The organism is Variovorax sp. WDL1 (genome assembly GCF_001541225.1).
GTDB lineage: Bacteria > Pseudomonadota > Gammaproteobacteria > Burkholderiales > Burkholderiaceae_C > Variovorax.
The window spans coordinates 101,108-147,470 of record NZ_LMTS01000077.1 but is presented as its reverse complement, the minus strand read 5'-3'; the positions used below and the strand labels follow the sequence as shown (position 1 = coordinate 147,470).

The following is a 46,363-nucleotide window of genomic DNA, read 5'->3' as shown; positions in this document are numbered from 1 at the left end:
GGCCGAAGGACACGATCGTGGTCTCCACCGATCCGATCCGGGCTCCCGGCAAGTTCATTTTCTCCACCGGAGAGGAACTGGAAGTTCACGCTGCCTGAGCGCAGACTGCTCCCATGGGCAGCCCGCCGGATCCAGGAGACGCATATGACGGTCGAGTTCGAGGGCTTCCTCCAGGAGCCCCGCATCGCGTACTTCTCGATGGAGTTCGCGCTGAATGAAAACATGCCGACCTACAGCGGCGGTCTGGGCGTTCTGGCGGGAGATACGATGCGCAGCGCGGCGGACCTCGATCTCCCGATGGTCGGCGTCACCCTGGTCAGCCGGGCCGGCTATTTCCGCCAGGAGATCATCGAAGGAGCCCAGGTCGAAAACCCCGAGGCCTGGCAGCCGGAGAAGTGGTGCCGATCCTTGCCGGCCAGAGTGGCGGTGTCGATCGGCGGCCATGACGTCTGGATCGGCGCCTGGCTGCACCGGGTGGAGGGCCATTGCGGCGGTGTCATCCCCGTCATCCTGCTCGATACCGATCTGCCCGACAACAGCGCTGAGGACCGCGAGATCACGCACCATCTCTACGGAGGCGACGATGCGTATCGCGTGAAGCAGGAGATCGTGCTCGGCATCGGCGGGGCGCGCATGCTCGCCGCTCTCGGCGTGAAGGTGCTCAAGTACCACCTCAATGAGGGGCACGCCGCCTTCCTCACGCTGGAGCTCCTGCGGCGTCATGCTCATACGGTCCAGGAAGCAGGGGCCGGCGCCTTGCGTTACGACACTGCGGCCGTGCGCAGCCGCTGCGTGTTCACCACTCATACCCCCGTGGAGGCCGGCCACGACCAATTTCCATATGCACTCGCCCAGCCCTTGCTCGGCGACTTCGCCGATGGTGCCCAGCTGAGGGCGCTCGCGGGCGAGGACCGGCTCAATATGACGAGATTGGCCTTGAACCTGAGCGAGCATGTCAACGGCGTCGCCCGGCGGCACGCGGAGGTCTCCCGCCAGATGTTCCCGGGCTATGAGATCCGTGCCATCACAAACGGCGTGCATCCGTGGACATGGGCCAGCGACAGCTTCCGGCGGCTCTACGACAGATGCATCCCGCACTGGTGCCATGAACCAGAGCTCCTGATGCGTGCGAGCGGCATCGCCGACGAGGAGATTCGCAAGGCCCACGCCGATGCCAAGGCCGCACTTGCCGAGGAGATCGTCAGGCTGGGCGGGCACGCACCCGATGCCGCGGTGGCCACCATCGGCTTCGGCCGGCGAATGACGCCCTACAAGCGACCGGACCTGCTCTTCTCGGACCTCGGCCGCCTGCGCGAGATCGCCCGGCGCAATCCCTTCCAGATCGTGCTTGCAGGCAAGGCGCATCCGCGCGACAGCGGCGGGAAGCTGCTGGTGGAGCGCCTGCACGAGTACGCGCGCCAGCTGAAGGGCGCTGTCCCGGTGGTGTTTCTGCCCGACTACGACGTGCGCATCGCGCGTTTGCTCGTATCCGGCGTGGATGTCTGGCTGAACACACCGCAGCGCCCGCTCGAAGCCTCCGGAACCAGCGGCATGAAGGCAGCCCTGAACGGCGTGCCCAATCTGAGCGTACTGGACGGCTGGTGGCTCGAAGGATGGATCGAAGGGGTGACGGGATGGGCCATCGGTCGCGACGGCAACCAGGACGACGCCGCTGGCGACGCGGGTTCTCTTTTTGGTCAACTCGACAACGTGGTGCTTCCGCTCTTCTACAACGATCCCGCTGGATGGACAAAGGTGATGAAAGGCGCCATCTCGCTCAACGCTTCATACTTCAACAGCCACCGGATGTTGCGCCGCTACGCCGCAGAGACTTACCTGCGCTGAGCCGAAGTTGGCGCAGCTTCGGCAGAAACGGGGCGTCCAATGCGGCGTTCCCACTCCGTTGCGGCCCTCGGCATTGATGAACATCAAGGCCGCCAGGTGCTCTCGCCGCGAAGATCGATGCATCGCACCATCTTGCCGACGCACACATTGAAGAGGGCCCGAGCCATGAACATCAAGACCATCCTCGTTCACCTGGACCATGCGGACAGGTGCAGCGCCCGCATCGATCTCGCTCACGGCATCGCAAGGACGCAGGGCGCCCATCTCATCGGGCTGCTGCCCAGCGGCTTGCTGGAGGGCACGGTTCCGGCAGACGCGATTGCCACGGGGATGACCGACTACATTGCGGAGTCCGCCCGGTACCTGCGGCAACGCGCGCAGGCGATCGGCGAGGACTTCAGGGCCAGGCTGGGGGCGACCTCGCACGAGGTCCGTGAAACCGACGGCACGACCATCGACTCGCTCGTTTCTCAAGGCCGCTCGAGCGACCTTGTCGTCGTGGGGCAGGAGGACCACGCGAGCGACTCGGACGTGCCGGTGCGCGGACTCGTGGCCCAAGTGGTGCTCGATGTCGGCCGGCCGGTGCTCGTGGTGCCCTACGCCGGCAACTTCAAGGAGGTGGGACAGGATGTCCTCCTGGCATGGGACGGGTCGCGCGCCGCCGCAGTGGCGATGCGCGAGGCCTTGCCGCTGCTGGCCCATTCGCGCCGGGTCACCCTGGCTTCGTTCCGACGCACGCCTCAGGAGGAGGCACTGTTGATCCCGGAAATGACGCGCTGGCTGCAGCGTCATGGCGTGCAGGCGAAGGTGGAGCAGCACGTCACGGAGATCGACATCTCGGACGCACTGCTTTCGCGCGTCTCCGACCTCGGTGCCGATCTGGTCGTGATGGGGGGATACGGGCACTCGCGTCTGCGCGAGAGGGTGCTGGGCGGCGTCACGCGGGAGGTCCTCGCCCATATGACAGTGCCGGTGCTGATCGCCCATTGAGTTCTTGACACCGGGACCGGTCTCCGGCGCACGTGAGCGGGTGGCGAGCCGGGCGCCGCACAGGCCTGCATTGCTCTGCATAATCGACCGCGCCGGAATGGACGATTGCGAGACCCCCTCATGCGCATCCTGATCGTGGAGGACGACACCTTGCTGGGCGACGCCGTCGCGACGGGCTTGCGCCAGCTCGGTCATGCTGTCGATTGGTTCGGCGATGGGGTTCTCGCAGACGCCGCCCTCTCGACCGCGCCCTACGATGCGGTGGTGCTGGATCTGGGGCTGCCGGGCGGCGACGGCATGCAATGGCTATCCCGCTGGCGCGGACGCGGCCTCAAGCTGCCCATGCTGATCCTCACGGCCCGCGATGCCGTGGAGCAGCGCATCGCCGGCCTCGACGCAGGGGCGGACGACTACCTGATCAAGCCGATCACGATCGACGAGCTCGCGGCGCGGCTTCGCGCCTTGGTGCGCCGTTCGTCGGGCCAGGCGCAATCGGTGTGGCAGCACGGCGCGCTCGAATACGACCCCGCCGCCAAGGTGGTGCGCTGGAAGGGACAGCAAGTGGACCTGACGGGGCGCGAGATGGCGTTGCTGGAGGCGCTGCTGGCGGATTCGCAGCGTGTGTTGTCCAGGGCCTACCTGCAGGAGAAGCTCTACGACTGGAGTGGCGGCGAGCCGGAGAGCAACACCCTGGAGGTGCACATCCATCGCCTGAGGCGCAAGATCGACCCCCTGATCGTCCGCACCGTCCGGGGCATCGGCTATGCGCTCGGCTCCGGAGACCCCTCGGCATGAGCGGGCGGAAGGCCCGGGAGCCGCGCAGCCTCCAGCACCGGCTTGTCCTTTATCTGCTGATATGCGCGCCACTGGTGTGGGCCGTGGCGCTGGTCGTCTCCGTCGACCGGGCCCGCCACGAGGTCAACGAGCTCTTCGACACGGAGCTCATCCGCCTCGCGCGCCAGGTGCAGGTGACGCTCAGGGAGACCAAGGGCATCGGCGCGGGTGCACTGCCGGCGGCGCCGGGGCCAGGCAGCCAGGCAGCCGGCGAATCCGACTTGCGCGATCTTGCCGTCGCGGTCTGGGATGGGCAGGGCCGGCTGTTGCTGGCCGACCGGGAAGGGGCGGAGCTGCCCCGTCGGCAGGACCGTTCGGGCTTTGTCGACGAGGAGATCGGCGACCAGAGTTGGCGCGTCTACTACCTCCAGTCGGTCGACGGCGAATGGCTGGTGGCCGCCGGGCAGAAGGTCTACGAGCGCGACGAACTGGTCGTCGGCCTCACGGCAAGCCAGGTGATCCCCTGGCTTCTCGTGCTGCCCGTGCTGCTGCTCACCATGAACTGGGCGGTTCGCCGCGCCCTGGAACCCCTTCGCCAGCTGACCACCGACCTCCAGGGTCGTGGCGCCGACGATCTGGAACCCGTTCCCACCCGTTCGACCCCGGCCGAGCTGAAGCCGCTGGTCGGCGCCATGAACGGCCTGTTCGCGCGGATCGAGGCGTTGCTGGCGCGGGAGCGCCGCTTCACGGCCGATGCCGCCCATGAGCTGCGCACGCCGCTGGCAATCCTGCGGGTCCAGTGGGATGTGGTCCGTCGCGCAGCCATCGGGCCTGAGCGCGACGAAGCCGAGGCCAAGTTCACCGCCGGCATGGAGCGGATGGGGCGTCTCGTTGCGCAGATGCTGGCGCTGTCCCGCCTGGAAGCCGGCAACTTGCCGAAGCCGAAGACGGAGGTCCGTTGGCCGACCGTGGTCGAGGAGGCGGTGAATGAATGCCTTGCCCTTGCGGAGCGCCGAAGGATCGAACTGGCGTGCGAATGGCCACCCGGCGGCAGGTACCCCATGCCATTGCTCGGCGACGAACACCTGCTCGTCGCCCTGCTGCGCAATCTGCTCGACAACGCCCTGCGCTACGCCCCGAGCGGAAGCACGGTGACGCTGCGCATCGGTGAGGAGCAATTGGAAGTGGAGAACGAAGGACCACCCCTGAGCGGCGAGCAACTGGCCCGGCTGGGGGAGCGTTACTACCGCCCGGCCGGTCAGCGTGAAAGCGGCAGCGGCCTGGGCATTTCCATCGCCCGTCGCGTCGCCGAGCTGCACGGGCTGGAGGTGGCCTTCGAAACATGCTCGAACGGGCAGGGCGTTCGCGTCGTCGTGCGCTTCGCCGCACCGCAGCGTTGATGCTCTATCTGGCCTTTGCCTTGTCGAGCAGCGCCCGTGCCTCCTCGCGACGCCCGGCGTCGGCCACCTGCCGCCCCGGCCGCGGCGGTGCCTGGATCGCGCGCTCCAGGTAAGTCACGGCCTGATCGGGCTGCCTGGTTTCGAGCAGGTACTCGCCGTAGAAGAAATTGGGGTCGATGCCCTTGGGATTGAGCGAGAGCGCTTTCTGCAGGAGCTCCCTGGCCTTGGCCTTGTCGCCGAATCCGACCGGCCAGCCCGGCACCTTGTAGTAGAGAACGCCGAGGCTGTTGTAGGCCGAGCCGTCGAGCACGTCGCCGTTGACGCGGATGGCTTCCTCGTACAGCGCCTTGGCCTGCTTGACCAGGCCCAGCGCGCCGAGCCCGCCCTTTTCGCCTGCCCATGAGCTGACGATGATGCCTTCCCACACCAGGGGCTCGCTGCGGCCCGGATACGCTTCGCTGACCTGGCGCGCCTTGGTGGCGAGTGCCTCGAAGCGCTTTTCGCGCTCGGCGGGCGGTGTCTGGTAGCGGATGACTTCCCAGTCCCGCTGCAGTTCAGTGATGGACTCTTCCACGCCAGCGGCGCCGGCGATGCGCGGCAGGCCGGCGAGTGCGGCGGCGGCGAGCAGGGCGCTCGTGCAGCGTCGTCGAGTCAATGTGGTGGGCGATGGGTGTTCTCGGTTCGTCATGGCGCAAGCCTCATGGATTGACAGGGAAGGAATCGGTGCGGGTCGTCGTGTCTCCGGCCTCGCCGGAGGTCTCCCGCGGCAATGCGGGCAGGCTGCGGCGATGCTTGGCGAAGGCGCCGTCCAGCAGGGCCGGAGCCACGCCGTTGATGCGTACCGCGAGCTTCTCGGGGTAGCCGAGGAAGCGCTCCGGTGCTTCGTCTTCGAGCATCCTGAGCATCGAGCGCGCCACGATGGCAGGGTCGTCCGTCGCGCTTCCGGTGGCGCGGTTGTAGGCCTCCACTTCGCGGCTGTTGAAGCCGGTACGGGTGGTGCGCGGCCCCAGGTACTGCACCAGCACCGCGCTGTCGGCGAGCTCGCGGCGCAGCGCTTGCGCGAAGCCGCGCAGGCCGAACTTGCTCGCGCTGTAGATGCTGTAGCCGGGCAGCCCGATGCCTCCCAGTGCCGAGCCGACGCAGATCACCTGGGCACGGGGCAGGCCGCGCAGATGGGGCAGCAGGGCCCGCGTCAGCAGCATCGGCGCCAACAGGTTCGTCTGCAGCACGCGCGCCATGCTTTCCGGTGTCGCCGTCTCGAGATGCCCGAAGCTGGCCAGGCCGGCCGCGTGGACGATCACGTTGCATTGCCATTCACGCGCGTCACTCGCCAGGCTGGCCAGGTCCGCAGTGCTGGTGAGGTCCGCGGAACGCCATTCGACCCGCGGCCGATCGCCGGTCGTGCGGCCCATCAGCATTCGCGACTGGGCTGCCAGCTTGGCCGGCGAGCGTCCCGACAGCATCAGTGCGGCACCGGCCCCGAAGAACGCCGCGGCGGCAGCCTCGCCGATGCCGCCATAGGCGCCTGTCAACAGGATGCGTGCTTCGGTGGGCTTCACGAAGCGGCTCCAATGCCCGCCCGGCTCGGCGCCTCGGTGGTCGCGTGTGGCAAGGGAAGGCCGCGGAACACATCGCCGTAGAGCCGGAAGAAGGCGCGGGCTGCGTGGACGATGTCCGCCTGGTCCCTGGGGTCCTCGATGACATTCATGAGCATCGCGAACTGGGCCGTGTGCTCCTGGTCCAGCGTGCCGTGCGAGCGCAGGTAGCTGAAGGCACTGTCGGGCAGGGCCAGGGTCTCCTGGATCTGGTCGGCGGCCAGGAGTGCCAGCGAGACGCTCGTGCCTTCGAGCACGTGCACCATGCCGAAGAAGCCCAGTGGATTGCGCCTCGCGATCATGTCGTACGCGTAGGCCACCATGACTTCGGCGGCATGGCCGGGCATCCCTTCGCGAACGGCGTCGGCATCAGCCCCGCAGGCCCGGATGTCGTCGAGGATCCAGCCGTCATGGCCTTGCTCTTCCTCGATGTACTCGTCGAGCGGACCGCGCAGCCACGCATGGCGTTCGGGAAGCGCCGCCTTGCAGGCCTGCAGCAGCGGCACCGTATGGCGCACGTGGTGGTAGGCCTCGCGCAGGAAGGCGACATAGCTTGGGAGCGAGACTTCGCCACGCAGGCAGCCCTGGATGATGGGGGCCGCCAGCAGGCCAGCGCGGGCGTCGGCGGTTTGCTTGAGCAGGGTTTCGTAAAAACTCATGGGAGCTCCGGGCGAGAAGATTCAGGTCGAGGGAATGCCGAGCGCATCGGCATGCGCCGCCAGGATGGCGGCGCGTTGCGGGCGCCCGTTGGGCGTCGCCATCCCGGATGCGGCATCGAAGGCGGCACGCCCGCGCGTCCAGCGATGCACGCGCGCATAGTCGGGAAGACGTGTATTCGCGGCGTCCACGGCCGCCTGCAGATCGGCGTCGGTGGTTTCGGCTCGCAGGGGCCACAACACGGAACCGAGCGCGGCTTGTCCGTCGCCGAGGACCACGGCCTGGCCGATGGCGGACTCGTCGCGCAGCTGGGTCTCGATCCACTCCGGTGAAACATTGCGTCCGAAGGAGGTGATGAGTACCAGCTTCTTTCGCCCGCGCACGTACACGAACCCATCGTCGTCGATGCTGCCGAGGTCGCCCGTGGGCCACCACGCCGGTGCAGGGGCCGGGTCGCCGAGGTAGCCCGAGAACAGGCTGCCCGCGATCTCGATCTCCCCGTCCGCCGCGATGCGCAGCCGTGCGTGCGGCAGCGCGCGCCCGGCGCTCCCGTCGCGCTCGGCGCCCGGAAGGTTGAGCGTTTGTACGGATGCCCCTTCGGACAATCCGTAGCCCTCGTACGCCGGCAGGCCAACCGAACGCGCAGCGGCCATCAGGCGCGATCCGACCGCGGCGCCGCCGACGGCCACCATGCGCAGCGAAGCCGGGGCGCGTCCACGAGCCTCGAGCAGATGATGAACCCAGGCCTGCAGCATCTGCGGCAGCAGGATGATGCTGTTGGGCTGGTGTCGCAGCACGGTCGCATGGAAACGCGCCGCATCGAAACTGGACGAGCCTTGGAGGCCGAGTTCCTTCAGCGGCAGCACGATGCAGGTTGCGCCGCGCGCGAGCGGCGCCATCAGCCCCGCGATGTTCTCGAGCAGCACGGCGAATGGAAGTGCGCAAAGATGGCGCTGGATGTCCAGCGGATCCAGCGCCTGCACCAGGCCATTGGCGACGCTCTGCATGCTGCCTGCACTGAGACAGACGCCCTTCGGTACACCGGTCGTGCCCGAGGTGAAGGTGATCTTGGTCGTCCCCGGCGGCATCGGCGGCGCCCGGAAAGGCAGTCGCATCATGACGAGCGGTTCGTCGGCAATGTCGATGGCGCACGCAGGTGCCGAGGGCCAGCGAGCTGCCAGTGCGCCCAAGGTCAGCAGCGTGTCGACGCCCGCGGTGCCGAGCACGTGGGAGAGCTGCTCGGCACTGAAGAAGAGCGGCAGCGGCACGTGCACCACATGTGCCTGCGCACAAGCAAGGTCGGCCACCACCCAGGCCGGGGTGTTGTCCATCAGCGTGGCCAGCACGCGCGTGCCCTGCGCCGTGAGCTTCTGTGCAAGGGAGTGCGCCGCTGTATCGAGGTCTGCGGCGCTCCAGGTGCGCCGCCCATTGTCCAGCGCTGTCATGCCGCGCGCTTGCCCAGTTGGCGCAGTGCATCCGGAAGGTGTCCTGCCAGCACCAGCGGCCCGTGCTCGTAATAGCTGCCCCAGTCCTTGGCATCCGGACCGAGCGCCGCCGAGCTGGCGTGGCCGAGCTCCAACGGCGCAACGCCGATCCTGACGAACAGTTGCCGCAGCTCCTGCGTCAGGGTTCCAACCACCCACTGGAAGCCTTGCGATGCCAGGTACGGACCCAGCAGATAGATCAGGCGGCGCCCTTCGCCAGCCCGCCCGGCGGCCAGATGGCCGACTTCGACGATGTCTGCACGCGCGGCGCGCTGATTGCCGTGCCGTGCGATGACGCGTTCCACCGGCGCTTCGAGATAGCGTTCCAGGAACAAGGGGCCCTGCGCGGCATGACGGTAGCCGGCCGCGGCAACGAGCGTGCCGGCACGGTCGTGCAGACTCACCAGCACGGGTGCGAAGTGCGTGACCCGGGCGCCGAAGCGTCTCGCGTAGACCTGCGTGATGAATGTCTCGACTTCCGCTCGACGAGGATCTCCGCGGGAATGGATCTCAAAGGGTGGTCGCGCGGGCGCTCGATTGGCGCGCACCGGCGACACACCGCCGTCCTTGTGGAGGGACGTGGCCATGAACATGTTTGCTCCAGATGCAGGCCCACTGACGTGGGCTCAAGGAGCCATGTTCACGGCATTCGATGAACGGCTCCTTAAGCTGGGCTGCGTCCTGGCAGGACTGCCGTCGTCATCGCGCGGGCCCTCTCGGCGCCTCGCGATCGCGCATCATCTCCGTCGTCATGTCCCTCATTTCCATGCAGCGCTTCGCCATGTCGGGAGGGCCGTCTCCCCGCATGCCCCTGCCGTGGCCGCCCATTTCGCACATCATCGACATGCCGCCCTGCATGGCCTTCATGTGCTCGGCCATCAAGGCCTGCCGTTCCTCGGGCGTCTTCGCGGCCCTCATCTTCTGATGCATGTCGCGCATCATCGTCATCTGCTGGTCGTAGCGGGCGGCCGAGCCGTGCGACGCGCCGTGGTGATGCATGGGGGACTGGGATGCACAGCCGCCGAGTGCAATCGCTGCAGCGACAAGAAGGGTGGTTTTCATGATCTGGCTCCTTTGCACCAGTATGGATTCCCTGGATGACGGGTCATTGATGAAGATCAACTTCCGGCTGGCCGCGGCAGCCGTCCGCGGGAGCCGGCGAAGCGTCACGCGCCGCGCTCGGGCCGCCATGCCATGTCGATGCGCCCGTCGACAATGCCGATGCGGCGATCCGCGGCGGAGGCGAAGTCCGTGTCGTGCGTGACCGCCACCACGCTCTTGTGAAGCTCGCGGGTCAGGCTCCGGAGAATGTCGCGCACGTTGGTGCTGGAAGCCGAGTCGAGGTTGCCCGTCGGCTCGTCCGCGAGGATCACGAGCGGATCGTTCGCCAGCGCCCGGGCGATGGCAACGCGCTGGCGCTGGCCGCCGGACAACTGGCTGGGCCTCTTGCGGTGGTGGCCCTCCAGCCCGAACTGGTCCAGGAGCTCGGCGGCGCGAGCCTCGGCCTCCCGGTCCGAGAGGCGTCCGAGCCTCCGAATCGGGAGCGACACGTTGTCGAGTGCGCTGAACTCCGGCAGCAGGAAGTGGAACTGGAAGACATAGCCCAGCCGCGCGAGCCGGAAATCGGCGAGCCGGTCCTCGTCGAAGGCGCTCGTGTCCTGCCCGTCGATCCAGATGCGTCCTTGCGTGGGCACGTCGATCAGGCCGAGCAGATAGAGCAGCGAGGACTTGCCGGAGCCCGAGGGCCCCATCACGCAGACGAACTCGCCGCGGTCGATCTCGAGGCTCACGTCCTTGACCAGGGTGACCGGCACCTCGCCCTCGAGCGTGCGGGTCACGTGCTCGACGCGAATCACCGGGCCGGCGCCCGGCTCGGCGTTGCCCACTGGAGTACCTTCGCCTTCGGCTGCGGTGCTATTCGCCTTCGGAGCGGCCGTGCGTCTCATGCTGCGCCCCGCAGGATGTCGACCGGCCGCACGCGGCCTGCGCGCCGCGCGGGCAGATAAGAGGCCGCCAGGCAGGAGAGCATCGCGAAGCCCGCGGCCATTGCATGCTGCTCGGCGCCCCACGACATCGGCAGGCGGACAAGCTCCGTGACACCGGGCGGGCGAATCTCGATCTGCGCGAGCACCTGCATCAGCGCCAGGCCGAGCAGCTCGCCCAGGGCGCTGCCGATGAGCCCGACGATGAGGCCTTCCGTGAGGAAGATGCGTCGCAGGTCGCGCGGATGGAAGCCCATCGACTTCATGATCGCGATGTCCCGCGTCTTCTCCATCACGATGGTCGAGATCGTGTTGTAGATGCCGAACGCGGCCACCACGAGGATTGCCGCCACGACGCTGTACATGATGATGTTGCGCACCAGCAGCAGGCTCAGCAGGTCTTCGGAAGCCTCGATCCAAGACACCGCCTTGTAGCCCGTGGCGGCCTCGATGTCCCTCGCCGTGCGCTGGGCCGCGTACGGATCGGTGAGCTGGATGAGCACGCGGTTGACGCGGTTCTCCCGGCCCAGCAGCGCTTGCGCCCGCTTGAGCAGCACGAAGGCCTGGGCTTCGTCGTAGCTGGCGTTCCCGGTGCGGAAGATGCCAACCACGCGCAACGACCGGCTGGTGCCGTCGGCAGCCAGCACGAGCAGCGTGCTCCCCAGGCGCAGGCTGAACTTGTCGGCGAGTCCGCGGCCGATCAGGATGCCGTTGGAGTCGGCTGCGAGCGCGTCGAGCGAGCCTGCCTGCAGCTTTTCCTCGATGGTCGTCACGTGCTTCATCTTCTCGGGCATGACGCCCGACAGGGTGACCCCCTGCTGACGCCCTGCGAAGGTGAGCACGGCAGCATCGGCGAGCACCGGTGCAGCGCGAACGCCCGGCAGCGCCTCGATGAACGCAAGGCGTTGCGACCAGCCGCGTATGCCCCTTGTCTCGCGCAGCGGGCGCACATTGCTGAGGTGGACCGCGCCCTCGGGCCAGCGCAGCGCGGCAGGCTGCGCGCGGCCTTGCCGAACCTCGTCGTAGACGGTGATGTGGGGACTGCTGTCCACGAGCCGCTTGAGGAAGTCCTCTTCCGACCCGCGCATCAGGCCCGAGACCGCCAGGAAGAAGGCGACGCCGAGCACCACGCCCGTGAGCGAAACGAGCGTTTGCCGCTTGCGGGTCGTCAGGTGTGCCAGCGCGATGTCGAGGGCGATCGCCATGTCGTCACTCGCTGGCCAGGGCAGCGGAGGCAGGAGAGTCCGGTGGCGCAAGGGTGCCGTGCGCGCGCTGCCCCTCGCGCAGGGCGTCGGAGGGAGACAGCACCACCGCGTCGCCATCCGCGAGCCCCGACACGATCTCGGTCCGATCGGACCCGACGATGCCCTTGACCACGGAGCGCCGGTTCAGCCGCCCACTGGCCAGCAGCCACACGCGATCACCCTGGATTGCGCGGTTGGGCACCAGCAGTGCACCCTCGCGCCGCGAGACGATCACGTTGGTGTCCATGGTCATGCCGCTTCGCATGGGGCCTGCTTCGATGGGCGGGGCGTCGACCAGGCGCACCCGTACGCGGTAGCTGCGCGAAACCGGATCGCCCTTGGGGGTGATTTCGGCCACCCGCCCCTCGTAGAGGCGCTGGGGCAGCGCGTCGCTGCGCATCATGACGGTCTGGCCGACCATGACCCGGGCGATGTCCTCTTCGTCGACCTCGGCCGTGACCCTCAGCGGGGCGCAGCACGCCAGCGCGAACACCGTCTGGCCTGCAGGCACGAACTGGCCGGCTTCCCCGTCGCGACGCAGGACGATGCCGTCGGCAGGCGCCACGAGCTGGGTGTAGTCGCGCTGCGCCTGCGCCCGGCGCACTGCAGCATCGGCCGCCTGCCACTCCATGCGTGTGCGATCGAGCTCGGCCCGCGCGACGAATTGCTGCTCCACCAGGGAGCGCGCACGCTCGTACTGGAGACGCGCCAGTTGTTCGCGCGCGCGCATCTCCTGGACGGTCTGGTCGAGGTCGCTCGACTCGATGCGCGCCAGCACCTGGCCGCGCTTGACCTGCTGGCCTTCTTCCGCATCGACCGACAGCAGCCGGCCCCCGGCCCGTGGCGCCACGGGCACCATGACCGTCGGTTCGACCGTGCCGGTGGCATAGACCGCCTCGATGGCCGGACCCCGCGTGGGCAGCGTGGTCTGCACGCGCACCGGCCATTGCCACCAGACGGCAGCGATGGCCGGCACCGCCAGCAGGCCGAGGCCGACGAGGATGAGCGTCCTTGGTTTCAAGCGCGTTCTTTCGGCATGAGTGACGCCTGTTATCGGCGAAGCAGGCGCCTCGCCGGTTGATCCAGGTCAAGTCCTCCTACCCGGCGAGCCTCAATAGCTCAAGCGTGCATACCAGGTGCGCTGCGCGGCCTCGCGCGCCTGGTCCAGCGTGTGGATTCCCTGCATTGCAAGCAGCGGGATCAGCCGCAGGAACACCTCCGCTGTCAGCAGCGCGTCGCCCAATGCGGTGTGGCGGCCAAGCACGGGGATGCCGAGGCGCTCGGCGATCGCCTCCAGCTCGTGCGACGCCTGCTGCGGACTGGCCACTGCCGAGAGCAGCAGCGTGTCCAGCACCGGCTGGTCGAAGCGCAGCCCGGTGGCCGCCTCCTTCATTTGCAGGAAGCGCAGGTCGAAGGCAGCGTTGTGTGCCACCAGCACGGTGTCGCTCGCGAAGGCGTGGAAGGCGGGCAACACCTCGCCGATGCTTGGCTGGCCGGCCACCAGCTCGGGCGTGATGCCATGGATCGGAATGCCTGCCGCGGGGATGCCCCGGCCGGGATTGACCAGCTGCTCGAAGCACTCCTGCCGCAGCACCTTGCCGTTGACGATGCGCGCAGCGCCGATCTGCAGGATCTCGTCGCCCTGCGAAGGGTCGAGCCCGGTGGTCTCGGTGTCGAAGACGGTGTAGGCCAGGTCGACCAGCCGCCGGCCGCCGAGCTCGTGGGTTTGCGCACCGCTGCCGAACAGGTCGAAGTCGTAGTACTCGGGGCGGCTGCCGCTGCGCAGCACCGACGCGGCCTCCAGTTGCTCCTGGGGCTGGGTCAGCGGCAAGAGGAAGCGGAAGAACGCCTCCTGCCGCGCGCGCTCGCGCTGGAACCAGAATGCGCCGCCGTGGCGCTCGACCACGTCGCGCACCGACAGCAGACTGGCTTCGTCGCCCACCGTCATGGGGCTCGACTCCCAGCCGATGGCGGTCTCGGTGCTGATCGGCGTACCCTGCCAGACCAGGTCGAGGTGGGCGCGCTCGCCCTCGCGTTGCAGGCGCAGCTGGACGCGCCTGACGGCGAACTCCTCGGACAGGCGCGTCGCCAGCGAGGCCAGCGCCTGCAGCAGCGAATAGCTGTCGACCCTCAGCCAAAGGCCGGCATCGACGTCGGAGGCGCTGGCGCGCATCGGCGTGCGTGCCTCGATGTGCCGCACAGCGGCATGCAGCAGGTCCGCACCGAGCATCTCCTCGAGCGGCCAGCGCGTCTTCAGGTCCTTGCCGGCGCTTGCCGCGATCGACTGTATGCGCTCGGTCATCGTGCGCACCTCCTCGCGCACCACGTTCAGGAAGCGCTCGCGCGCGGGCGCATCCAGGTCGGGCAGCTCCAGCATGTCAACCGCCGCCTGCAGGCTGCCCAGCGACGAGCGGCTGCCTTCGGTGAGCGCGTGCATCAGGCGGTCCCGCTCCGAGTCCTGCTCGAACTCGCGCGTGATGTTGTGCAGCATCAGCACGAAGCCTGACAGCTGCGTGGTGTTCCCCGGCGCAGCGGACGGATCGCGCACCGGCGCCATCTGCACGCGCAGCAGCTGACCGGCGCGGGAGCTGGTGACGAACTGGGCGGCCGGCTGGGCGGCGCCGCGCTCCAGGCGATGCTGGATGCTCTCCAGCGCATGGGCGACGAGCTGGCGATCGAACACCGCATAGATCGAGCGCCCCAGCCCGACGAGCTCTGCGCCGGCGGCCGGGGACAGCGCGTGGAACTGCAGCCGCGCGTGCGGGTTGTAGAGCAGGATGCGGCCATCGAGATTGCACACGATCACGCTCTGCGTGAGCTCCGACATCAACGCTGCCAGGCGGCTGCGCTCGTGTTCGATGCCGCGTGCCGCTTCCTGCACCTGGGCGGCGATGTCGGCGCGCAGGGCATCGCGCTCGCGGGCGAGCCGCTCGGCGACCTCGGCCAGGGCCCGGGTGCCGGCCGGGCATGCCGTCGCCGCCCGCGCGGGCAGCCCGTCCTTGGCATCACCGGCGACCAGCAGCGCCTGGGCGGCCTCGGCCACCCGGGCCGGCTGCTTCACCCAGAAAGCATGCGCACGACGGCCCAGCGCCCCCAGCGCGAGGGCCAGCACCGCCCAGCCCATCAGCAGCAGCGCGGCGCGCGGCCCCAGCACCGCGCCCAACGCTTCGCGCTCGGCGGGGCTCAGCGTGGCCGCCAGCATGGCACCGAGCCCCACGCCCGCGAGCGCCAGCACGGCACCTGGCCCCAGCATGGCTGCGAGCTCGCGCGCGTCGGGTTTCACGGGGACAGCATCCGGCGTACGCGCTCGGCCAGCTCGCGCGTCGAGAAGGGCTTCGTCATGTAGGCATCGGCACCCAGGGCCAGGCCCTTGGCGATGTCGGTCTCCCGGCCCTTGGCGGTGAGCATGAGAATGCGGGTCCCGGCGATCGCCTCGTCGGCGCGCACCGCCTGGAGCACCTCGACGCCCGACTTGACCGGCATCATCACATCCAGCAGCACGAGGTCGGGCCTGAGCTTGCGAATGGTGTCCAGCGCCTGCTGCCCATCGCGCGCGATGCTCACGTCATAGCCTTCGCGCTTCATCAGGAACTCGAGAGAAATGACGATGTTGGGCTCGTCGTCCGCGATCAGCACCTTGGAATTCATGTGTCTGTCTCCGGTTGCGCGGTCTCCTGCCGCAGTGGAAGCTCGAAGCCGAAGCATGCGCCTTCGCCGGATGCCGGATCGAGCCACATCCGGCCTCCGTAGTGCTCGACGATGCGGCGACTGATGGGCAGGCCAAGCCCGGTGCCCTGCGGCCGGTTCGCAGCGTCGCCGCCCTGGCGGAACTTCTCGAACACCAGCTCGCGCTGTCCGCGCGGCACCCCCGGGCCGTTGTCGCACACGGTGCACACCACGCGCTCGCCGTCCGCCCGCAGGCACAGCTCGGCATGGCCGGAGCCGGGCGGCACGAACTTGGCCGCGTTCGACAGGAGGTTGACCAGCACCTGCATCATGCGGTCCGGGTCGGCCTGCAGCGGCGGCAGTGCCGCAGGCAGGCGCAGCGACACGGTCGCGCCGCGCTCGTGGAAGAGCTCCTGTGTCGTCTGCACCGCCTGCCGCGCGAGTGCGCACAGGTCGACCTCCGTGGTGCGCCACTCGGCGGCGCCGGCTTCGATCTTGGCCATGTCCAGCACCTGGTTGACCAGCCGCGTCAACCGTTCGGTCTCGGCGACGACGAGGCCCAGGAACTGCTGGCGCTGCGCAGCGTCCATGGCGGGATCGTCGAGCATCAGCTCGGCCAGCGCGCGTATGGAGGTCAGCGGCGTGCGCAGCTCGTGCGTCACCGAGGACATGAAGTCGTCCTTGAGTCGATCGAGGCCCTTGAGCTGCTCGTTGAGCTGGCTCAGCTCGGCTGTCGCGCGCTCCAGGGAAAGCGATTTCTCCTCCAGGGCCTGCGAGTGCGCACGCAGCGCGGCTGCCTCGCGCGAGGCCTCGTCCAGGATGCTCATCACGTCGTGCAGCTGCAGATCCTCCTCCTGCACCACCGAGGCCACCATCAGCCGGGCCGATGACCCGCCAATGGCCCCGGCGAGCTGGCGCTCGACGAACTGCACCAGCCGCGCATCGGCGGCGATCGGGTCCGGCGCCGGCGCTGCGTTGCGCCGCGCGTACTCGTCCAGCAGCCGGTCGGTGGCTTCGGCGCCCAGGAAGCGGGTGGCCAGCTGGCGCAGGTCGGCGAGTTTCGCAGTGCCGCGCCAGAACACCGGGCCGGCATCGGCCGCAGGATCGGCGGTGCGCTGGAGGGCGTCCACGAAGGTCAGCGCCTGGCTTGCTTCGCGCGCCGACGGCCGCCGCAGGAGCGAGACGCCGAAGTACAGCGCCGTGTTGGCCAGCAGGCTCCAGAACAGCGCGTGCGTCAGGTTGTCCAGGCCGGCAAGACCCAGCAGCTGTTCAGGCCGCAGCCAGGCAATGCCGAAAGGCCCTTCGTCGACGAACCGTGCCGCGATCCAGCCCGACTTCGCGATCGAGGGCAGCATCAGCGTCCAGGCCCACAGCAGGAAGCCTGCGCCCAGGCCTGCCAGCGCGCCATCGCGGGTGCCCCCTTTCCAGTACATCCCCGCGAGCATGGGAGGCGCGAACTGGGCCACCGCGGCAAAGCTGATCAGCCCGATGCTCACCAGCGCATAGTCCTCGCCTGCAATGCGGTAGTAGAAGTAGCCGAGCAACAGGAGCACGACGATCACCGTGCGCCGGACGCCCAGCAGTACGCCGCTGAGGTCGCGCGCGGTGCGCAGGCCGGCGCGCAGCAGCAGCGGCATCACCAGGTCGTTGCAGACCATGGTGGAGATCGCGATCGCCTCGACGATCACCATCCCCGTGGCCGCCGAGAGCCCGCCGATGAATGCCGCGAGCGCCAGGCCGGGCTGTCCGGCGGCCAGCGGCAGCGAAAGCACGAAGGTCTCCGGGTTCTCGCTGCCGCCCTGGAAGTGGAGCAGCCCGCCGATCGCGATCGGCAGCACGAACAGGTTGATCAGCAGCAGGTACAGCGGGAAGGCCCAGGTGGCGCGTCGCACGTGGCGCTCGTCGACGTTCTCCACCACCATCATCTGGAATTGCCGCGGCAGGAAGAACATCGAGAACATGGCGAGCAGCGTCAGCGCGAACCACTGGCCGCCCGCGAACCCGCCGGCCGCGGGCGCGCCGCCGGAGTCGCTCCCGAGGGTGAGCAGCCGTGCAAGCTCGGGCTGGGCGGCTGCGCGGCCGAACAGGTCGGCCGGCCCGTCGAAGAGACCCCAGGTGACGAAGGCCCCGACGGCGATGAATGCAATCAGCTTCACCAGCGACTCGAAGGCGATGGCCGCGACCATGCCCTCGTGACGCTCCGTGGTGTCGAGATGGCGTGCGCCGAAGGCCACGGTAAAGCCTGCCAGCACCAGCGCGATGTACAGCGTGCTGTCGCTCCACCAGGCCAGCGGCCGCGCGGGCGCGTCGACGAGCAACGCATAGCCGCTTGCGATCGCCTTCAGCTGGAGCGCTATGTAGGGCAGGATGCCCACCACCGCGATCAGCGTGACCAGCATGGCCAGCAGTGGACTCTTGCCGTGCCTGCTCGCGATGAAGTCGGCGATGGAGGTGATGCGCTGGCTGCGTGCGATCCGGATCATCTTGCGCAGCACGGTCCAGGCCATCAGCATCCCCAGCGTCGGACCTAGATAGATCGGCAGGAACCAGAGCCCCGACGAAGCCGCTCGGCCGATGCTGCCGAAATAGGTCCAGGCTGTGCAGTAGACGCCCATCGAGAGCGTGTAGATCCAGGGGCTGCCGATGAGCGAGCGCCCCTCGCGCGCCCGGCGGTCGCCGACGTGCGCAATGGCGAACAGCAGCGCCAGATAGCCGAACGCGGCCACGATGACGACGGGTGTTGCCTGCATCTCAGGGCTCGCCGGACGATTCGGCCGCCCATGCGGCCACCGCGATCAGGCACGCCCATCCCCCGAAGAGCGCGAGCGGCATCAGCGGCAGTCCCCACACCATGACCGGGTGGTCCCAGAGCGTGAGCAGCGGGACATTGAACAGCAGCCACCCGAGCGCGAACAGGCCGACGAGGCGTTGGGGCTTCGGGCTTTCGGACATGCGTTCCTGCCCTCAGAGGGCATCGAGGCGGAAGCGCTGCTGGATCTCGCTGCGGAAGCGCCGCACGATACCCAGCGCACTGCGCAGCGTGTCGCGTTCCAGCGTGCCGAGCTCCGACGGACGCACGCAATTGTCCGGCGCCTGTCCGCCCTGCTTGCGTCGCAATTGACCCGTGAGCTTGAGCGCCATGAGCCAGTGCAGCGCATCGAGCACATCGCGCGCGAGGCCGGGCTCGATCTGCTGCTGTTCGACCAGCAGGCGCAAGCGCTGCGCCGTGCCGTTGTCGCGCAGGCGCTGCTGCAGTGCCAGCGTCCTGACGCCGTGGACGATCGGGAAGGTGCCGAGCTTCTTGAGGTCCAGCGCCTCGTCCTGGTCGCGCGCGATGAGCCGGTGCCACCAGTTGGGATGCGGATCGAACAGCTCGATCGCGCTGGCAAAGCGAGCCAGGAAGACATCGGTGCGATCGACGATCCGGTCGAGGTGATCGCGCGCCTGCGCGAGCAGGCTGGCGTCGCCCGCGACGGCCAGGCTGTCGATGAAGATGGCCAGGTTCATCGGCCCTTCGGGGTGGGCGCCGTAGACCCACTCCCGCAGCACCTCTTTGAAGCCCGCCAGCGGCTGGCACCAGGGCGGGTTGCTGAGCATGATCCGGCCGGGGCAGGGCGGATAGCCGAGCTCGGCCAGCCCGGCGCTGAACTGTGCAGTGACAGCCTCCAGGCCGGGGTACTGGAAGCCGTCGCGCAGCAGCAGGGCATTGTCCTGGTCGGTCTTCAGGAGCTGCTCGCCGCGGCCTTCGCTGCCCATGACGACCAGGCAGCTGTTGGCCACCAGCTCCGCCGGCGCGAGCAGCGACCACAGGCGCTGGAAGAGGCGGGCGTTGAGCTCTCCGGTGACCTTCGCGATCCGATCGATCTTCAGGCCACCGTCGTGCAGCAGCGCGACGATCGCATCCACGCGGGCGGCAGCGACAGCAAGCTCGGCCACCGTGGCGGCCTCGTCCATTTGCCGTGCCACAGCCCGCGGGTCGTCGCAGGCAAGCCCTGCGCCGTCCAGGAGTTGCAGCTCCGGCGCGGTCCCGGGGTCGCTGCGGCGCATGGCGGCACCCTCAGTGCCCGCTGGCGCCGGAGGCTCCGATGCCGGTTTCCGAGCGCACCTGCTGCGCGATGAAGCCGCCCCTGTCGAGGTCCGCGCGCTTGCTGCTGTCCAGCAGCGAGAAGATCCAGATGCCGAGGAAGGCGATCGTCATCGAGAACAGGCAGGGTGACGCATAGGGGAAGAATGCCGAGCCTGGCGGGTTGCCCAAAGTCGCTTCCCATACGGACGGAGACACCACCGTGAGCGCGACCGAGGAAATCAGCCCGAGGAAGCCGCCGATCACCGCGCCGCGCGTGGTGCAGCCCTTCCAGAGCACCGACATGAACAGCACGGGGAAGTTGGCCGATGCCGCAATGGCGAAGGCCAGTGACACCATGAATGCGATGTTCTGCTTCTCGAACACGATGCCGAGCAGCACCGCCAGCGCTCCGAGTGCGATGGTGGTGATGCGCGAGACGCGCAGTTCCGACGCACTGTCTGCCTTGCCGTTCTTGACGACGGTCGCATACAGGTCGTGCGAGACGGCCGAGGCACCCGACAGCGTCAGGCCGGCCACGACGGCCAGGATGGTCGCGAAGGCCACCGCGGAGATGAACCCGAGGAACACGTTGCCACCCACCGCGTTGGCAAGGTGGATGGCCGCCATGTTGCCGCCGCCGATCAGCACGCCCTTGCCGTCGAGGAACTCGGCGTTCGTGAGCACGAAGGTGATGGCGCCGAATCCGATGATGAAGGTCAACAGGTAGAAGTAGCCGATCCACCCGGTCGCCCACATGACCGATTTGCGAGCTTCCTTGGCGCTGGGCACGGTGAAGAATCGCATCAGGATGTGCGGCAACCCGGCAGTCCCGAACATCAGCGCCATGCCGAAGGAAATGGCCGAGATCGGGTCCTTGACGAAGTTGCCGGGCCCCATGATCGACTGGCCGATGGCCGCCGCCGCTTCCGCGGTCTTCCCGTCCTTGAGCGCCAGGTCGGTCTTGACCTTCACGGCCCCGGCGAACATCGCCTCCGGGCTGAAGCCGAAGTGCCACAGCACCGATAGCGCCATGAAGCTGGCGCCGCCCAGCAGCAGGCAGGCCTTGATGATCTGGACCCAGGTCGTGGCGGTCATGCCGCCGAACAGGACATAGACCATCATCAGCGAGCCGACGATCACCACCGCGATCCAGTACTCGAGGCCGAACAGCAGCTTGATCAGCTGGCCCGCGCCAACCATCTGGGCGATCAGGTAGAACGCCACCACGACCAGCGTGCCCGAGGCCGCAAAGATGCGAACCGGCGACTGCTTGAAGCGGAACGCCGCGACATCGGCGAAGGTGAACTTGCCCAGGTTGCGCAGCCGCTCCGCCATCAGGAAGGTGATGACCGGCCAGCCGACCAGGAAGCCGATGGAATAGATCAGCCCGTCGTAGCCGGCGACCATCACGGCCGCGGAGATGCCGAGGAAGGAGGCGGCGGACATGTAGTCGCCGGCGATCGCCAGGCCATTCTGGAAGCCGGTGATGCCGCCGCCGGCCGTGTAGAAGTCGGCCGCCGACTTGGTCTTGGATGCTGCCCATTTGGTGATGAACAGCGTGCCGATGACGAACACCCCGAACATGCCGATGGCCGTCCAGTTGGTTGCCTGCTTCTGGGCCTGGCCGAGATCGGCACCGGCGGCCCAGGCCGCTGCGGACGCGGCAAGCAGGCTTGCGAGGATCAGCGCGCCGCGTGGGTTCGGGAAGCGGGCTTTCATCGGAGTGTCCCCTTCGCCACCGCGTCGGACAGCGTGTCGAACTCGGCGTTGGCACGCCTGACGTAGTAGGCGGTGATCGCGATGGTGAAGAGGATGACGCCGAAGCCGATCGGAATCCCCAGCGTCATCACGCCATCTCCCATTCGTTGCGCGAGGAAGGGCTTGTTGAACGCCACCAGCAGGACGAAGCCGTAGTACACGAGCAGCATCAGCAGGGTGAGGATCCAGCCGAAGCGCGTGCGCTTCGCCTTGAGCATTTGGTATTGGGGATGGCCGGCAATGCGCCGGACCAGATCGTCTTCCATGGAATCTCCTTCAGATGAGGGGGTTGGCGACGCCATTGGAAGCTCGGGCGCTGTACGCGCCCTTGCGCTAGCGCAAGGTCTGTGAGTTTCGTGTTTCCGGATCGCCCGTCGCGAGTGACCGATCGTTGAGCCATGTCAAGGCGCTCTTCATCCATGCCGATAGCCTTGTGTCTCCACATCACAGGAGATCAAATGGCTGACCTGGATCGCTCCGGCGCGCTCTCGCTCGACCTGCCTTTCATGGACCGCGCCCGTGAAGAGTTCATCCGCCTCCTGACGCAGGTCGACGAGGCCGACAACGCCCGGCTGCCCTCGGCCTGGAACGAGCTGGTCGAGTGCGCCGCGGAGAATTTCGCGCGCGAGGACGTCTGGATGCGGGCAACGGGCCACGCCTCTCGAAGCGATCACGCCATCCAGCACCGCGTGGTGCTGGGCGTGATGCGAGAAGGTGCGTTGCAGGCCGGGGAAGGAAGGCTGCTGCAGGTGCGTGAGATGGCGCGTCAACTGAGGGACTGGTATGCAAAGCATGTCCAGACCATGGATGCAGCGCTCGCGCTCCATTTGCGCGGTGCGCGTTTCGAGCCGGCGAACGCTGGCCAGCGGGCGAAGGCTCCACCTCCCGTGTGGTCGGCACTGCGCGGTGCGGTGGAACACGTCTCCTCCCTTTGAGTTCGGGCCGAGGTGCGGCAGGAGCAGGTGCGTTCGCGCCTGCATGTCGCCGGTGCCCGATGGCCTGAATGCGCCAGGCGCCGGCAGGATCAGCCGGGAGCGCCGTCCAGGCGGGGCCGCGTCAGCACCGGCCAGTAGCGCACCGCATACAGGGCGAAACCCGCGGTCCAGAAGACGGCCGAAGCCAGCACCGCGCCAAGCGTTTGCGACGGTGCGACGAGCGGCACGAGAATCCGCGCCAGCGCCGCGAGCAGGACCAGGAGGAAGCAGGCGGTGTCGGCGCGGTCTGCATGCAGGGTCCGGCCCGTGTGGCCTCGCGCAGTGCGCACCATCATCCCGATGATGAGTCCCCCGGCTGCCCCCACCGTCAGCGCGTGGGTGGCCAGGGAGGGGGACACCCAGCCGTACGCGGCAAGCACCCGCAACGCGAGGTGAACGGGAATCCATGCGTAGGCCAGGTGCAGCACGAGAACGATCGGGTTGTGCAGCGTCTTCCACGGCCGCCACAGCAGCCACCGCACCAGGTGCGCGAGCGCTGCGGCGACGGCGGCGGCGGCCACGGCGACCGGCGGCAGGCCCGACACGTCGGCCAGCAGCAGGGTGAGCACGGCGCCGAGCGCCGCCCGCTCGGCCATGGGCCGTCGCGTCGCGTTGGCGCCTGGAACGCCGTTGTTGGTGAACATCGGAATGACCCGGCCGCCCATCACCGCCATGATGAACAGCAGGATGTCCAGGGCCAGCTGGATGCCGAGCCAGGCCGGCGCCGCGATCACGCCGAGCGCCGAGAGGTGGAACGCCAGGGCCGCTCCCGACATCAGCAGCAGCAACCCGATGAAGAAGTAGTTGCGCCGATTGCGCGCACCCACCAGCGCAATGCCCAGGGCGACCGCGCTTGCGAGCGGAAACGCCGCGTTGACAACGGCGGCCGTCCAGCCGAAGGGCGTCAACACGAGGATCCGCCCTGCCACCCAGAGTGCCGCAAGGGCCGCCAGTGGCAGGCCCGTGGGCGTCGGACGGCCCGACCAGTTGCGCCCCGCGGTGAAGAGAAAGCCGACGATCACGGCGAGCAGGAAGCCGAACAGCATCTCGTGCGCGTGCCACAGGGGACCCTGGAGATAGGCCAGCGGCAGCCAGCCGGCGAACTGCGCCGCCCACAGCCCGATGGACAGGGCTGCGAAAGCGCTGGCCAGCAGGTAGAACGGGCGGAAGCCGAGTTGCCACAAGGCAAAGCCGGGCGGCTGGGCGGCGGGTGGTTGCGCCTGCTTGACGGTGATGAAGGGAGTCATTACCTGGACTTTCCGGCGCCGGCGGCGCCGTGTTGGAGACGCCACGCCACGGCCGCACCGGCCACGGTGGCGGCGAAGAAGCCGATCGTCGCCGCGTTGAGCGATGCGCCGGCCGCACGCAGCGGTTCGCCGAAGCTTCCCAGCGCGAGCCGCATGAGGAGCGACAGATGGAGCGCGGCCAGCGGCAGGTAGAAGAAGGCGCCGAACCGCAGCTTGATCCTGGCGATCGATGGCAGCACCACGGGCGCGTGACCCATCATCATGCTGAAGACGAAGCCGAGTCCCAGCGCGTGCAGCGCCGCATCGCGGGTGGGCGCTCCGAGCGCCATTGCGGCCCACGCCACGCCGGCGACCGCGAGCCAGGCGTAGCCGCCCAGCAGGCAGATCGCCATGTAGCGGCTGAGCCCGTGCGTGAACACGGTGCGGCGCGCGACATCGAAGCGCGCGAGCCACGCGGCCAACAGCACGAGCGCCGTGCCGTAGGCAACCCCCCCGGCGCGCGGCGCCCAGCCCGACCATGCCGCGCCTGTCAGCAGCAGCGCCAGCACGGCATGGAGCATGAGGTGGGCTGCGGGGCGTCGTACCATGAGACGAGTCATTTCCAGGCGCTCGGCGGCGATCGTCATGACGAGGAACGCGAACCACCACGGGAAGACCGCATTGCCGTCCCGGCCCAGCGCAAAGAGGAGGCTGCCTGCCACCCAGGCGGCCGCGCCAGCCAGCAGCAAGAGGGTGTGGGCAACGGATTGGCGCCGCACGATCGCCGCGTTGACCGCGAGGAAGACCAGCGCTGCAGCCACGCCGAGCCATGCACCGAGGGCCTGCTGTCCGAGCGCCAGGCACAGCGCGCCCGACCCTGACGCGAGCGGGGCGATGAAGGCGGCCGGGTGCTTCACGGCCACCGCGCGCTCGATGCCGATGACCGTGCCCATGAAGCCGCAGATCATGAGGGCCGCATGCACCAGCAGCACCTGCCCCGCGCGGTCGAAGGTGAGCGGGTCCGGAAGCGCGACGCCGAGCCGCCAGAGCCCGCCCGCGATTCCCCCCGCCAGGGACACGGCCGCGAGGCCGCCGAGCACGATGCGTGCGACGAACCGCGTTCGAGAGGCCGGTGCCCGGTGGCGACCGCCGACGGCGGGGCGTCCTGCGTTCACCATCCCATGAACCGCTTGGCGTCTGCGCTCATTCGATCGGGAGTCCAGGGCGGTTGCCACACCAGCTCCACGCAGATCTTGAGGTGCGCCGGAACCACCTTGTCCAGTTCGAGTTCCACGTCCTCGATGATGAGATCGACCACCGGGCAGGCGGCCGACGTCATGGTGATCAGTACATGCACCCTGTCCGCCTCCACGTCGACGCCGTAGACGAGACCCACATCGACGATGTTCATCGAGACTTCCGGGTCGGCCACGCGCGACAGCGCCGCCGTCACCGGCTGCCTGAGGTCCTCCGGGCCCTGGTAGGGGAAGGTCATTTGCGCTCCCTGGCAGGATGGTGTCTTGCCGGCGCTCCATCGACGAAGAGGACGGCCGACAGCGCCTCCCTGTTGCGAACGAGATCCGCCAGCGTGTAGCGATGCAGGACCGCATGGAAGGCGGCCACGGCCTCGTCCAGCACGCCGCGCAGGCAGCACACGCCGGCGATCCGGCATTCGCCACCGCCTTCGCCGAAGCACTCCACGATCGTGCCGGCTTCCGTGTGGCGTACGACATCGCCGATGTCGATCGCGTCGGGCACCTTGGCGAGCGACAGGCCGCCACCCTTGCCGCGAACGTTGGCTAGCCATCCCTGCTTGCCCAGGAAATGGACCACCTTGGTCAGATGATGTTCCGACACCCCGAAGGAGGACGCGATCTCCGCGATGGTCGCGCGTCGATCCGGCTGCGTCGCGAGGTAGATCAGCACGCGCAGGCTGTAGTCGGTGAAGGCGGTGAGCTTCATGGCCTCGAGAGATTTCCTTGTGGAGGCGAAGGAGGCAGAAGGTGTATTTCGAATGCACCTATGCTAGGCAAGCCCGCATCGCGAGATGTTGATCTGCATCAAGTTCCGTATGCAGATCGGGCGTCGCCTGCAGGCGCGCGCGAGCGGAGCCCCGGCCCTGCCGGGGCCAAGGCCTCTTGAGGATTTCTGCGGTTACCGCTGCAAGGGCCGCCAGGATCGCCTGGATCTCAGCGCGCCCGAGGGGTCAGGAAGGCTTCACGGCGTCTGTCCCAGCTCGGAGACATAGCGCTCGAGTGTGGGCCGCGCCGGACCGGCCTTGTGTGCGAGCACCGTGCCCACGCTGACGAAGCACAGCGGCTCCTCGTGTTCGTCCAGGCCGAACAACGTGCGCAGTCCGGCAGACGGAAGCGACCGGCCGGTGGTCAGGGCCGAGCCGTAGCCCAGGACCGTCGCGGTCAGAAGCATGTTCTGGATGGCGCATCCGGCCGACAGGATCCTCTCGGTTGCCGGGATCTCCCCGTTGTCGGGGCCCAGCCGCACGATCGCCAGCATCAGGACCGGAGCCTGGAAAGCCTCTTCGCGCGCCATGCCGCGCTCGCCGGGCGTGGCTGCGGCGTCGCGTTCATTCAGGGACTGCGCGAAGACCTCGCCCAGACGCCCTCTGTGGCGCGGCGGCACGATGACGAAGCGCCATGGCACGAGTCCTCCGTGGTCGGGGGCAGCGGCAGCGGCGCCGAGAATGTGCTCGAGCTCGGACTGCTCGGGCCCGGGCGCACCCAGCCGCCTCGGCAGCACGGTGCGCCGCGTGTGCAGGAGTTCGGCCAGTTGCCGTTCGGTGACCGGCGGATCGGGCGGAACGGCGGTCGACGCGCCGGGTTCGATGGAAGCAGGCATTTCGAATTCTCCAGAAGTGTTCATCCGCAGCTTCCCAGGTGTCCGCACTGCGTGCAATAGTCGCATCCGTCCTTGCGGATCATCGCGTGGGCGCCGCATTCCGGGCACTTGGCGCCCATCAAGGGGGGCGCTGCGGAAGCCGCCGATGCCGGGGCTTGCGCTGTGGCCGGCACCGATGCGCTGCGCTTTGCGATCAGCTGCTGGATCGCGTACGCGATGGCGCCGACCTCGGAGTCGTGCCACATGGGCACGTGGGTGCCGTCGGCCTTCGCGTGGGTGCCCAGGCGCACGGGGCCGCGGTCCCATGCCACCTTGCGCATGTCTGCGAGCGCCCGTTCGAGAAAGCCGCCGCGCGCGGCCAGCGACAGCAGCCGCATGCTCGCGGTGATCCATTGCTGCGATTCGCCGCTCTGCCCCACGGGCATGAAGAACTCGATGGCCCGCTCCCGCCCGTCCGCCAGGGGCAGGAACGACACCACCAGGTAGAGCGTCTGCCGCCCCTGCTGCGTCCAGTATTCGATCTTCTCGGCGCTGGCGTTCAACGCACCCGTCGGGCGGCTGGCGATCATCGTGCGCATCGGGTCGGCAGCGGCCTGGTCGCAGCGCGAGGTCTGATCCTGCTTCGCTGCCGGCGCGGTCTCCAGCACCGACCCGAGGATGCTGTTGGGCCGGTAGGTGGCGAGCCCCTTCAGCCTGGCAGTCCAGGCGTGCAGGTAGAGTTCCTTGAACTCCTCGTACGGATGGTCGGCCGGCACGTTCACCGTCTTGGAGATGGCGGTATCGACGAAGGGCTGGACCGCTTCCATCATCGCCAGATGGCCGGCCGCCGGCATCGACAGGGCCGAGACGAAGTAGGAAGGCAATGTTTCGGTGTCGCCCCCCAGGGCGCGGTACAGCCGCCAGGCATGGTCTTCCACCTCGTACTCCGAGATGCTGCCGTCGGCTTCCCGCTTCTTGCGCAGGTAGGTCCAGGAGAACGCCGGCTCGATGCCGTTCGAGGCGTTGTCGGCAAACGCCAGGCTCACGGTGCCGGTCGGCGCAATGGAGACCAGGTGGCTGTTGCGGATGCCATGCAGGCGGATCTGCTCCTGCAATGCCGGGTCCAGGCGGCTGGCGAAAGTGCCTCGCGCCAGATAGTGCTGCGCCTCGAAAAGAGGAAAGGGGCCTTTCTCGCGAGCCAGCGCCACCGACGCCGTGTAGGCCGCGTCGCGCAGGCTGCGCGCGATGCGCACGGCCATGGCCCGGCCGTCGGGCTGGTCATAGCGCAGGCACAGCATGGCCAGCGTGTCGCCCAGGCCCGTGAAGCCCACGCCGATGCGGCGTTTGGCCATCGCCTCCGCGCGCTGCTGCGGCAGCGGCCAGAACGTGAGGTCCAGCACGTTGTCGAGGGCCCGGACCTGCACTGCGACGCAGTCGCTGAAATGTTGGAAGTCGAACTGCGCCTCGCCACCAACCCCGAACGGGTGGCGCACGAAGCGCGGCAGGATGATCGGACCCAGGTCGCAGCAACCGTAGGGCGGCAGCGGCTGCTCGCCGCACGGGTTGGTCGCCTCGATGTGCTCGCAGTAGCGCAGGTTGTTGTCGGTGTTGATGGCATCCGTGAACAGGATGCCCGGTTCGGCGAAGTCATAGGCCGAACGCATGACGGTGTCCCAGAGCTCCCGCGCCGGCAGGCGCCGATAGATCCAGTTGCCGTCCGGGGCCTGCGTCGCACCTCGCGCGATCAGCTCGGCTCCCGGCCTGGCGCGGTGCGCCAGCGCCCATTCCTCGTCTGCGGCCAGCGCGCGCATGAAGTCGTCGCCCACCGCGATGGACACGTTGAAGTTGTTCCAGCGCCCCGGCGTGCGCTTGGCGGTGATGAATTCCAGCACGTCGGGGTGGTCGATGCGCAGCACGCCCATCTGCGCGCCGCGGCGCGCACCGGCGCTCTCGACGGTCGAGCAGGACCGGTCGAACACGTCGATGTAGCTGCACGGACCGGAGGCCAGCGAGGCGGTGGCATGCACCTGCGCGCCGCGCGGCCGGATGCGCGAGAAGTCATAGCCGACTCCGCCGCCGCGGCGCATGGTTTCCGCCGCCTCGCGCAGCGCCTCGTAGATGCCGGCATAGCCCGCGTCATCCCTGCCCTGGATGCAATCGCCTACCGGCTGCACGAAGCAATTGATCAGCGTGGCGTCGATCCCGGTGCCGGCGGCGCTCATGATGCGCCCGGCTCCGATGGCCCCGGCCTGCAGGTTGGAGAGGAATCGTGCCTGCCATTGCCCGCGTTCGCCCTCGGCCTCCACCGACGCCAGCGCCCCCGCGACACGCGCAAAGAGATCCTCGGCGTTCTTCTCGCCGGATTTGAGGTACTTCTCCAGCAGCACGTCGCGGGTGATGGGCTGCACGGGAAGCGGGGAGGTCAAGACGGCATCATCGCGCTTCATGTGATGGCCAGGACGATCCGGGAGAAGCGAGCGCGCTTGCGCTGGGGGAGACCGCGCCGGACGATCAGCGCAGCACGAGCACCGGCACCTCGGAGTGTGCGAGGACCTGCGCCGTCTGGCTGCCCAGGAAGGCGCTCGTCAGACCGGTGCGTCCGTGCGTGGCCATCACGATGAGATCGCTGCCGTACTTGCCGGCTGCAGCCACGATGGATTCGGCCACGCGGTTCGATCTGACGATCTCCGAACTGGCCTGCACGCCACAGGCCTGGGCGCGCTTCTCGACCTCGTCGAGCATGGTCCTGGCCTGCTCGGCGCGCTGGCCCTCGATGCGGTCGATCTCCGCGGCTTCGAACCCGAGGGCACCATCCATGTGGTTCTTGACCTGCCGACGCACCACGGTGAAGGCCGTCAGCTCGGCCTTGTGTTCCGTCGCGAGGTCGATGGCCTTCGAGACGGCCCTTTCCGCCAGCGGCGAGCCATCGGTGGCAACGAGTATTCGCTTGAACATGATCAGTCTCCTGGGACGTTGAATGAGTATCCACAGCGTAGCCACGCGCGGCCCCGGCTCGTTGATCTGGATCAACCAAGCACCCCGGTCCCGATGGAGAATGCGGCACGCAAAACCAAGATTGGCTGGGTACCCCATGATGAATTCCAGGCAATGGACGCTTGGCGCCAAGCTGGCCCTGGTTGCCCTGCCGTTCCTGCTGGCTGCGCTGGGCGCCATGGCCACGCTGGTCTACATGTCGTGGCAGATCGAGGGCGGCGCCGCTGCGGTCAACGAAGCGGGGCGCATGCGCATGCGCACCTTTCGGATCGTGATGTCGGCGAGCGAGGCGGACACGAAGGCGCTGCAGCAGCAGGTGGCGGAGTTCGAGCGCAGCCTCCAGCTGCTGCGCAGCGGCGACGCCGAGCGGCCGCTGTTCGTGCCCTGGGACAGCGCCGTGCGCGAGCGCTTCGCCTTGGTCGAGCGCGACTGGGTTGCCTTTCGCGGCCGCCTGGCCGATGCGAGGCCGTCCGGCGTCGCGGCTGCGACCGGCCTGGGTGCGGACGCCGCCGCATTCACGCTGGACATCGATGCGTTCGTCGCCGGCATCGAAGCTCACCTGTCGCGGTGGACCGCGCTCATGCACCTGCTGCAGGTCGCCATGATGGGCGTCGCGCTCATCGGCGCGGCGGTGCTGGTCCAGACCGGCTACCGCTTCGTCCTGGAGCCGCTGGGCCTGCTCAACCGGACCATTCACCGGCTCCAGGGCGGCGACCTGGGCGCCCGGGTCGCGCGTACCAGCACGGACGAGTTCGGAACCCTGGCAGAGGGTTTCAACGGCATGGCCGACCAATTGCAGTCCATGTACCGGAGCCTGGAGAGCCGCGTGCGGGAGAAGACGGCGCAGCTGGAGGAGGAGCGCGGGCGCCTGGAATGCCTCTACGAGGTCACGACGCTGACGGCCAAGGCCACGACGCTCGACGAGCTGGCGCACGGATTCACCGGAAGCATCGCCCGCATCGCCCACGCCGACGGGGTCGCCCTGCGCTGGTCGGACGAGGCGAACCGCCGCTACCTGATGCTGGCCTCGCAGGGGCTGCCCCAGGCGATGACGGATGCCGAGCATTGCGTCGTGGCCGGCGACTGCCATTGCGGATCGGCGCCCGCGTCCTCGGGCGCGCGGGTGATATCGATCCGCACCATGCAGCCCGCGCGGATCCGGCATTGCGCGCAGGCGGGCTTCGAGACCGTGGTCTCGATCCCGATCCGCCTGCATGAGCGGCTGATGGGCGAGGTGGACCTGTTCTTCCACGCCCGCATCACGATCTCCGAGGCGGAGCGCTCGCTGCTCGAATCGCTCACGGTCCACCTCGCGGGTGCCATGGAGAACCTTCGTTTGAGCTCGCTGGGGCTCGAGGCCGCGATCTCGCAGGAACGCGGCCTCCTGGCGCGCGAGTTGCACGACTCGATCGCCCAATCGCTCGCGTTCCTGAAGATCCAGGTGCAGCTCATGCGAGACGCGCTCGCCGCCGGCGACGGCAAGCAGGTCCAGCATGTGCTGGGCGAAATCGACATCGGCGTGCGCGAGAGCTATGGCGATGTGCGCGAGCTGCTGATGCATTTCCGCACCCGGACCAACGGCGAGGACATCGAGCCGGCGCTCTTGACGACGCTGAGGAAGTTCGAGCACCAGAGCGGCCTCAAGGCCAGCCTCCAGATGCTGGGGGAGGGCATGCCGTTGGCGCCGGATACGCAGATCCAGGTGCTGCACATCGTGCAGGAGGCACTGTCGAACGTCCGCAAGCACGCCCGTGCCAGCAAGGTGTGGCTGGACGTGCGGCAGGCCCCGCAATGGCGGCTCGAGGTGCGCGACGATGGCACGGGGTTCGCCGACGGAGATGGCGCTCCCGACGAGACCCATGTGGGCATGCGCATCATGGCGGAGCGCGCCGAGCGCCTGGGCGCGCAGCTCGACGTGATCTCCTCGCCTGGCCGGGGCACATCGGTCGTCCTCACCCTGCCGCTGCCACCCGGAAACGGCGGCATGGTGGCCACGCCGCCGCAACCTCGCGTGGCCTGATCCCATGAACCCTCTGCCGACGAAGATCCGCATCCTGGTGGTCGACGACCACACGCTGTTCCGCCGGGGACTGACGGCGCTGCTGCATCGCGACCCCGAGTTCGAGGTCGTCGGCGACGCGGGCGACGCTGGCGAGGCGCAGCGCCGCGCCCAGGAATTGAAGCCCGACCTGATCCTGCTGGACAACCACCTGCCCGGCGTGACGGGCATCGACGCATTGCCTGCGCTGCGCGAGGCCGTGCCTGCGGCACGCGTGCTGATGCTCACGGTCAGCGAGGACGAACGCGACCTCGCGGGCGCCCTGCGCGCAGGCGCGAGCGGCTACCTGCTCAAGACCATCGAAGGCGACGCGCTGGCCGCGGCGATCCGCCGCGCCATGCGCGGCGAGAACATCGTGGCCGAGGAAATGACCGGCAAACTGATCGCGGCCTATCGCGATGCGGCCGCGCCGAGGCCAGCGAAGGCCGCGGAGCCCGAGGCGCCCGCGTCGCCGCTGCAGGCGCTGTCGCCGCGCGAGGAAGACATCCTGCGCTGCATCGCGCTCGGCCAGGGCAACAAGGAGATCGCACGCTCCCTGGGCATCGCCGAGACGACGGTGAAGATCCACGTCCAGCACATCCTGCGCAAGCTCGACGTGAGCTCGCGCGTGCAGGCCGCCGTTATCGCTGTCGAGCATGGCCTGGGTTGATCCAGCGCAAGTGCGCGCCGTTTTCCCACGCCGCTAGTTCTTCATGACGATGCCGGCGCCGGCGGCATCGTTCTTGTGCCGCCCCGCGGCCCTACCACTGAAGGATGCTGCGAGGTGCCCGTGAATCCTACAGTGGGTTCATGAGCAACGAGCGGACTTCGTCATGAGCAAGAAGAGCCAGGCACTGGCGGTGCTGATGGTCAGCACGCTGGCATTCACGGTGTGCTTCATGGTGTGGATGATGTTCGGCGTGATCGGCATCCCGATCAAGAAGGCGCTGGGCCTCAACGCCACGGAGTTCGGCCTGCTGACCGCCACCCCGGTGCTCACCGGCTCCCTGATCCGTGTCCCCCTGGGCATCTGGACCGACAAGTACGGCGGCCGCATCGTGATGGCGCTGCTGATGGCGCTCACCGTGCCGGCCATCTGGCTCATGAGCTACGCGACGGCGTACTGGCATTTCCTGGTCATCGGCCTGTTCGTCGGCTTGGCCGGCGGCTCGTTCTCGGTAGGCACGCCGTACGTGGCGCGCTGGTTCCCCAAGAACCGCCAGGGCTTCGCGATGGGGGTCTACGGCGCGGGCAACTCGGGCGCTGCCGTCAACAAGTTCATCGCGCCGGCGCTCGTCGTCGCCTTCGGATGGGCCATGGTGCCGCAGGTGTACGCCGCCATCATGCTGGGCACCCTGGTGCTGTTCTGGATGTTCAGCGCGAGCGACCCGGCGCACCTCGTTCCCAGCCACACGCGCTTCTCGGACCAGCTGCGCGCGCTGAAGGACCCGAAGGTCATCAAGTACTGCCAGTACTACAGCATCGTCTTCGGGGGCTATGTGGCGCTGAGCCTCTGGATGGTGCAGTACTACATCGGTGAGTTCGGCCTCGACATCCGCACCGCGGCGCTCCTGGCCGCGTGCTTCTCGCTGCCGGGCGGCGTGCTGCGCGCCGTGGGCGGCTGGCTGAGCGACAAGTACGGCGCCCATTCGGTCACCTGGTGGGTGATGTGGGTGAGCTGGATCTGCCTCTTCCTGCTGAGCTATCCGCAAACCGACTTCACCATCGTCACCATCACCGGCCCGAAGACCTTCCACATCGGCCTGAATGTGTATGCCTTCACCGGGCTCATGTTCCTGCTCGGCATCGCGTTCGCCTTCGGAAAGGCCTCGGTGTTCAAGTACATCGCCGACGACTACCCCGAGAACATCGGGACCATCAGCGGCATCGTCGGCCTGGCCGGCGGGATGGGCGGCTTCGTGCTGCCGATCATGTTCGGCGCGCTGGTGGACCTCACCGGCATTCGCTCCAGCGCCTTCATGCTGATGTACGGCGTGGTCTGGGTGTCGCTGATCTGGATGTACTGGACCGAGGTGCGCGGCACCGAGGTCATGGGCCGCAACGCCCACGCCTTCCGGCTCGACGGCCGAATCACACCCCCTTCATTGAAGGAACCCGCATGAGCACCCTTCACACGACGGCGCCGGGGCGACCCGAAAGCGGCGCCGACATCGCCGACTGGCGGCCGGAAGACGAGGCCTTCTGGGCCTCCACCGGCCGGCGCATCGCATATCGCAATCTGTGGATCTCGGTGCCCGCTTTGTTGTGCGGCTTCGCGATCTGGGGCATGTGGGGAATCATCACGGTCCAGATGCTGAACCTCGGCTTTCCGTTCAGCCAGGCCGAGCTGTTCTCGCTGACCGCCATCTCGGGACTCGCAGGCGCGACGATGCGCATCCCGGCCTCGTTCCTGATCCGGCTGGCCGGTGGCCGCAACACCATCTTCCTGACCACCGCCATGCTGCTGGCCCCGGCCATCGGCACCGGCATCGTGCTGCAGCACAAGGACTGGCCGCTGTGGTCCTTCCAGCTCATGGCGCTGTGGTCGGGCGTGGGCGGCGGCAACTTCGCAAGCTCGATGTCGAACATCAGCACCTTCTTCCCCAAGCGGCTCCAGGGAACCGCCCTGGGGCTGAACGCCGGCCTGGGAAATTTCGGCGTGACGAGCATGCAGATCGTCATTCCGCTGGTCATGACGGTCGGGCTGTTCGGCGCATTCGGCGGCGAGCCGATGACGCTGGTGAAGGACAGCGGCTGGATCTTCGGCAAGATCCCCGCCGGCACGGCCACCTGGATCCAGAACGCCGGCCTGGCCTGGGTGCTGTCGCTGGTGCCGCTGGCCGTGTTGTGCTGGTTCGGCATGAACAACCTGAAGACCGTGTCGCCGAACACGGGCAATGCGATCGTCGCCTTCCTCAAGATCATCTGGCTCTACACGCTCTCCTTCGTCCCGGCCGGCCTCGGCCTGTACCTGTACCTGCCGCCGCCCACGGGCCTCGGGGTGCTGAACATGTGGATCGCGATGCCGCTGATCATCGTCAGCACGCTGATGGTGCTCAAGCTGACGGCCTTCGGCCCGATGAAGGAAAGCATCGCCAAGCAGTTCGAGATCTTCCGCAACAGGCACACCTGGGCGTTGACGCTGCTGTACATGGTGACCTTCGGGTCGTTCATCGGCTTCTCGATGGCACTGCCGCTGGCGATCACGGTGATCTTCGGCGTCAGCCACGTGCCCGATGCGTCGGGCGTGTTGCAGCACACGCTGAAGAACCCCAACGCGCCGTCGGCACTCACCTATGCATGGATCGGGCCCTTCATCGGCGCGGCGGTGCGGCCGGTGGGCGGCTGGATCTCGGACAAGATCGGGGGCTCGATCGTCACCCAGATCATCTCGGCCGTGATGGTGGTGGCCTCGGCGGCCGTCGGCTACGTGATGTTGCTGGCCTACCGCTCGGCAGCGCCCGAGCAGTACTTCCTGATCTTCATGGCGCTGTTCGTGGTGCTCTTCACCGCCAGCGGCATCGGCAACGGCTCGACCTTCCGCACCATCGGCGTCATCTTCGACCGGCAGCAGGCCGGGCCCGTGCTCGGCTGGACCTCGGCCGTGGCGGCGTATGGGGCCTTCATTGCGCCGGTGGTGATCGGTGCGCAGATCAAGGCCGCGACACCCGAACTCGCCATGTACGGCTTCGCGGTGTTCTACGCGCTGTGCCTCGTTCTCAACTGGTGGTTCTACCTGCGCGCCAATGCGTACGTGAAGAACCCCTGACTCGACATTTTTCCGGAGCCCAAGCAATGAGCCATTTTCTGGACCGCCTCAGCTACTTCAGCCAGCCCAGGGAAGCCTTCTCTGGCGACCACGGCGTCACGACGGGCGAGGACCGCACGTGGGAGGACGCCTACCGCAACCGCTGGGCGCACGACAAGGTCGTGCGCTCGACCCATGGCGTGAACTGCACCGGCTCGTGCTCCTGGAAGATCTACGTCAAGGGCGGCATCGTCACCTGGGAGACGCAGCAGACGGACTACCCGCGCACACGCTGGGACATGCCCAACCACGAGCCGCGCGGCTGCGCACGCGGCGCCAGCTACAGCTGGTACCTGTACAGCGCGAACCGCGTCAAGTACCCGATGGTGCGCGGCAGGCTCCTCAAGAGCTGGCGCGAGGCGCGCATCGCACACGATCCCGTCGGCGCTTGGGCCTCGATCGTCGAGGACGATGCAAGGCGCCGCGACTACCAGCAGGTGCGCGGCCTCGGCGGCTTCGTGCGCTCGACGTGGGAGGAAGTCAACGAGATCGTTGCAGCGGCCAACGTCTACACGATCACGAAGCACGGCCCCGACCGCATCATCGGCTTCTCGCCGATCCCCGCGATGTCGATGATCAGCTATGCCGCGGGCAGCCGCTACCTGAGCCTGATCGGCGGGGTGTGCATGAGCTTCTACGACTGGTATTGCGACCTGCCGCCGGCAAGCCCGCAGGTGTGGGGCGAGCAGACCGACGTGCCCGAGTCTGCCGACTGGTACAACTCCAGCTACATCATCGCCTGGGGCTCGAACGTGCCGCAGACGCGCACGCCCGACGCGCACTTCTTCACCGAGGTGCGCTACAAGGGCGCGAAGACGGTCGCCGTGACGCCGGACTATTCGGAAGTCGCCAAGCTGGCCGACATCTGGATGCACCCGAAGCAGGGCACCGACGCCGCGGTCGCCATGGCGATGGGCCACGTGATCCTGAAGGAGTTCTACTTTCCCGACGGCGGACGCGAGCGCAGCGCCTACTTCGACGACTACGTGCGCCGCTACACCGACATGCCGATGCTGGTGATGCTCAAGGAGCACACGTTGCCCGGCGGCGAGGTCGTCATGGTGCCCGACCGCTACGTGCGCGCTTCGGACTTCAATGGCAAGCTCGGCCAGGCCAACAATCCCGAGTGGAAGACCGTCGCCTTCGACCAGCAAGGCAAGGTGGTGCTGCCGCACGGCGCGATCGGCTTCCGATGGGGCCCCGATGGGCGCGCCGACGAAGGCCAGTGGAACCTCGAAGCCAGGGAGGCGCGCCACGGCGACGAGGTGAAGCTGAGGTTGTCGGCGCTCGAGGGGGACCAGCCGAGCACGGAGACGGCGCGGGTCGGATTCCCATACTTCGGCGGCATCGCGAGCGAGCACTTCCCCTCCAGCGAACAGGGTGACGTGCTGGTGCGCACGGTGCCGGTCAGGCGTATCCCGCTGGGCAAGGCGGGCGAGCATCGCGACGCGATCGTGGCCTCCGTATTCGACCTGCAGGTGGCGAACTACGGCGTCGCGCGCGGACTCGACGGCGAAGATGGTGCCCCCACGCTCGGCGCTGACGCGTCCTCGCTGCCCCCCGAGGGGGCTGGCGCCACCTTGGGGCGGCCCGGCGGTGTCGCCCGCGCAGCCGCCAGCTTCGACGACGACACGCCTTACACGCCGGCATGGCAGGAGCGCATCACCGGCACGCCGCGCGCGCAGTTGATCACGGTGGCGCGCCAGTTCGCCGAGAACGCGCACAAGACGCAAGGCAAGTCGATGGTGATCATCGGCGCGGCGATGAACCACTGGTATCACAGCGACATGAACTACCGCGGCGTCATCAACATGCTGATGATGTGCGGCTGCATCGGCAAGAGCGGGGGAGGGTGGTCGCATTACGTCGGCCAGGAGAAGCTGCGCCCGCAGACCGGCTGGACCGCGCTCGCCTTTGCGCTGGACTGGATCCGCCCGCCGCGCCAGATGAACAGCACCAGCTTCTTCTACGCCCACACCGACCAGTGGCGCTACGAGAAGCTGGGCATGGAGGAGGTGCTCTCGCCGCTGGCCGACAAGAAGGCGTACGCGGGCAGCATGATCGACTACAACGTGCGCGCCGAGCGCATGGGCTGGCTGCCGAGCGCGCCGCAGCTGCAGACCAACCCGCTGCAGGTGGTGCGCGACGCGCAGGCCGCCGGCGTCGACCCCAAGGACTATGCCGTGCAGGCGCTCAAGGACGGCTCGCTCAGGATGAGCTGTACCGACCCGGACCACCCGGACAACTGGCCGCGCAACATGTTCGTTTGGCGCTCCAACATCCTGGGCTCCAGCGGAAAGGGCCACGAATACTTCCTCAAGCACCTGCTCGGCACCAGCAACGGCGTGCAGGGCAAGGACCTCGGTGCGGAGGAGGCCAAGCCGCAGGAGGTCACCTGGCACGACAAGGCGCCCGAAGGCAAGCTCGACCTGCTGGTGACGCTCGACTTCCGCATGAGCACCACCTGCCTCTACAGCGACATCGTGCTGCCGACGGCGACCTGGTATGAGAAGAACGATCTCAACACGAGCGACATGCATCCCTTCATCCATCCGCTGTCCACGGCGGTGGACCCGGCGTGGCAATCGCGCAGCGACTGGGACATCTACAAGGGCTTTGCCAGGAAGTTCAGCGAGGTCTGCGTCGGACACCTCGGCGTCGAGCGCGAGCTGGTGCTGACGCCCCTGATGCATGACAGCCCCGCCGAACTGGCCCAGCCCTTCGAGGTTCGGGACTGGAAGCGTGGGGAATGCGAGCTGGTGCCGGGCAAGACGGCGCCCAACATCCAGGTGGTCGAGCGCGACTACCCCAATGTCTACAAGCGCTTCACGGCCCTGGGGCCACTGATGGGCAAGGCCGGCAACGGCGGCAAGGGCATCGGCTGGAACACGCAGACCGAGGTGAAGCAGCTCGGCGAACTCTCCGGCTTCGTCACCGAGCCCGGCGCGACCTGCGGGATGCCGAAGATCGAGACCGACATCGACGCCGCCGAGGTGGTGCTGATGCTGGCGCCCGAGACCAACGGCCACGTGGCCGTGAAGGCCTGGGAGGCATTGGGCAAGCAGACCGGTCGCCACCACGCGCACCTGGCGATCCACCGCGAGGACGAGAAGATCCGCTTTCGCGACATCCAGGCGCAGCCGCGCAAGATCATCAGTTCGCCGACCTGGAGCGGCATCGAGAGCGAGACCGTCTCGTACAACGCCGGCTACACCAACGTCCACGAGCTCATACCCTGGCGCACCCTGACCGGGCGGCAGCAGTTCTACCTGGACCACCCGTGGATGATCGCCTTCGGGGAGGGCTTTGCCACCTACCGACCGCCGGTCGACCTGAAGACCACCGCGGGGATCCTGGGCGTCAAGCCGAACGGCAACCCCGAGATCGCGCTGAACTTCATCACCCCGCACCAGAAGTGGGGCATCCACTCGACCTATACCGACAACCTGCTGATGCTCACGCTCAGCCGCGGCGGGCCCTGCGTGTGGATGAGCGAGGACGATGCGAAGCGCGCCGGCATCGTCGACAACGACTGGATCGAGCTGTTCAACGTGAACGGCGCCATCGCGGCGCGCGCGGTGGTGAGCCAGCGCGTCAAGCCGGGCATGGTGATGATGTATCACGCGCAGGAGAAGATCGTGAACACCCCGGGCTCCGAGATCACCGGCGCGCGCGGCGGCATCCACAACTCGGTGACGCGCATCGTGCTCAAGCCCACGCACATGATCGGCGGCTACGCCCAGTTCAGCTACGGCTTCAACTACTACGGGACCATCGGCACCAACCGCGACGAGTTCGTGGTGGTGCGCAAGATGAACAAGATCGACTGGCTCGACACGCCGGTCGCCGACGAACTGATTCGCCCCGTTCAGGCGCAAGGAGAAGTCGCATGAAGATCCGCGCGCAGATCGCGATGGTGCTCAACCTCGACAAGTGCATCGGCTGCCACACCTGTTCGGTCACCTGCAAGAATGTCTGGACCAGCCGGCCCGGCATGGAGTACGCCTGGTTCAACAACGTCGAGACCAAGCCCGGCATCGGCTATCCGAAGGAGTGGGAGAACCAGGACAAGTGGAACGGCGGCTGGGTGCGCAAGGCCAACGGAACCATCGAGCCGCGGCAGGGCGCGAAGTGGAAGCTGCTGATGCGCATCTTCGCCAACCCCAGCCTGCCGGAGATCGACGACTACTACGAGCCCTTCACCTTCGACTATGGCCACCTCCAGTCGGCGCCGGAGATGAAGGCGACCCCGACGGCGCGGCCGCGCAGCCTGATCACCGGCAAGCAGATGGAAAAGATCGTCTGGGGCCCGAACTGGGAAGAGATCCTCGGCGGCGAGTTCTCCGCGCGCAGCAAGGACAAGAACCTGGACGGATTCGACCAGATGCAGAAGGACATGCTCGGCCAGTTCGAGAACACCTTCATGATGTATCTCCCGCGGCTGTGCGAGCACTGCCTGAATCCGGCGTGCGTGGCGTCGTGCCCATCCGGCTCGATCTACAAGCGCGAGGAAGACGGCATCGTCCTGATCGACCAGGACAAGTGCCGCGGCTGGCGCATGTGCGTGAGCGGCTGCCCGTACAAGAAGATCTACTACAACTGGAAGAGCGGCAAGGCCGAGAAATGCATCTTCTGCTATCCGCGCATCGAGGCAGGCCAGCCGACCGTGTGCAGCGAGACCTGCGTCGGGCGCATCCGCTACCTGGGCGTGCTGCTGTACGACGCGGACCGCATCCAGGAGGCTGCGAGCGTCGAACACGACCGCGACCTGTACAAGGCACAGCTCGACATCTTCCTCGATCCGAACGACCCCAAGGTCATCGCCCAGGCGCGCCTCGACGGCATTCCCGACAAGTGGATGGAGGCGGCGCGCACCAGCCCGGTCTACAAGATGGCGGTCCAATGGAAGGTGGCCCTGCCGCTGCACCCCGAGTACCGCACGCTGCCGATGGTGTGGTACGTGCCGCCGCTGTCGCCCATCAGCGCCGCCGCCAACGCGGGGCACGTGGGCAGCAACGGCGAGATTCCTGACGTCAACCAGCTTCGCATTCCCGTCAACTACCTGGCCAACCTGCTCACCGCCGGGGACACCGTGCCGGTCGTGCAGGCCCTCGAGCGCATGCTGGCGATGCGCGCCTACCAGCGCGAGAAGCACGTCGACGGGCGCATCAACCACGAAGTGCTCGCGCAGGTGGGAATGAGCCAGGCGGAGGTCGAGGAGATGTACCAGGTGATGGCGATCGCCAACTACGAAGACCGCTTCGTGATCCCCTCGACGCACCGCGAGTACGCAGAGAACACCTTCAACGTGCGCGGTGGCTGCGGCTTCACCTTCGGCAACGGGTGCTCGGAAGGTACCAGCGAGGCCAGCCTGTTCGGCAGCGAGAAGAAGCGCACGATCCCCATCCGGGCGGAGGTCTGACCATGTTCACGCTGAACTCGCAACGTCCGGCCGCAAAGACCCTGCGCGTCCTCTCGGCCGTGCTCGGCTACCCCGACGCGGGCATGCGCAGCCATCTGCCGGAGATGCGCGAGCTGCTGCGCAGCGAGCGTGTCCTGTCGCCGTCGCGGCTCGCCGAACTCGACGCGCTGGTGGACATGCTGTGGCGTGCCGACCCCCTGGAGGCGGAGGCCGACTACGTCGACCTCTTCGACCGGGGCCGCGGCACCTCCCTGCACCTGTTCGAGCATGTGCACGGCGACTCGCGCGAGCGCGGGCCGGCCATGATCGACCTGGGCCAGACCTACGAGAAGGCCGGCCTGGTCCTGGCCGAGGGCGAGCTCCCGGACTACCTGCCGGCAGTGCTTGAGTTCGTCTCCACGCAGCCGGTGCGCGAGGCGCGGGCCTTCCTGGGCGAGATGGCGCACATCCTCAATGCCATCTTCGGCGCCCTTCAGCACCGCGAGAGCCCCTACGCCAGCGTGCTCGGCGCGCTGCTCGAGCTGGCCGGGGAGAAGGCGCAGCCGGTCAAGCCGCCGGCCGACGAGGCGCTCGACGAGAGCTGGGCCGAACCGCCCGCCTTCGATGGCTGCTCGTCCAAGGGGCAGGCCAGGCCCGGCCAGCCGCAACCCATCCAGATCGTGCGCAAGAGCAACTCGACACAAGGAGCATCGTCATGAAGGGCGTGTATGGCTTTCTTTTCCAGGTCTATCCGTATGTCTGCTTCATGGTGTTCGTGCTGGGCAGCCTGATCCGCTTCGACCAGAGCCAGTACAGCTGGAAGAGCGACTCCTCGCAGATGCTGCGGGCAGGCACCCTGCGCTGGGGCAGCAACCTGTTCCACTTCGGCGTGCTGTTCCTGTTCTTCGGCCACCTGGTCGGGCTCTTCACGCCGCACAGCGTCTACGGCATCTTCATGAGCGCTGCGACCAAGCAGATGATGGCGGTCGTGGCCGGCGGCATTGCCGGCGCGGTGTGCTTCGCAGGCCTTTCGCTATTGCTGTACCGGCGCGTGTTCGATCCGCGCATCCGCCTCACCAGTCATCCGACGGACATCGCGGTGCTGGTGGTGCTGTGGGTCCAGCTCGTCCTGGGGCTGGTCACGCTGCCGTACTCGGTGCAGCACGCCGACGGCAGCGTGATGCTGATCCTGGCGGACTGGGCGCAGCGCATCGTCACCCTGCGTCCGGTGGATGCCACCGCGCTGGCCGCCCTGGCCTGGCCGTACCAGGTCCACATCGTGCTCGGCATGACCATCTTCCTGCTGTTCCCGTTCAGCCGGCTGGTGCACGTGTGGAGCGGCTTCGGGACCATCCGGTTCCTGTTCCGGCCGCACCAGGTCGTGCGCAGCCGTCGGCTGAACGTGCCGGCCGGCCACAACCAGCCACGCGAGCCCGGGGCTATCTGAAACAAGGAGAGAACCTTCATGAATATCCAAGCTCTCGATGCCGGCGCCGCGGCGCTCCCGACCATGGCAGCGCGGGTCGCGCGGATCAATGGCGTCGCACTCCACACCGAGGCCGAGGCCTTGACGAAGGAGGAACTGCGCCAGCGCGCTTGCTCCGAGCTGCTGCGGCAGGCCGCCATCGATGCGGGACTGCTCGCGCCCACCGATGCGGCGCCTGGCGACGGCGTGCTCAGCGAAGCCGCGTCGCAGGCCATCGATGCATGGCTGGAACGCGAACTGCAGTTGCCCGAGCCGTCCGAGGAGGCCTGCCGGCGCCATCATGCGGCGCACCCGGCCCGCTATCGGACGGGGCAGCGCGTGCGGTTGCGGCACGTCCTGTTCGCAGTCACGCCGGGCATGGACGTGGTGGCACTGCGCAACCGCGCAGAGGCCTGCCTGCTCGATGTCCGTTGCCACGACGGCAAGGCGGGTGGCGGCGCAAGCGCCGGCTTCGAGCGGGCCGCCCGAGAGCTGTCCAACTGCCCCAGCGGTGTCGAAGGCGGCGATCTGGGATGGCTGACCCCGGCCGACTGCGCGCCCGAGTTCGCCCGGGAGATCTTCGGCCAGGTCGAGGTCGGCGTCCTGCCGCGCCTGGTCCACAGCCGCTTCGGCCTGCACGTGGTGGAAGTGCTCGAACGCGAGGGCGGCGAGCCGCAGTCCTTCGAGTCGGTGCGCGGCGCGGTCGCGATGGCACTGCGCCAGCAGGCGTATGTGACGGCGCTTCGGCAGTGCCTCCAACTGCTGGCGGGACAGGCCGTGGTCGAGGGCGTGGACCTCGATGCGGCGCAGACGCCGCTGGTCCAGTAGCCACGGGAGGCGGTGCGGCATGCCCGACGAACTGCTGCAGCGGCTGAGGCGCTTTCACGACGACTATTTTCCCGGCGTGCAGGATCGGTTCCAAAGTCTGGTGCGGGACGGCCAGCACCCGAACATCCTGTTCATCGGCTGCTCCGACTCGCGCCTCGTGCCTTACCTGCTGACCGGTACAGGCCCGGGCGAACTGTTCATCGTGCGCAACGTCGGCGCGCTGGTGCCGCCGCATGATGGCTTTCTTCATGGCCACCAGGACGCCTGTGGCGTCGGCCCCCCGGGCGGGCGCGTCCCGCCCGATGCGGGTCCGCGCTGGGTGGGCTACCACGGAACGGCTGCCGCCATCGAGTTCGCCGTGCTGCGGCTCGGCGTCGAGCGCATCGTTGTTTGCGGTCACAGCCATTGCGGCGGCATCCGGGCGCTGTACGAAGAGAACATACCGCAGGCGCCCAATCTGGCCGCGTGGCTCGACCTGGCGCGCGAGGCGGCGCTGCCGGTCCAGGTGACGCCCGAGGCGCTGCGGCGCACCGAGCAGCGCTGCGTCGTGCTGCAGCTCGAACGATTGATGGGCTACCCGATGGTGCGCGAGCGTGTCGAGTCGGGGCGGCTCGCCCTGCACGGCTGGCACTACGTCATCGAGGAGGGCGAGGTGCATGTCTTCGACCTGCGCAGCGGAAGCTTCGTGCCGGCGTCGGACGCCGAGCACAGCGGCACCGGCCCGTTCGACCATGCGCCGGTCGACGACGGCAGCGGCACGGGGATCTTCAACGAGATCGACGAAGCACTGGGCCCCGGCGGCCCGAGGGCTGCCTGAAGGGCTTCAGCCGATCTGCACCGGCTGGCCTTCGCTGTCGAAGGGGACCAGACCCGCCACATCGCCGGACTTGATCGCCTCGACCATGCGCTGCAACGGCGCCTCGGCCTGTTCACTGGTCGGGCTGAGACCCGCGCTGCCCGACATCGCGGCGACGAACACGATGTCCCAGGGCTGGCCGAACTGTCGTGCCTCGTCCCGCAGGGCGTCGAAGGAGACGACTTCGCCAGGCGTCTTGTCGACGCACATCAGAGGCGTCAGCGTGCCGCCCTGGCCCGCCTGGTAGCGCTCGTGCTGCGCGGGCGTGGCGTCATCGGGGACGCCGGCGGCCGTGAAGACGAAGAGCAGGCGCTGCGCCTGCGTCATCTCGCGCGCGGCGCGCAGCAGGTCGTCGAAGCTTGAAATGGACATGTCGGTCTCTCGGTGCAGGAACGCGCAAGTTTGACCTTCATCAACACCACTTTCAAGGCATTGCCCTACCGTTCGTGCATCTCAACAGATGCGGTGCGCATGCATCCTGCCGCAGCCACCATGACCATTGCCGACAACCTGGCCTCAGCTCACGACATTCCAGACAGCGCCGACCCGCTGATGGCGCTGCTGCACGAAGGCGGCTTGAGGCCGCTGCGCCTCGGTGGACGAACCCTTCTCCCGATCGTCCAGGGCGGCATGGGGGTCGGCGTGTCTGCGCATCGCCTGGCGGGCAGCGTTGCGGCGCTCGGCGCCATGGGCACCATCTCGTCCGTGGACCTGCGGCGACACCACCCTGACCTCATGGAGCGCACGCGCGACCTGGCTCCGGGAGCGGCCGCCACCAGCCGTGCCAAGCAGGACATCAACGCGGCCAATCTCGAGGCACTGGCGCGCGAGATCCGTGCCGCGCGCCGCTGCGCCGGTGGGCGCGGCCTCCTCGCCATCAACGTGATGCGGGCGGTGGGCGAGTACGCTCCCTCGGTGACCCGTGCCCTCGAATGCGGGATCGATGCGGTGGTGGTCGGCGCCGGCTTGCCGCTCGACCTGCCCGAGCTCGCGCAGGACCATCCCGATGCACTGCTCGTACCGATCCTGTCGGATGCGCGCGGTGTCCAGCTCCTGGTGCGCAAATGGGAGCGCAAGAGGCGCCTGCCCGATGCGATCGTGATCGAGCACCCCCGGCTCGCCGGCGGCCACCTCGGCGCCGGGAAGATCGCCGACCTGGCCGACCCGCGCTTCGATTTCGAGAACGTGATCCCGCAGTCGCTCGCCTTCCTGCGCGCCGCGGGCATCGAGAAGGAGATCCCGCTGATCGCGGCCGGCGGCATCCGCCGCTTCGAGGACATCGCGCGCGTGCAGGCGCTGGGCGCGGCGGCGGTGCAACTTGGCACGCCGTTCGCCGTCACGCAAGAGTGCGACGCGCACCCCGAGTTCAAGCGCATGCTGGCCGAGGCACGCGACGAAGACCTGGTGGAGTTCACCAGCGTGGCCGGCCTGCCCGCGCGTGCGGTGGCGACCCGCTGGCTCAAGGGCTACCTGAAGGCCGAGGCGAAGCTGCAGGGCGTTGCGCACGTCAAGCCGCGCTGCACGCTCGCTTTCGACTGCCTGGCGCAATGCGGGCTGCGCGATGGGCTCGCCACGTGGGGCCAGTTCTGCATAGACACCCAGCTGGCCGCGGCCCTGCGCGGCGATGTGAAGAGGGGCCTGTTCTTCCGTGGCGTCGGCGCCTTGCCGTTCGGCGACCAGGTTCGCAGTGTGCGTGAGCTGTTGGCCAGGCTCCTGACGCGGTATGAGGACTCCGCGCCCACGCCGGGCGTCACCGCAGCCTGACCGCGACCACGCAGCCGGCTGCCGTCCGGGATGACCTCAGGGATGCGGGTGGTGCTTGTCGCTCGGTATGGCGGCGCCGGCGAAGGCTTCGAGCGCCGAGCCGACGCTGCCGGAATTCTGCAGCGCGCCGACGATCTTCCTGAAAAGCGGCCGGTAGGCCTCGTCAGCCTCGTAGCCCGCCAGCGGATCGCGGTTGAGCAGGAACGCCGCGTCGAGGTCCGCCCATTCTTCGGCGTCGAGCACCGCCTCGGCCAGCGGCAGGATCTCGGTCTCCTCGACGTGCATGTGATCGAGATAGAAGTCGGCGTACTGCTTCATCAGGGCCTCGAAATGGCGCCGGCGCGCTTCGCACTGGACGGTGCCGCTCATGACGCGGAATCCGAGCAGGGCGTGTTCGAGCTCGCGGATGGCCTTCTCGCCATGCGCATGGTCGCGGTCGAGGCGGTCGAGCACCGCGTCGATGCGCGCATCGCGTCCACGGAGCTTGGGAAAGAGCAGGCGGCTCTCCTTGGGATGGTGGTGCTTCTCCGGGAATTCGTCCATATAGAACAGCATGGCCTGCAGCGCGTCGAAGTCAGGCAGGGTATGCCGCCGCCGATGCTCGCGCAGCAGCAGCGTGATCGAGCGCAGCATGGCCGAAAGCGCGCGATGCTCGTGGCAGATGATCGCCAGGCTGGGGTGTGTCATGGCCGCCTGTTCAGCCGGCCCGGCCG

The 46,363-nt window shown here is 68.1% G+C and carries 41 protein-coding genes; 16 read left to right on the top strand and 25 right to left on the bottom strand.

Annotated features, from left to right (window positions below):
- Window positions 1-144: 144 nt before the first annotated feature.
- From glgP to APY03_RS11645, 4 genes are all read left to right on the top strand, one after another.
- The gene (gene glgP / locus APY03_RS11660; RefSeq protein WP_068676935.1) at window positions 145-1,845 is read left to right on the top strand and encodes an alpha-glucan family phosphorylase; all 1,701 of its coding nucleotides are present in this window, start codon (window positions 145-147) and stop codon (window positions 1,843-1,845) included.
- Between the two features lie 165 nt (window positions 1,846-2,010).
- Window positions 2,011-2,835 carry a universal stress protein gene (locus tag APY03_RS11655; protein WP_068676933.1) on the top strand — a complete coding sequence of 275 codons (825 nt, stop codon included), beginning with the start codon at window positions 2,011-2,013 and terminating at the stop codon, window positions 2,833-2,835.
- A 120-nt stretch (window positions 2,836-2,955) separates the two neighbouring features.
- Entirely contained in the window at window positions 2,956-3,630 is a 675-nt protein-coding gene (locus tag APY03_RS11650) for a response regulator (protein WP_068676931.1), read from the top strand.
- Window positions 3,627-5,009, top strand: a complete 1,383-nt coding sequence (locus APY03_RS11645; RefSeq protein WP_068676929.1) for an ATP-binding protein — start codon at window positions 3,627-3,629, stop codon at window positions 5,007-5,009. Before APY03_RS11650 ends, APY03_RS11645 begins: the two co-directional genes overlap by 4 nt.
- Before the next feature lie 4 nt (window positions 5,010-5,013).
- On the opposite strand, the gene APY03_RS11640 is transcribed toward APY03_RS11645, so the two are convergent.
- The 16 genes from APY03_RS11640 to APY03_RS11565 all read right to left on the bottom strand — a co-directional run bounded on the left by APY03_RS11640 (window position 5,014) and on the right by APY03_RS11565 (window position 21,727).
- On the bottom strand, window positions 5,014-5,697 hold the full coding sequence (locus APY03_RS11640; RefSeq protein ID WP_197913175.1) for a tetratricopeptide repeat protein: 684 nt from the start codon (window positions 5,695-5,697) through the stop codon (window positions 5,014-5,016).
- 10 nt (window positions 5,698-5,707) lie between these two features.
- Window positions 5,708-6,568 carry an SDR family oxidoreductase gene (locus APY03_RS11635; protein ID WP_068676928.1) on the bottom strand — a complete coding sequence of 287 codons (861 nt, stop codon included), beginning with the start codon at window positions 6,566-6,568 and terminating at the stop codon, window positions 5,708-5,710.
- Entirely contained in the window at window positions 6,565-7,263 is a 699-nt protein-coding gene (locus APY03_RS11630) for a TenA family transcriptional regulator (protein ID WP_068676927.1), read from the bottom strand. Before APY03_RS11630 ends, APY03_RS11635 begins: the two co-directional genes overlap by 4 nt.
- Before the next feature lie 21 nt (window positions 7,264-7,284).
- A complete protein-coding gene (locus tag APY03_RS11625) occupies window positions 7,285-8,706 on the bottom strand; it encodes an AMP-binding protein (protein WP_068676926.1) in 1,422 nt (473 codons plus the stop codon).
- Window positions 8,703-9,332 carry a thermostable hemolysin gene (locus APY03_RS11620; RefSeq protein ID WP_068676972.1) on the bottom strand — a complete coding sequence of 210 codons (630 nt, stop codon included), beginning with the start codon at window positions 9,330-9,332 and terminating at the stop codon, window positions 8,703-8,705. The genes APY03_RS11625 and APY03_RS11620 overlap by 4 nt, the downstream gene beginning before the upstream one ends.
- A 112-nt stretch (window positions 9,333-9,444) precedes the next feature.
- Window positions 9,445-9,807, bottom strand: coding sequence for a hypothetical protein (locus APY03_RS11615; protein ID WP_232081276.1), 363 nt, complete (start codon window positions 9,805-9,807; stop codon window positions 9,445-9,447).
- A 104-nt stretch (window positions 9,808-9,911) separates the two neighbouring features.
- Complete coding sequence (locus tag APY03_RS11610) at window positions 9,912-10,691, bottom strand: ABC transporter ATP-binding protein (protein WP_083944290.1); 780 nt, start codon at window positions 10,689-10,691, stop codon at window positions 9,912-9,914.
- Window positions 10,688-11,932: an ABC transporter permease gene (locus APY03_RS11605; protein ID WP_068676924.1), complete on the bottom strand. Its 1,245-nt coding sequence runs from the start codon at window positions 11,930-11,932 to the stop codon at window positions 10,688-10,690. The genes APY03_RS11610 and APY03_RS11605 overlap by 4 nt, the downstream gene beginning before the upstream one ends.
- 4 nt (window positions 11,933-11,936) lie before the next feature.
- A complete protein-coding gene (locus APY03_RS11600) occupies window positions 11,937-12,992 on the bottom strand; it encodes an efflux RND transporter periplasmic adaptor subunit (RefSeq protein ID WP_068676922.1) in 1,056 nt (351 codons plus the stop codon).
- 90 nt (window positions 12,993-13,082) lie between these two features.
- Entirely contained in the window at window positions 13,083-15,254 is a 2,172-nt protein-coding gene (locus APY03_RS11595; protein WP_232081277.1) for a 3'-5' exonuclease, read from the bottom strand.
- Window positions 15,251-15,619 carry a response regulator transcription factor gene (locus APY03_RS11590; protein ID WP_068676919.1) on the bottom strand — a complete coding sequence of 123 codons (369 nt, stop codon included), beginning with the start codon at window positions 15,617-15,619 and terminating at the stop codon, window positions 15,251-15,253. The genes APY03_RS11595 and APY03_RS11590 overlap by 4 nt, the downstream gene beginning before the upstream one ends.
- Window positions 15,616-18,387: a sensor histidine kinase gene (locus APY03_RS11585; RefSeq protein ID WP_068676917.1), complete on the bottom strand. Its 2,772-nt coding sequence runs from the start codon at window positions 18,385-18,387 to the stop codon at window positions 15,616-15,618. The genes APY03_RS11590 and APY03_RS11585 overlap by 4 nt, the downstream gene beginning before the upstream one ends.
- 1 nt (window position 18,388) lies before the next feature.
- Window positions 18,389-18,589 carry a hypothetical protein gene (locus tag APY03_RS11580; protein ID WP_068676915.1) on the bottom strand — a complete coding sequence of 67 codons (201 nt, stop codon included), beginning with the start codon at window positions 18,587-18,589 and terminating at the stop codon, window positions 18,389-18,391.
- A 12-nt stretch (window positions 18,590-18,601) separates the two neighbouring features.
- Window positions 18,602-19,684 (bottom strand): putative nucleotidyltransferase substrate binding domain-containing protein, encoded by a 1,083-nt coding sequence (locus APY03_RS11575; RefSeq protein ID WP_068676913.1) that lies wholly within the window; start codon window positions 19,682-19,684, stop codon window positions 18,602-18,604.
- A gap of 10 nt (window positions 19,685-19,694) precedes the next feature.
- The gene (locus tag APY03_RS11570) at window positions 19,695-21,422 is read right to left on the bottom strand and encodes a cation acetate symporter (protein ID WP_068676911.1); all 1,728 of its coding nucleotides are present in this window, start codon (window positions 21,420-21,422) and stop codon (window positions 19,695-19,697) included.
- Complete coding sequence (locus tag APY03_RS11565) at window positions 21,419-21,727, bottom strand: DUF485 domain-containing protein (protein WP_068676905.1); 309 nt, start codon at window positions 21,725-21,727, stop codon at window positions 21,419-21,421. The genes APY03_RS11570 and APY03_RS11565 overlap by 4 nt, the downstream gene beginning before the upstream one ends.
- A 192-nt stretch (window positions 21,728-21,919) precedes the next feature.
- Between APY03_RS11565 and APY03_RS11560 the strand changes: the two genes are divergently transcribed.
- Window positions 21,920-22,396, top strand: coding sequence for a bacteriohemerythrin (locus tag APY03_RS11560; protein ID WP_068676897.1), 477 nt, complete (start codon window positions 21,920-21,922; stop codon window positions 22,394-22,396).
- A gap of 89 nt (window positions 22,397-22,485) precedes the next feature.
- On the opposite strand, the gene APY03_RS11555 is transcribed toward APY03_RS11560, so the two are convergent.
- The 7 genes from APY03_RS11555 to APY03_RS11525 form a co-directional block, all read right to left on the bottom strand.
- The gene (locus APY03_RS11555; protein WP_068676895.1) at window positions 22,486-23,682 is read right to left on the bottom strand and encodes an NnrS family protein; all 1,197 of its coding nucleotides are present in this window, start codon (window positions 23,680-23,682) and stop codon (window positions 22,486-22,488) included.
- On the bottom strand, window positions 23,682-24,761 hold the full coding sequence (locus APY03_RS11550; RefSeq protein WP_232324235.1) for a hypothetical protein: 1,080 nt from the start codon (window positions 24,759-24,761) through the stop codon (window positions 23,682-23,684). Before APY03_RS11550 ends, APY03_RS11555 begins: the two co-directional genes overlap by 1 nt.
- A gap of 71 nt (window positions 24,762-24,832) precedes the next feature.
- Window positions 24,833-25,156 carry a metal-sulfur cluster assembly factor gene (locus APY03_RS11545; RefSeq protein WP_068676891.1) on the bottom strand — a complete coding sequence of 108 codons (324 nt, stop codon included), beginning with the start codon at window positions 25,154-25,156 and terminating at the stop codon, window positions 24,833-24,835.
- Entirely contained in the window at window positions 25,153-25,623 is a 471-nt protein-coding gene (locus tag APY03_RS11540) for an Rrf2 family transcriptional regulator (RefSeq protein ID WP_068676889.1), read from the bottom strand. Before APY03_RS11540 ends, APY03_RS11545 begins: the two co-directional genes overlap by 4 nt.
- A 255-nt stretch (window positions 25,624-25,878) precedes the next feature.
- On the bottom strand, window positions 25,879-26,517 hold the full coding sequence (locus APY03_RS11535; RefSeq protein WP_102906177.1) for a nitroreductase family protein: 639 nt from the start codon (window positions 26,515-26,517) through the stop codon (window positions 25,879-25,881).
- A 20-nt stretch (window positions 26,518-26,537) separates the two neighbouring features.
- Window positions 26,538-28,943: an adenosylcobalamin-dependent ribonucleoside-diphosphate reductase gene (locus APY03_RS11530; protein WP_068676888.1), complete on the bottom strand. Its 2,406-nt coding sequence runs from the start codon at window positions 28,941-28,943 to the stop codon at window positions 26,538-26,540.
- Window positions 28,944-29,007: 64 nt separating this feature from the next.
- Window positions 29,008-29,451 (bottom strand): universal stress protein, encoded by a 444-nt coding sequence (locus tag APY03_RS11525; RefSeq protein ID WP_068676886.1) that lies wholly within the window; start codon window positions 29,449-29,451, stop codon window positions 29,008-29,010.
- 136 nt (window positions 29,452-29,587) lie between these two features.
- On the opposite strand from APY03_RS11525, the gene APY03_RS11520 reads away from it, so the two are divergent.
- The 10 genes from APY03_RS11520 to APY03_RS11475 all read left to right on the top strand — a co-directional run bounded on the left by APY03_RS11520 (window position 29,588) and on the right by APY03_RS11475 (window position 43,847).
- Entirely contained in the window at window positions 29,588-31,510 is a 1,923-nt protein-coding gene (locus tag APY03_RS11520) for a type IV pili methyl-accepting chemotaxis transducer N-terminal domain-containing protein (protein WP_068676884.1), read from the top strand.
- Window positions 31,511-31,514: 4 nt separating this feature from the next.
- Window positions 31,515-32,198 carry a response regulator gene (locus APY03_RS11515; protein WP_068676882.1) on the top strand — a complete coding sequence of 228 codons (684 nt, stop codon included), beginning with the start codon at window positions 31,515-31,517 and terminating at the stop codon, window positions 32,196-32,198.
- Between the two features lie 163 nt (window positions 32,199-32,361).
- A complete protein-coding gene (locus APY03_RS11510) occupies window positions 32,362-33,651 on the top strand; it encodes an MFS transporter (protein WP_068676881.1) in 1,290 nt (429 codons plus the stop codon).
- Complete coding sequence (locus APY03_RS11505) at window positions 33,648-35,297, top strand: MFS transporter (protein ID WP_068676880.1); 1,650 nt, start codon at window positions 33,648-33,650, stop codon at window positions 35,295-35,297. The genes APY03_RS11510 and APY03_RS11505 overlap by 4 nt, the downstream gene beginning before the upstream one ends.
- Window positions 35,298-35,323: 26 nt before the next feature.
- A complete protein-coding gene (locus APY03_RS11500) occupies window positions 35,324-39,229 on the top strand; it encodes a nitrate reductase subunit alpha (protein WP_068676879.1) in 3,906 nt (1,301 codons plus the stop codon).
- Complete coding sequence (gene narH / locus APY03_RS11495; RefSeq protein ID WP_068676877.1) at window positions 39,226-40,758, top strand: nitrate reductase subunit beta; 1,533 nt, start codon at window positions 39,226-39,228, stop codon at window positions 40,756-40,758. The genes APY03_RS11500 and narH overlap by 4 nt, the downstream gene beginning before the upstream one ends.
- 2 nt (window positions 40,759-40,760) lie before the next feature.
- Entirely contained in the window at window positions 40,761-41,456 is a 696-nt protein-coding gene (gene narJ / locus APY03_RS11490) for a nitrate reductase molybdenum cofactor assembly chaperone (protein WP_068676874.1), read from the top strand.
- The gene (gene narI, locus APY03_RS11485; RefSeq protein WP_068676872.1) at window positions 41,453-42,184 is read left to right on the top strand and encodes a respiratory nitrate reductase subunit gamma; all 732 of its coding nucleotides are present in this window, start codon (window positions 41,453-41,455) and stop codon (window positions 42,182-42,184) included. Before narJ ends, narI begins: the two co-directional genes overlap by 4 nt.
- An 18-nt stretch (window positions 42,185-42,202) precedes the next feature.
- Window positions 42,203-43,030, top strand: a complete 828-nt coding sequence (locus APY03_RS11480) for a peptidylprolyl isomerase (protein ID WP_083944288.1) — start codon at window positions 42,203-42,205, stop codon at window positions 43,028-43,030.
- Between the two features lie 19 nt (window positions 43,031-43,049).
- Window positions 43,050-43,847: a carbonic anhydrase gene (locus tag APY03_RS11475; protein ID WP_068676869.1), complete on the top strand. Its 798-nt coding sequence runs from the start codon at window positions 43,050-43,052 to the stop codon at window positions 43,845-43,847.
- Window positions 43,848-43,853: 6 nt separating this feature from the next.
- Here the strand turns inward: APY03_RS11475 and APY03_RS11470 are convergent, their stop codons facing one another.
- Window positions 43,854-44,258 (bottom strand): ribonucleotide reductase subunit alpha, encoded by a 405-nt coding sequence (locus APY03_RS11470; protein ID WP_068676861.1) that lies wholly within the window; start codon window positions 44,256-44,258, stop codon window positions 43,854-43,856.
- Between the two features lie 180 nt (window positions 44,259-44,438).
- On the opposite strand from APY03_RS11470, the gene APY03_RS11465 reads away from it, so the two are divergent.
- Complete coding sequence (locus tag APY03_RS11465) at window positions 44,439-45,650, top strand: NAD(P)H-dependent flavin oxidoreductase (RefSeq protein ID WP_068676964.1); 1,212 nt, start codon at window positions 44,439-44,441, stop codon at window positions 45,648-45,650.
- Between the two features lie 36 nt (window positions 45,651-45,686).
- On the opposite strand, the gene APY03_RS11460 is transcribed toward APY03_RS11465, so the two are convergent.
- A partial coding sequence (locus APY03_RS11460; protein ID WP_332307384.1) for a hemerythrin domain-containing protein occupies window positions 45,687-46,363 on the bottom strand: 677 nt, incomplete at its 5' end.

Coding starts and splice junctions, on each gene's coding strand:
- glgP (WP_068676935.1), top strand. CDS start 145: ATGACGGTCGAGTTCGAGGGCTTCCTCCAGGAGCCCCGCATCGCGTAC.
- APY03_RS11655 (WP_068676933.1), top strand. CDS start 2,011: ATGAACATCAAGACCATCCTCGTTCACCTGGACCATGCGGACAGGTGC.
- APY03_RS11650 (WP_068676931.1), top strand. CDS start 2,956: ATGCGCATCCTGATCGTGGAGGACGACACCTTGCTGGGCGACGCCGTC.
- APY03_RS11645 (WP_068676929.1), top strand. CDS start 3,627: ATGAGCGGGCGGAAGGCCCGGGAGCCGCGCAGCCTCCAGCACCGGCTT.
- APY03_RS11640 (WP_197913175.1), bottom strand. CDS start 5,697: ATGACGAACCGAGAACACCCATCGCCCACCACATTGACTCGACGACGC.
- APY03_RS11630 (WP_068676927.1), bottom strand. CDS start 7,263: ATGAGTTTTTACGAAACCCTGCTCAAGCAAACCGCCGACGCCCGCGCT.
- APY03_RS11625 (WP_068676926.1), bottom strand. CDS start 8,706: ATGACAGCGCTGGACAATGGGCGGCGCACCTGGAGCGCCGCAGACCTC.
- APY03_RS11620 (WP_068676972.1), bottom strand. CDS start 9,332: ATGGCCACGTCCCTCCACAAGGACGGCGGTGTGTCGCCGGTGCGCGCC.
- APY03_RS11615 (WP_232081276.1), bottom strand. CDS start 9,807: ATGAAAACCACCCTTCTTGTCGCTGCAGCGATTGCACTCGGCGGCTGT.
- APY03_RS11610 (WP_083944290.1), bottom strand. CDS start 10,691: ATGAGACGCACGGCCGCTCCGAAGGCGAATAGCACCGCAGCCGAAGGC.
- APY03_RS11605 (WP_068676924.1), bottom strand. CDS start 11,932: ATGGCGATCGCCCTCGACATCGCGCTGGCACACCTGACGACCCGCAAG.
- APY03_RS11590 (WP_068676919.1), bottom strand. CDS start 15,619: ATGAATTCCAAGGTGCTGATCGCGGACGACGAGCCCAACATCGTCATT.
- APY03_RS11585 (WP_068676917.1), bottom strand. CDS start 18,387: ATGCAGGCAACACCCGTCGTCATCGTGGCCGCGTTCGGCTATCTGGCG.
- APY03_RS11580 (WP_068676915.1), bottom strand. CDS start 18,589: ATGTCCGAAAGCCCGAAGCCCCAACGCCTCGTCGGCCTGTTCGCGCTC.
- APY03_RS11575 (WP_068676913.1), bottom strand. CDS start 19,684: ATGCGCCGCAGCGACCCCGGGACCGCGCCGGAGCTGCAACTCCTGGAC.
- APY03_RS11570 (WP_068676911.1), bottom strand. CDS start 21,422: ATGAAAGCCCGCTTCCCGAACCCACGCGGCGCGCTGATCCTCGCAAGC.
- APY03_RS11565 (WP_068676905.1), bottom strand. CDS start 21,727: ATGGAAGACGATCTGGTCCGGCGCATTGCCGGCCATCCCCAATACCAA.
- APY03_RS11560 (WP_068676897.1), top strand. CDS start 21,920: ATGGCTGACCTGGATCGCTCCGGCGCGCTCTCGCTCGACCTGCCTTTC.
- APY03_RS11555 (WP_068676895.1), bottom strand. CDS start 23,682: ATGACTCCCTTCATCACCGTCAAGCAGGCGCAACCACCCGCCGCCCAG.
- APY03_RS11545 (WP_068676891.1), bottom strand. CDS start 25,156: ATGACCTTCCCCTACCAGGGCCCGGAGGACCTCAGGCAGCCGGTGACG.
- APY03_RS11540 (WP_068676889.1), bottom strand. CDS start 25,623: ATGAAGCTCACCGCCTTCACCGACTACAGCCTGCGCGTGCTGATCTAC.
- APY03_RS11535 (WP_102906177.1), bottom strand. CDS start 26,517: ATGCCTGCTTCCATCGAACCCGGCGCGTCGACCGCCGTTCCGCCCGAT.
- APY03_RS11530 (WP_068676888.1), bottom strand. CDS start 28,943: ATGAAGCGCGATGATGCCGTCTTGACCTCCCCGCTTCCCGTGCAGCCC.
- APY03_RS11525 (WP_068676886.1), bottom strand. CDS start 29,451: ATGTTCAAGCGAATACTCGTTGCCACCGATGGCTCGCCGCTGGCGGAA.
- APY03_RS11520 (WP_068676884.1), top strand. CDS start 29,588: ATGATGAATTCCAGGCAATGGACGCTTGGCGCCAAGCTGGCCCTGGTT.
- APY03_RS11515 (WP_068676882.1), top strand. CDS start 31,515: ATGAACCCTCTGCCGACGAAGATCCGCATCCTGGTGGTCGACGACCAC.
- APY03_RS11510 (WP_068676881.1), top strand. CDS start 32,362: ATGAGCAAGAAGAGCCAGGCACTGGCGGTGCTGATGGTCAGCACGCTG.
- APY03_RS11505 (WP_068676880.1), top strand. CDS start 33,648: ATGAGCACCCTTCACACGACGGCGCCGGGGCGACCCGAAAGCGGCGCC.
- APY03_RS11500 (WP_068676879.1), top strand. CDS start 35,324: ATGAGCCATTTTCTGGACCGCCTCAGCTACTTCAGCCAGCCCAGGGAA.
- narH (WP_068676877.1), top strand. CDS start 39,226: ATGAAGATCCGCGCGCAGATCGCGATGGTGCTCAACCTCGACAAGTGC.
- narJ (WP_068676874.1), top strand. CDS start 40,761: ATGTTCACGCTGAACTCGCAACGTCCGGCCGCAAAGACCCTGCGCGTC.
- narI (WP_068676872.1), top strand. CDS start 41,453: ATGAAGGGCGTGTATGGCTTTCTTTTCCAGGTCTATCCGTATGTCTGC.
- APY03_RS11480 (WP_083944288.1), top strand. CDS start 42,203: ATGAATATCCAAGCTCTCGATGCCGGCGCCGCGGCGCTCCCGACCATG.
- APY03_RS11475 (WP_068676869.1), top strand. CDS start 43,050: ATGCCCGACGAACTGCTGCAGCGGCTGAGGCGCTTTCACGACGACTAT.
- APY03_RS11470 (WP_068676861.1), bottom strand. CDS start 44,258: ATGTCCATTTCAAGCTTCGACGACCTGCTGCGCGCCGCGCGCGAGATG.
- APY03_RS11465 (WP_068676964.1), top strand. CDS start 44,439: ATGGCGCTGCTGCACGAAGGCGGCTTGAGGCCGCTGCGCCTCGGTGGA.